Annotated in this window: 53 protein-coding genes and 1 pseudogene; 9 read left to right on the top strand and 45 right to left on the bottom strand. The window is 66.8% G+C overall.

What is annotated here, in order from left to right; translation table 11 throughout:
- Window positions 1-190, top strand: a pseudogene (locus QTH90_RS24965) (hypothetical protein); the annotation flags it as partial.
- A gap of 12 nt (window positions 191-202) precedes the next feature.
- Here QTH90_RS24965 and QTH90_RS24970 read toward each other — a convergent pair.
- Window positions 203-1,288, bottom strand: a complete 1,086-nt coding sequence (locus tag QTH90_RS24970) for an RNA methyltransferase (RefSeq protein ID WP_286667257.1) — start codon at window positions 1,286-1,288, stop codon at window positions 203-205.
- Window positions 1,289-1,432: 144 nt separating this feature from the next.
- On the opposite strand from QTH90_RS24970, the gene QTH90_RS24975 reads away from it, so the two are divergent.
- A complete protein-coding gene (locus QTH90_RS24975; protein WP_286667258.1) occupies window positions 1,433-2,068 on the top strand; it encodes an FABP family protein in 636 nt (211 codons plus the stop codon).
- A gap of 29 nt (window positions 2,069-2,097) precedes the next feature.
- Here the strand turns inward: QTH90_RS24975 and QTH90_RS24980 are convergent, their stop codons facing one another.
- The 8 genes from QTH90_RS24980 to QTH90_RS25015 are packed head-to-tail and all read right to left on the bottom strand — an operon-like array spanning window position 2,098 to window position 8,986.
- The gene (locus tag QTH90_RS24980) at window positions 2,098-2,613 is read right to left on the bottom strand and encodes a CinA family protein (protein ID WP_286667259.1); all 516 of its coding nucleotides are present in this window, start codon (window positions 2,611-2,613) and stop codon (window positions 2,098-2,100) included.
- Between the two features lie 27 nt (window positions 2,614-2,640).
- On the bottom strand, window positions 2,641-3,354 hold the full coding sequence (locus QTH90_RS24985; protein WP_286667260.1) for an HAD-IA family hydrolase: 714 nt from the start codon (window positions 3,352-3,354) through the stop codon (window positions 2,641-2,643).
- Between the two features lie 12 nt (window positions 3,355-3,366).
- Entirely contained in the window at window positions 3,367-4,251 is an 885-nt protein-coding gene (locus tag QTH90_RS24990; RefSeq protein ID WP_286667261.1) for a phosphoribulokinase, read from the bottom strand.
- Between the two features lie 25 nt (window positions 4,252-4,276).
- Entirely contained in the window at window positions 4,277-5,338 is a 1,062-nt protein-coding gene (locus tag QTH90_RS24995; RefSeq protein ID WP_286667262.1) for a class 1 fructose-bisphosphatase, read from the bottom strand.
- Window positions 5,299-6,096 carry an HAD-IA family hydrolase gene (locus QTH90_RS25000; protein ID WP_286667263.1) on the bottom strand — a complete coding sequence of 266 codons (798 nt, stop codon included), beginning with the start codon at window positions 6,094-6,096 and terminating at the stop codon, window positions 5,299-5,301. The genes QTH90_RS24995 and QTH90_RS25000 overlap by 40 nt, the downstream gene beginning before the upstream one ends.
- Window positions 6,093-7,040, bottom strand: a complete 948-nt coding sequence (cbbX, locus tag QTH90_RS25005; RefSeq protein ID WP_286667264.1) for a CbbX protein — start codon at window positions 7,038-7,040, stop codon at window positions 6,093-6,095. The genes QTH90_RS25000 and cbbX overlap by 4 nt, the downstream gene beginning before the upstream one ends.
- Before the next feature lie 24 nt (window positions 7,041-7,064).
- Entirely contained in the window at window positions 7,065-7,505 is a 441-nt protein-coding gene (locus tag QTH90_RS25010; protein WP_286667265.1) for a ribulose bisphosphate carboxylase small subunit, read from the bottom strand.
- Between the two features lie 14 nt (window positions 7,506-7,519).
- Window positions 7,520-8,986, bottom strand: coding sequence for a ribulose-bisphosphate carboxylase large subunit (locus QTH90_RS25015; RefSeq protein WP_286667266.1), 1,467 nt, complete (start codon window positions 8,984-8,986; stop codon window positions 7,520-7,522).
- A 109-nt stretch (window positions 8,987-9,095) separates the two neighbouring features.
- Here QTH90_RS25015 and QTH90_RS25020 point away from each other — a divergent pair, with 109 nt between their 5' ends.
- Complete coding sequence (locus tag QTH90_RS25020) at window positions 9,096-10,025, top strand: LysR family transcriptional regulator (protein WP_286667267.1); 930 nt, start codon at window positions 9,096-9,098, stop codon at window positions 10,023-10,025.
- A 66-nt stretch (window positions 10,026-10,091) separates the two neighbouring features.
- Here QTH90_RS25020 and QTH90_RS25025 read toward each other — a convergent pair whose 3' ends face one another.
- Entirely contained in the window at window positions 10,092-11,567 is a 1,476-nt protein-coding gene (locus tag QTH90_RS25025; RefSeq protein ID WP_286667268.1) for a DUF1254 domain-containing protein, read from the bottom strand.
- Between the two features lie 271 nt (window positions 11,568-11,838).
- Between QTH90_RS25025 and QTH90_RS25030 the strand changes: the two genes are divergently transcribed.
- The gene (locus tag QTH90_RS25030; RefSeq protein WP_286667269.1) at window positions 11,839-12,498 is read left to right on the top strand and encodes a hypothetical protein; all 660 of its coding nucleotides are present in this window, start codon (window positions 11,839-11,841) and stop codon (window positions 12,496-12,498) included.
- 32 nt (window positions 12,499-12,530) lie between these two features.
- Here the strand turns inward: QTH90_RS25030 and QTH90_RS25035 are convergent, their stop codons facing one another.
- Window positions 12,531-13,589 (bottom strand): DUF3500 domain-containing protein, encoded by a 1,059-nt coding sequence (locus QTH90_RS25035; protein ID WP_286667270.1) that lies wholly within the window; start codon window positions 13,587-13,589, stop codon window positions 12,531-12,533.
- A gap of 74 nt (window positions 13,590-13,663) precedes the next feature.
- Window positions 13,664-15,106, bottom strand: coding sequence for a DUF2252 domain-containing protein (locus tag QTH90_RS25040; protein WP_286667271.1), 1,443 nt, complete (start codon window positions 15,104-15,106; stop codon window positions 13,664-13,666).
- A 343-nt stretch (window positions 15,107-15,449) separates the two neighbouring features.
- On the opposite strand from QTH90_RS25040, the gene QTH90_RS25045 reads away from it, so the two are divergent.
- Entirely contained in the window at window positions 15,450-16,403 is a 954-nt protein-coding gene (locus tag QTH90_RS25045) for a hypothetical protein (RefSeq protein WP_286667272.1), read from the top strand.
- 37 nt (window positions 16,404-16,440) lie between these two features.
- Here QTH90_RS25045 and QTH90_RS25050 read toward each other — a convergent pair whose 3' ends face one another.
- The 23 genes from QTH90_RS25050 to QTH90_RS25160 all read right to left on the bottom strand — a co-directional run bounded on the left by QTH90_RS25050 (window position 16,441) and on the right by QTH90_RS25160 (window position 42,177).
- Complete coding sequence (locus tag QTH90_RS25050) at window positions 16,441-16,884, bottom strand: acyl-CoA thioesterase (protein ID WP_286667273.1); 444 nt, start codon at window positions 16,882-16,884, stop codon at window positions 16,441-16,443.
- A complete protein-coding gene (locus QTH90_RS25055; protein WP_286667274.1) occupies window positions 16,881-17,420 on the bottom strand; it encodes a MarR family winged helix-turn-helix transcriptional regulator in 540 nt (179 codons plus the stop codon). Before QTH90_RS25055 ends, QTH90_RS25050 begins: the two co-directional genes overlap by 4 nt.
- Window positions 17,417-18,190, bottom strand: coding sequence for an SDR family NAD(P)-dependent oxidoreductase (locus QTH90_RS25060; protein ID WP_286667275.1), 774 nt, complete (start codon window positions 18,188-18,190; stop codon window positions 17,417-17,419). Before QTH90_RS25060 ends, QTH90_RS25055 begins: the two co-directional genes overlap by 4 nt.
- A gap of 64 nt (window positions 18,191-18,254) precedes the next feature.
- Window positions 18,255-19,004, bottom strand: a complete 750-nt coding sequence (locus QTH90_RS25065) for an SDR family NAD(P)-dependent oxidoreductase (protein WP_286667276.1) — start codon at window positions 19,002-19,004, stop codon at window positions 18,255-18,257.
- Between the two features lie 4 nt (window positions 19,005-19,008).
- A complete protein-coding gene (locus QTH90_RS25070; RefSeq protein WP_286667277.1) occupies window positions 19,009-20,619 on the bottom strand; it encodes an ATP-dependent acyl-CoA ligase in 1,611 nt (536 codons plus the stop codon).
- Window positions 20,609-21,340: an ABC transporter ATP-binding protein gene (locus QTH90_RS25075; protein WP_286667278.1), complete on the bottom strand. Its 732-nt coding sequence runs from the start codon at window positions 21,338-21,340 to the stop codon at window positions 20,609-20,611. Before QTH90_RS25075 ends, QTH90_RS25070 begins: the two co-directional genes overlap by 11 nt.
- A complete protein-coding gene (locus QTH90_RS25080) occupies window positions 21,337-23,121 on the bottom strand; it encodes a branched-chain amino acid ABC transporter ATP-binding protein/permease (protein ID WP_286667279.1) in 1,785 nt (594 codons plus the stop codon). The genes QTH90_RS25075 and QTH90_RS25080 overlap by 4 nt, the downstream gene beginning before the upstream one ends.
- Window positions 23,118-24,173, bottom strand: coding sequence for a branched-chain amino acid ABC transporter permease (locus tag QTH90_RS25085; protein ID WP_286667280.1), 1,056 nt, complete (start codon window positions 24,171-24,173; stop codon window positions 23,118-23,120). Before QTH90_RS25085 ends, QTH90_RS25080 begins: the two co-directional genes overlap by 4 nt.
- Before the next feature lie 166 nt (window positions 24,174-24,339).
- Complete coding sequence (locus QTH90_RS25090) at window positions 24,340-25,497, bottom strand: ABC transporter substrate-binding protein (protein ID WP_286667281.1); 1,158 nt, start codon at window positions 25,495-25,497, stop codon at window positions 24,340-24,342.
- A 40-nt stretch (window positions 25,498-25,537) separates the two neighbouring features.
- Entirely contained in the window at window positions 25,538-26,008 is a 471-nt protein-coding gene (locus QTH90_RS25095) for an aromatic-ring-hydroxylating dioxygenase subunit beta (RefSeq protein WP_444814758.1), read from the bottom strand.
- Window positions 26,005-27,330, bottom strand: coding sequence for an aromatic ring-hydroxylating dioxygenase subunit alpha (locus tag QTH90_RS25100; RefSeq protein WP_286667282.1), 1,326 nt, complete (start codon window positions 27,328-27,330; stop codon window positions 26,005-26,007). Before QTH90_RS25100 ends, QTH90_RS25095 begins: the two co-directional genes overlap by 4 nt.
- A gap of 19 nt (window positions 27,331-27,349) precedes the next feature.
- Entirely contained in the window at window positions 27,350-28,495 is a 1,146-nt protein-coding gene (locus tag QTH90_RS25105) for an ABC transporter substrate-binding protein (protein WP_286667283.1), read from the bottom strand.
- Between the two features lie 116 nt (window positions 28,496-28,611).
- Window positions 28,612-29,769, bottom strand: coding sequence for an ABC transporter substrate-binding protein (locus tag QTH90_RS25110; RefSeq protein WP_286667284.1), 1,158 nt, complete (start codon window positions 29,767-29,769; stop codon window positions 28,612-28,614).
- Window positions 29,770-29,897: 128 nt separating this feature from the next.
- Window positions 29,898-30,632, bottom strand: a complete 735-nt coding sequence (locus QTH90_RS25115; protein ID WP_286667285.1) for an SDR family NAD(P)-dependent oxidoreductase — start codon at window positions 30,630-30,632, stop codon at window positions 29,898-29,900.
- Window positions 30,629-31,444, bottom strand: coding sequence for a cyclase family protein (locus tag QTH90_RS25120; protein WP_286667286.1), 816 nt, complete (start codon window positions 31,442-31,444; stop codon window positions 30,629-30,631). The genes QTH90_RS25115 and QTH90_RS25120 overlap by 4 nt, the downstream gene beginning before the upstream one ends.
- 16 nt (window positions 31,445-31,460) lie before the next feature.
- Window positions 31,461-32,711 (bottom strand): SDR family NAD(P)-dependent oxidoreductase, encoded by a 1,251-nt coding sequence (locus QTH90_RS25125; RefSeq protein WP_286667287.1) that lies wholly within the window; start codon window positions 32,709-32,711, stop codon window positions 31,461-31,463.
- Window positions 32,708-33,880, bottom strand: coding sequence for a thiolase family protein (locus QTH90_RS25130; protein ID WP_286667288.1), 1,173 nt, complete (start codon window positions 33,878-33,880; stop codon window positions 32,708-32,710). Before QTH90_RS25130 ends, QTH90_RS25125 begins: the two co-directional genes overlap by 4 nt.
- Window positions 33,877-35,499: an AMP-binding protein gene (locus QTH90_RS25135; protein ID WP_286667289.1), complete on the bottom strand. Its 1,623-nt coding sequence runs from the start codon at window positions 35,497-35,499 to the stop codon at window positions 33,877-33,879. The genes QTH90_RS25130 and QTH90_RS25135 overlap by 4 nt, the downstream gene beginning before the upstream one ends.
- A 7-nt stretch (window positions 35,500-35,506) precedes the next feature.
- Window positions 35,507-35,992 carry an aromatic-ring-hydroxylating dioxygenase subunit beta gene (locus QTH90_RS25140; RefSeq protein ID WP_286667290.1) on the bottom strand — a complete coding sequence of 162 codons (486 nt, stop codon included), beginning with the start codon at window positions 35,990-35,992 and terminating at the stop codon, window positions 35,507-35,509.
- Window positions 35,992-37,305: an aromatic ring-hydroxylating dioxygenase subunit alpha gene (locus QTH90_RS25145; RefSeq protein WP_286667291.1), complete on the bottom strand. Its 1,314-nt coding sequence runs from the start codon at window positions 37,303-37,305 to the stop codon at window positions 35,992-35,994. Before QTH90_RS25145 ends, QTH90_RS25140 begins: the two co-directional genes overlap by 1 nt.
- 173 nt (window positions 37,306-37,478) lie before the next feature.
- Window positions 37,479-38,471, bottom strand: a complete 993-nt coding sequence (locus QTH90_RS25150; protein ID WP_286667292.1) for a PDR/VanB family oxidoreductase — start codon at window positions 38,469-38,471, stop codon at window positions 37,479-37,481.
- 16 nt (window positions 38,472-38,487) lie between these two features.
- Window positions 38,488-39,981, bottom strand: coding sequence for an indolepyruvate oxidoreductase subunit beta family protein (locus QTH90_RS25155; RefSeq protein ID WP_286667293.1), 1,494 nt, complete (start codon window positions 39,979-39,981; stop codon window positions 38,488-38,490).
- Between the two features lie 12 nt (window positions 39,982-39,993).
- Window positions 39,994-42,177, bottom strand: a complete 2,184-nt coding sequence (locus QTH90_RS25160) for a thiamine pyrophosphate-dependent enzyme (RefSeq protein ID WP_286667294.1) — start codon at window positions 42,175-42,177, stop codon at window positions 39,994-39,996.
- 84 nt (window positions 42,178-42,261) lie between these two features.
- On the opposite strand from QTH90_RS25160, the gene QTH90_RS25165 reads away from it, so the two are divergent.
- Window positions 42,262-42,792 (top strand): MarR family winged helix-turn-helix transcriptional regulator, encoded by a 531-nt coding sequence (locus QTH90_RS25165; RefSeq protein WP_286667295.1) that lies wholly within the window; start codon window positions 42,262-42,264, stop codon window positions 42,790-42,792.
- 4 nt (window positions 42,793-42,796) lie between these two features.
- Here QTH90_RS25165 and QTH90_RS25170 read toward each other — a convergent pair whose 3' ends face one another.
- From QTH90_RS25170 to orn, 6 genes are all read right to left on the bottom strand, one after another.
- Window positions 42,797-43,741, bottom strand: coding sequence for a quinone oxidoreductase family protein (locus QTH90_RS25170; protein WP_286667296.1), 945 nt, complete (start codon window positions 43,739-43,741; stop codon window positions 42,797-42,799).
- Window positions 43,738-44,538: an alpha/beta fold hydrolase gene (locus tag QTH90_RS25175; RefSeq protein ID WP_286667297.1), complete on the bottom strand. Its 801-nt coding sequence runs from the start codon at window positions 44,536-44,538 to the stop codon at window positions 43,738-43,740. The genes QTH90_RS25170 and QTH90_RS25175 overlap by 4 nt, the downstream gene beginning before the upstream one ends.
- Window positions 44,535-45,533, bottom strand: coding sequence for a 3-hydroxybutyryl-CoA dehydrogenase (locus QTH90_RS25180; RefSeq protein WP_286667298.1), 999 nt, complete (start codon window positions 45,531-45,533; stop codon window positions 44,535-44,537). Before QTH90_RS25180 ends, QTH90_RS25175 begins: the two co-directional genes overlap by 4 nt.
- Window positions 45,523-46,596, bottom strand: coding sequence for an NAD/NADP-dependent octopine/nopaline dehydrogenase family protein (locus QTH90_RS25185; RefSeq protein WP_286667299.1), 1,074 nt, complete (start codon window positions 46,594-46,596; stop codon window positions 45,523-45,525). Before QTH90_RS25185 ends, QTH90_RS25180 begins: the two co-directional genes overlap by 11 nt.
- 237 nt (window positions 46,597-46,833) lie before the next feature.
- A complete protein-coding gene (locus QTH90_RS25190; RefSeq protein ID WP_286667300.1) occupies window positions 46,834-48,699 on the bottom strand; it encodes a DEAD/DEAH box helicase in 1,866 nt (621 codons plus the stop codon).
- A gap of 201 nt (window positions 48,700-48,900) precedes the next feature.
- Window positions 48,901-49,497: an oligoribonuclease gene (orn, locus tag QTH90_RS25195; protein WP_286667301.1), complete on the bottom strand. Its 597-nt coding sequence runs from the start codon at window positions 49,495-49,497 to the stop codon at window positions 48,901-48,903.
- A gap of 114 nt (window positions 49,498-49,611) precedes the next feature.
- On the opposite strand from orn, the gene QTH90_RS25200 reads away from it, so the two are divergent.
- Genes QTH90_RS25200 through rsgA form a run of 3 tightly spaced genes read left to right on the top strand, consistent with a single transcriptional unit; the run spans window position 49,612 to window position 52,196 of the window.
- Window positions 49,612-50,883, top strand: a complete 1,272-nt coding sequence (locus QTH90_RS25200) for a M48 family metallopeptidase (protein WP_286667302.1) — start codon at window positions 49,612-49,614, stop codon at window positions 50,881-50,883.
- A 15-nt stretch (window positions 50,884-50,898) separates the two neighbouring features.
- Window positions 50,899-51,237, top strand: a complete 339-nt coding sequence (locus QTH90_RS25205) for a 4a-hydroxytetrahydrobiopterin dehydratase (protein ID WP_286667303.1) — start codon at window positions 50,899-50,901, stop codon at window positions 51,235-51,237.
- A 17-nt stretch (window positions 51,238-51,254) separates the two neighbouring features.
- Window positions 51,255-52,196 (top strand): ribosome small subunit-dependent GTPase A, encoded by a 942-nt coding sequence (gene rsgA, locus QTH90_RS25210; protein WP_286667304.1) that lies wholly within the window; start codon window positions 51,255-51,257, stop codon window positions 52,194-52,196.
- 134 nt (window positions 52,197-52,330) lie between these two features.
- Here the strand turns inward: rsgA and hisC are convergent, their stop codons facing one another.
- The 4 genes from hisC to rplS form a co-directional block, all read right to left on the bottom strand.
- Window positions 52,331-53,407 (bottom strand): histidinol-phosphate transaminase, encoded by a 1,077-nt coding sequence (gene hisC / locus QTH90_RS25215; protein ID WP_286667450.1) that lies wholly within the window; start codon window positions 53,405-53,407, stop codon window positions 52,331-52,333.
- A gap of 30 nt (window positions 53,408-53,437) precedes the next feature.
- Window positions 53,438-54,439 (bottom strand): CobD/CbiB family protein, encoded by a 1,002-nt coding sequence (locus QTH90_RS25220; protein ID WP_286667305.1) that lies wholly within the window; start codon window positions 54,437-54,439, stop codon window positions 53,438-53,440.
- A gap of 74 nt (window positions 54,440-54,513) precedes the next feature.
- Complete coding sequence (locus QTH90_RS25225) at window positions 54,514-55,230, bottom strand: CoA pyrophosphatase (RefSeq protein WP_286667306.1); 717 nt, start codon at window positions 55,228-55,230, stop codon at window positions 54,514-54,516.
- Window positions 55,231-55,399: 169 nt separating this feature from the next.
- The gene (rplS, locus tag QTH90_RS25230; RefSeq protein WP_286667451.1) at window positions 55,400-55,783 is read right to left on the bottom strand and encodes a 50S ribosomal protein L19; all 384 of its coding nucleotides are present in this window, start codon (window positions 55,781-55,783) and stop codon (window positions 55,400-55,402) included.
- Between the last annotated feature and the right edge of the window lie 2 nt (window positions 55,784-55,785).

The raw sequence follows: 55,785 nt of genomic DNA on the forward strand, positions 1-55,785 counted from the left end.
TGACTACCTGGTCGCCCAAGGCGTGCCGGCCAACATCATCACGACCGAAGGCCGCAGTTTCTCGGAGCTGAAGATCACTGAAGCCGATTGCAGGGCCCAAGGCAAGGCCAGGAACCGCACTGCGCTCATTGCCTGCTTCGAGCCGAATCGCCGCGTGGAGATCCGCGCCGCAGGTGAGCAAGGGGGCTAGGGTCGGCTGTCGCTAGCCGTCGGCATCCGCAATGCCGATGGCGATGCGCATGAGGGAGCTGCCCTCGGGCTGGTTTGCGGCCCTTCGTAGCGGCACCCGTGCCTCGGCTGCGCGCGCCCTCAGCTGACCGCATCCGCCGTCGACGTCCTGGCCGGCCGAATAGCGCAGCTTCGTCAGGATGCCCCGCTCGTGAAGGGTGCGAGCGATCTGCTTGCAGCGCTCCCATGACGGGCGACTGAACGACACGCCGTCCACTGCGTTGAACGGGATCATGTTCAGCACGCCGTACTTGCCGGAGAGCAGCCTGACAAGGCCGTCCATCTCGTCTTCGCCGTCGTTGACGCCTTCCATCAGCGTCCATTGGTACTGGATCGGATAGCCGGTGGCCCGGGCGTAGCTTTCGCAGGCGGCGACCAGTTCCTCGGGAGTCATGTTCGGCGCACGCGGGAGGAGTCTCCTGCGCAGGTCGGCCTTGGTCGTGTGCAACGAGAGCGCCAGTGCGGGCCTGACGCGTTGCTGGTGCAGCCTATCGAACGCACGCGGATCGCCGACGGTGGAAAACACCAGGTTCTTGTGGCCGATGTCGCCCGCGGTGCCGAGCAGGTCGATCGCCTCCATCACGTTGTCCAGGTTGTGGGCCGGTTCGCCCATCCCCATGAACACCACCTTGCGCACCGGCCGGCGCGCACGCGCGAGGGCAACCTGGGCAATGATTTCGGCACTTCCGAGCTGGCGCAGCAATCCGTCGCGACCCGTCATGCAGAACTGGCATCCGACGGCGCACCCGACCTGCGACGAGACGCAGAGACCGGCCCGTGGCAGCAGCACGCTCTCCACGGTCTGACCGTCGGCCAGGGCGACGAGCAGTCGCTCGGAACCATCGGCGCCCGGATGGACCGCGTGGATGCGCGCCAGTCCCGCGAGCTCGGCTTCGATGGACGGCAACGCCGCCAGCAACGACGACGGAAAGAAGCTTTCCGGAAGACGCCTGCCGCTGTTTCGGGGCAAGGCGTGGGACCACAGCCGAAGAATCCGGTGTTCGTGAAGGGGGCCGGCTCCGGCTTCTCGCAGTCGCCGCTTGATTTCGTGGATTTGCATGCACTGCCTGGGGAAATGGGACGCCGGAACACCGAACTTGCAGAGGACAGATTGTGCACGGCAGTCCCTGCGAAGGCCGCCGTTGCCTGCAGAATGCCGGGTTTGGCCTGCGAAGCTCGCCACAACCCGACACCTGCCTATCCCATGCCCAAGTTTCCGGACGACATCTACACCGAGCCTTCCGACCTCGACGGAAGAACCCTTTCCAACCTGGGCCCGCTGCGCAGGATGGCCGGCATCTGGCAGGGCGAGAAAGGGGTGGACGTCAAACCCAAGGCGCAGGGGCCGAAGACGCAGGTCTACGTGGAGCACTACGAGCTACAGCCGATCGATCCCCAGACCAATGGCCCGCAAGTGCTGTATGGCCTGCGCTATCACACCTTCATCCACAAGCCCGGCCTGACCAAGATGTATCACGATCAGGTCGGCTATTGGCTCTGGGAGCCTGCCACCGGCACCGTCATGCACACGCTGGCGATCCCGCGGGGTCAGATCGCGATGGCGAGCGGCCATGTGGATGCGGACGCAGACAGCTTCGAACTCGTTGCCGCGCGCGGGAGCCTCGTCAACGGCATCGTGTCCAACCCGTTCATCGAGCATGCCTTCACGACGCTGGAGTGGCGTATCGCGGTGGCGTTCAATGCCGATGGCACCTGGTCGTACAACCAGGACACCGTCATGCAGATCCAGGGCTTGGCCGAACCCTTTCATCACACCGACCGCAACACACTGACGAAGATCGGCGAGCCGACCCTCAATCCGCTGGCCATGCAGGCGTAAGGCGGAGTCGACCGCCGGCCTGCGGTGCGTCAGTTGGACCGGGCAAGCAATGCCTCTTCGAACAGCTGCAGAAGGTAGCGCGCGAAGAGGTCCATGTTCACCGCGCGATCGCCGTTGCCAGTCTCGATGGTCCTGCCGAGCGTGGCAGCCCCGACGACCGCGATGCACACGTGACCGGGCGCATCGCCATAGGGACTGCCCGAGGGGCCGGCCGCGCCGCTTTCACTGATGCCCCACGATGCGCGGTGACTGTCGCGGATCTTGCCGGCGACCATGACGGCGTAGGGTTCGGTTTCTGCACGCATGCCTGCGACGTCGACCGCCGTCAACCCGAGCAGCGCCTTGCCCGCACGCCTTGAATAGACGACGGCACCACCGAGGAAGAAAGCCGATGCGCCCGGCACGGCAAGTAGCGCTGCCGACACGAGGCCGCCGGCAGACGATTCCACGACCGCGATCGTTTCCTTGCGTTCCTTCAATGCAGCCCCCACACGCTCCGCGAGAACCGCGAGCGACGGGAGACCGGAGTCATTCGATGAGGTCATGTTTCAACGGTTGATTGCCGGATCATCCTAGCGCAGCGTGCGAGCTTCGACGCTGAAGGCGCGCTCACCGGCGAGCACGAAGTCGGCTACCTGCATCAGTCCGGGAAAGATGCGCTGCGGTTGCGAGTCGGCAATCGGTACGCCCGAGTTGTAGCCGTAGGGCACGGCCCAGACGGCGACGCCGGCGTTGCGCGCCGCGTCCATGTCGGTGCTCGAGTCGCCCACATGCGCGGCGCGGCGCGTGTCGCCGTCCAGCGTCTCGACCACGTGGCGCAGCACGCTCGCGTGGGGCTTCTTGTGCGGCAGGGAGTCGCCGCCGACCACGAGCTCGAACAGGCTGTCGAGCCGGGTGGCTTCGAGCACCCGGCGCGCGTGGCGCAGTTCCTTGTTGGTCACGCAGGCGATTCGAACACCGGCCTCACGAAGCCGCATCAGCGCCTCGTGTGCGCCGGCGTAGGGAGCGCACATGCTGCCGATCGTCGTGTTCAGGTCGTGCTCGAAGCTTTTTAGCACGGCTTCGGCACGGACTGTGTCCGCCAGCGCCGGCTGCTCGAGGTACAGGCGGGCCAGCAACTTGAGCATCAATTGCCGGGACCCGTCGCCAATGAGATGGGTGATCTCGGCCGTGGGGCGGCGCGCCACGCCGTGCATGCCGAGCGCGCGATTCGCCGCCTCCGCGATCTCGGCGGCGGTATCGACGAGCGTGCCGTCGAGGTCGAAGCTGACGATGTCGTAGACCATGCCGCGCTCAGCTCACAGGGCACTCAGGGCTGCCTTGCGGCGCTCCATCATTCGCCAGATGAAAGGCGTGAAGATCAGCTGCATCGCCAGCTCCATCTTTCCGCCTGGCACCACGATCGTGTTGGCACGCGACATCCACGAGTTGTTGATCATGGTGAGCAGATACTGGAAGTCGATGCCCTTCGGATCGGCGAAGCGGATGACCACCATGCTCTCGTCGGCCGACGGGATGTCGCGGGCAATGAAAGGGTTCGAGGTGTCCACGATCGGCACGCGCTGGAAGTTCACATGCGTGTGCCTGAACTGCGGGCAGATGTAGTTCACGTAGTCGGGCATGCGGCGCAGGATCGTGTCGGTCACGGCTTCGGTGCTGTAGCCGCGCTGCGTCTTGTCGCGATAGAGCTTCTGGATCCACTCCAGGTTGATCACCGGCACGACCCCGATCAGCAGGTCGGGATGCCGGGCGACGTTCACCTCGGGCGTCACGACCGCGCCATGAAGCCCCTCGTAGAACAGCAGGTCGGTGCCCTCGGGCAGGTCCTCCCAGGGCGTGAAGGTCCCCGGTTGCTGGTCGTAGGGTGCGGCCTCCTCGGCATCGTGCAGGTATTTGCGGTGGCGGCCGACGCCGGTTTCGGCATAGTCGCGGAACAGTGCTTCCAGCTCCGGGAACAGGTTGTTCTCGGCTCCGAAGTGGCTGAAGTTCCTGTTGCCCTCGCGCTCAGCCTCCGCCTGGCGAAGCTTCATTTCCTTGCGGTCGAAGCGGTGGAAGCTGTCGCCCTCGATGACGGCGGCCTTCACTCGCTCGCGGCGGAAGATGTTCTGGAAGGTTCGCGTGACCGATGTGGTCCCCGCGCCGGAGGAACCAGTGATCGAGATGATGGGATGGCGTTCAGACATGGTGTGTTCCTCGAGGCAGGGTCCGTCATGCGCGGAACAGGCTGTGCCGGGCGAACAACGGGCTTGCCAGGTCGTCCCTGGCAGGCTCGGTGTGATACCGCTCGATGCGCTCGACCTCGATCCTCGAGCCGAACACCAGGCCGATGCGCTGATGGAGCGACGTGGGTTGCACGCCCAGCACGGGCTGGCGCCCGGTGCTGGCGCGGCCGCCGGCCTGCTCCACGATGAATCCGATGGGGTTGGCCTCATGCAGCAGGCGCAGGCGCCCCGGCGTGGCCGGGTCCTTCGAATCGCGCGGGTACAGGAACACGCCGCCACACATCAGGATGCGGTGCACCTCGGCCACCACCGAGGCGATCCAGCGCATGTTGAAATCCTTGCATCGCGTCCCGGTCTTGCCGGCCAGGCATTCGTCGACATAGCGTTTGACCGGCGCTTCCCAGAAGCGGCTGTTGGATGCGTTGATCGCGAACTCCTGCGTATCGGCGGGCACCCGGATGTGCGGATGGGTCAGCATGAATTCGCCCAGGTTCGGATCGAGCGTGAAGCCCGCCACGCCGTTTCCCACCGTCAGCACCAGCATCGTCGTCGGCCCGTACAGCGCATAGCCCGCTGCCACCTGGACCGCGCCGGGCTGCAGGAAATCGGCGGCGGTCACGTCGCGGCCGCTGTCGACCACCGCCTGCGGCGCCCGCAGCACGCTGAAGACGCTGCCGACCGAGAGGTTGACCTCGATGTTGCCGGCGCCGTCCAGCGGATCGAACACCAGCAGGTACTTGCCGCGCGGATGCTGCGGAGGGATCTGGTAGGGCTCGTCCATTGCCTCCGACGCCATGCCGGCGCAGTGGCCTCCCCAATCGTTCATACGCGTGAAGAGCTGGTTGCTGACGACGTCCAGAGGCTGCCGGGTGTCTCCCTGCACGTCGAGATGGCTGCCAAGCTCGCCGAAGGCCACGGCGCGTGCGATCGCCTTGGCCGCGAGCGCCACGTCCAGGATCAGCGCGTTGAAGTCGCCGCTGGCCCCGGGAAAGCGCCGGCGCTGTTCGATCAGGTACTGCGTGAGAGTGGAACGGTGGGACAGGGGCATGGTCGTCTTTCGAATCGTGGATGCCGGTTCAGCGCGGGGGCGGTGGCGTGCCAGTCCCTCAGGTCGGCCACCGTGGTGCCCTGCAGGTCGGACAGCACATGCAGCGCGCCCGTGAAGTCGTGACGCGTCGTGAAGGCGTTGGGGGTCACGACGGTGGGCAGGCCGGCATCGATGGCCGCCTGGAGTCCGTTGGCCGAGTCCTCGAAGGCCAGGCACTCCGCCGCGCGCACCCCCAACCGCTGCAGCGCTTGCAGGTACCCCTGCGGATGCGGCTTCTTGCGAGAAGCGGTGGACGCGTCCTCCACGACCTGGAAGATGCGCGCCCAGTCGGGCCCGATCGCCGATCGCAGCACGACCGCGATGTTGATGGGCGACGTGGTGGTCGCGATGGCCAGACGCAGCCTCGCGTCGAGCGCCGAGTGGATCAGATGCAGCACGCCGGGCCGCAGCTGCACGGCGCCGTCGTGCACCAGGCGCGCGTAGTAGGCGGTCTTGAGATCGTGAATGCGCTGCACGGTGTCGGCCAGGGCGCGAGCGTCAATGCCCTGGATGCCTCCGCGCTCCCGTGCCCAGTAGTGCCGGATGCGCTCCTTTCCGCCGCAGACCTCCAGCAGCTGCGTGTAGAGCGGCTCGTCCCAATACCAGTCGAGGCCGGCCTCGGCGAAGGCATCGTTGAACGCGGCGCGATGCGCGCTCTCGGTGTCGGCGAGCGTGCCGTCGAAGTCGAAGATCAGCGCGCGCAGGGGTTCGGGCTTCACGGTGCGTCCTTCTCAGCGTTTGCAAACACCCGGCTGGCGAGGATGTCCGCGGCTGCGAGGGTGCTGAGCTCGTCCGCTCCGAGCACGCGCTCGCGGTCAGCGTACAGGCGGCTGGCCTGGCGCAGCCGCGCGCGATCGAGTGCGTTGCGCACGCTGCGCGCATTGGCGAAATGCGGCTGCGCGATGCGCAGGCGAAGGTAGTTGTCGAAGGCTTCGCGCGCGTCGACGCCGAAGCGGTACTGCGTGCCCGACAACATGCGCTCGGCAATCTGCAGCAGCTCGGGTGTGGCGTAGTCGGGGAAGTCGAGGTGGTGCGCGATGCGCGAGCTCATGCCGGGGTTGGACTGGAAGAAGGTGTCCATGCGGTCCTTGTAGCCGGCGAGGATCACCACGAGGTCGTCGCGCTGGTTTTCCATCGTCTGCAGGAGGATCTCGATCGCCTCCTGGCCGTAGTCGCGTTCGTTCTCCGGGCGATACAGGTAATACGCCTCGTCGATGAAGAGCACGCCGCCCATCGCCTTCTTCAGGACTTCCTTGGTCTTGGGCGCGGTGTGGCCGATGTACTGGCCCACCAGATCGTCCCGCGTCACGCTGACCACGTGACCCTTGCGCACGTAGCCGAGCCGGTGAAGGATCTGCGCCATGCGCAGCGCCACGGTGGTCTTGCCGGTGCCGGGGTTGCCGGTGAAGCACATGTGCAGCGAAGGCGCCTGTGCGGCCAGGCCGTGCTGCGCGCGCAGCCTGTCGATCACCAACAGCGCGGCGATGTCGCGGATGCGGCTCTTCACCGGCACCAGCCCGATCAGGTCGTGGTCGAGTTCGTCGATGACCGTCTCGACCTGGCTTTGCGCCAGGACCTCCGCCACCGTGCGCGCGGCGCGGGGCGGTTCAGCCGGGGCCGCCGCCGCAGGCGTGCCGGGGATCGAATACAGAGGTGCAGCCATGGGGGGTGGAGCCGGAGCCGTCGTTCATGCGCCGGAGCGCTCGCCTTCGGGCTTGTCGGTCGCGTAGTTGCGCACCGTGTAGCGCATCGTGCGGCCATGGATCTCCTGGCGCACGAGGCTGAAGCCGGCCTCGCTGGCGGGCCGGTTGACGATGAAGCTCATAGTGATGGTCTCGACCCCGCGCGTGGAGTCGAACGCCATCAGGCGGATGTAGTGGCCGGGGAAGGTCTTGCGGCATTCCTTCAGTTCGAGCAACACGCCCGCCGCGTCCTGCAGATCGAACATCGGCATGCCGTACATCTCCCAGTACGTGTTGCGCGGATGCGGGTCGTCGGTGTATTCGACGCTCCAGGCATAGCCCTTCCGGAGGCCGTAGTCGATCTGCAAGCCGATCTCGGCGTCGGTGAGATCGGGCAGGAAGCTGAACTGGCCCTGGGTGATGCGGCCGGTCGGGTTGGTCATCATGGTCCGGGTCTCCTTCAGGCCACCGATGCGGTGGTGGCGAAATCGCTGGTGTCGGTGGGCGCGTAGTTGAACGACACGTCCTTCCAGGTGTCGAGCGCCTGCTTGAGCGGCGTGCAGTGGCGCGCCGTGGCCTGCAGGATTTCCGGGCCCTCGTTCCGGATGTCGCGGCCTTCGTTGCGTGCCTTGACGATCGCCTCGAGCGCGACGCGGTTGGCGACCGCACCGGCCTGGATGCCCGCCGGGTGGCCGATCGTGCCGCCACCGAACTGCAGGATCACGTCGTCGCCGAACAGGTCGATCAGCTGGTGCATCTGCCCGGCGTGGATGCCGCCCGAGGCGACCGGCATCACCTTGCGCATGTCGGCCCAGTCCTGGTCGTAGAACAGGCCGCGCGGCAGGTCCTGCTTCGTGAAGCTGTCCCGGCAGACGTTGTAGTAGCCCTGCACTGTCATCGGGTCGCCTTCGAGCTTGCCGACCGCGGTGCCGGTGTGCATGTGGTCGACCCCGGCCAGGCGAAGCCACTTGGCGATCACGCGGAAGCTCACGCCGTGGTTCTTCTGCCGCGTGTAGGTGCCGTGGCCGGCGCGGTGCATGTGCACGATCATGTCGTTGCGGCGCGCCCAGCCGGCCATGCTCTGGATCGCCGACCATCCGATCACCAGGTCGAGCATGACCACCACCGAGCCCAGTTCCTTTGCGAACTCCGCCCGTTCGTAGATGTCTTCCATGGTCGCGCCGGTGACGTTCAGGTAGCTGCCCTTGACCTCGCCCGTGGCCGCGCTCGCCTTGTTGACGCCGTCCATCACGTACAGGAAGCGGTCGCGCCAGTGCATGAAGGGCTGCGAGTTGATGTTCTCGTCGTCCTTCATGAAGTCGAGCCCGCCCTTGAGCCCTTCGTAGATCACGCGGCCGTAGTTGCGGCCCGACAGGCCCAGCTTGGGCTTGGTGGTGGCCCCGAGCAGCGGACGGCCGAACTTGTCGAGCCGCTCGCGCTCGACCACCAGGCCGGTCGGCGGGCCCTTGAAGGTCTTCACATAGGCGACCGGGATGCGGATGTCCTCCAGCCGTGCCGCCTTCAGGGGCTTGAACGAGAAGACGTTGCCGATCAGGCTGGCCGTCATGTTGGCGATCGAGCCCTCCTCGAACAGGATGAGGTCGTAGGCAACCCAGGCGAAGTACTGGCCGGGCTGCCCGGGCACCGGATCGACCTTGTAGGCCTTGGCGCGGTAGCTGTCGCAGGCGGTCAGCCGGTCGGTCCACACCACGGTCCACGTGGCAGTGCTCGATTCGCCGGCCACTGCGGCGGCGGCTTCGATGGCTTCGACACCGTCCTGCGGCGTGATGCGGAAGAGGCAGAGAACGTCGGTGTCCTTGGGTCGATAGTCGGCATCCCAGTAGCCCATCTGCCGGTACTTGAGGACCCCGGCGCTGTAGCGTTTCCTGGCTTCGGTGATGACACCTTGTTCAACGGGCAGGTTCACAGTGGGCCTCCGGACGGCGGTGGTTGGGTGGGTTGAACTCACTGTAGAAGTCGAACGAAGTAAGGTAAATTCAGAATTCATTTGCTTTTGAGTAAGCATTTCCTTAACCATGAACATCACCTTCCGCCAGTTGCGGGTGTTCGCAGAGGTCGTGCGCCAGGGCAGCGTGCAGCGCGCCGCGGAGGCGCTGCACCTCACACCGCCGGCGGTGTCCATGCAGATCAAGGAAGTGGAGTCCCAGGTCGGCCTGCCGCTGTTCGACCGCGTCGGGCGGCGGTTGTCGCTCTCCACCGCCGGCGAGTACTTCGCGATCTATGCACAGCGCCTGCTGGGCACGCTCAAGGATGCAGAAGACGCCATGGCGCGCTTCAAGGGCGTCGAATCGGGCGTATTGACGATCGGCATGGTGAGCGCGGCGAAGTACTTCCTGCCACAGCTGCTGGCGCAGTTCCATGCCGAGCACCCTGCGGTCGAGGTGCGGCTACGCCTGGGGAACCGCGAGCAGCTGGTGGCGCTCATGCAGGCGAACGAGGTGGAGCTCTCGGTGATGGGCCGCGCTCCCAAGGACTGGCCCAATCGCGCCGAGCCCTTCGCCATGCACCCGCACGTGCTGGTGACCTCACCGAGCCACCCCTTCGCGAGGGCTGAGAACGTGCCGGCCGGCGCGTTGGCGCGCGAAGGGTTCATCGTGCGCGAGCAGGGCTCGGGCACGCGCGCGGCGCTGGAGGAGTTCCTGGCCGTGCACCGCCTCCAGCCGATGCTGATCATGGAGATGCCGAGCGACGAGGCCATCAAGCAGTCGGTCATGGCCGGGCTGGGCGTGAGCCTGGTCTCGCTGCACACCATCGGCCTGGAATGGCGCAACGGGCTGATTGCCGCGCCGTCCGTGGAAGGTCTGCCGTTGATGCGGCGCTGGCATCTCGTGAACGCGGCGGCCAAGATGCTGTCGCCCGCGGCGGAGGCGTTTCGCTATTTCATGCTGGAGCGTGGCGAAGCGCACCTTGCGGCGATGTTCAGTGAGACGGCGCTGGCTCCGTAGCTGCGATCGGCCGGGCAGAGGCCGGCAATGCCGAGTTCGACGGGGAGGCAACCCCGTTGGCGATCCTCACGCCCGCTGCACGTCCGGCAGCTTGTAGCTGCCGTCGAGCAGCGGCTGCATCGGCACGTAGGTGCGCACGATGAGCGCGAATTGACCTTCGGGTGCCGGCAGCCAATTCGCCTGTGCCGCCTTGTCCGCGGGCGGCTCGTGCGACAGGTGCAACGTGAGTGAGCCGTCTGCGTTGAACTTCAGTTCGTCGGCGTCGAGGTTCACGGTGCCGATGTTGTGACGGCCGTTCGGGCTCGTGGGCAGCATGTAGTAATCCTGGTCGTACATCGAGAGCGACCAGAAACCGCCCTTGTCGCGGTCGACGGGTGGCAACGCACCTTTCGGGAAACTCATCGTGTAGCCGTATCGGCCGTACAGCAGCGCACCCTTGGCGTCGGTGCCGCGTATCCAGTAGATCGCCTCGTGATAGTCGTTGACGAATATGTAGATCACCGCCGCCTGCGCGCGGCCGAACCAGTCGGTGCCCCATGCGCCGCCGTTCTCCTGTCGCTGCCAGCCGTTGCCGCCGGCATCGACGCCGACCTGGTGGTACTTGGCGCCGTCGTGGAGTTCGGCATCCGCTTCGAGCGCCACCCGGTCGAGCAGCGCCTTCCAGGCCGGACCGGCCTCGCGCAACGCGAACAGCGTGCGCGCCTGGTCAGCCATCGGTGCGTCGTCAGGACCGACGGTCGGGTTCGCGTCGAGTGCCTTCTTCAGGTCGTCCCAGAAGGTCTTGACGTTCACCGGTCGACCGCGCAGCAAATCGGGGTCGGCGTTCACCATCTCGGCCGTCAGCCCCGGCGGGAAGACCTTGTTGCGTGCGCTGGCCTCGCAGTCGAAAGTGAGGCGCCCCGGCTTGTCCTCGCCCAGCGGCACGATGCCGATCTGGTTGAGCACTGCGCGCGCGCTGGCCTTGGCTTCGGGCGAATGCGCGGCGAAGCTCCGGCCGAACACGCCGCCCACGTTGGTCGGCGAGCGCAGCACGTCGATGAAGCCGGCCGGTTTCTCGCCCTTCCAGCCCGGCCCCACCAGCAGCAGCTTGCCGCCCGGTGTCCCCGATGCCGAGCCCAGTTGATGCGTCACGGTGGTGAAGAGATCGACGATCTGGATCGTCCAGTAGTGCCCCTTCGGCACGTCGGTCGGAGTCTGGATCACCACGCTGTCGTGGGTCAGGTCGACCAAGCCCACGCCGTAGATTGTGTCGTTGTTCGGCGTGACGACCTTGCGCTGCTGCGCCGGCATGTAGTCCGCGAGGTAGCCCATGCGATTCTTCGGCGCACCCGGGAACAGTCCCATCGTGGCACCGGGTTCCTTCATCAGCTGCCACGCGCTCGTGCGGCCGAAGGTATCGACCGCCGGATAGCCCCAGTAGTAGACGATGCGGGCGAGCGATTCGACGTACTTTGCATTGGCCAATTGCGCGGGGACGCCGCCCGCATTCGCGAGATCGGGGTGCGCCGGCGTCAGAGCCCTGACGGTGTAAGGCGAGTTCATGATCGACTCCATGAAGGTTTTCGCGATGGATTGAAGGGCACAGCCCATGTCCCACGCCGTGGGCTCCAGGCAAGCGCGATGCTAGGAGTCGGCCCTTTATTCCGCAACGGCCCTTTGGTGCAAGGCGAAAGAGGTCTCCCCGACATGTACCTCAGCGCAACCAAATGCGAAGCCTTGTAAGCGATAGCCGCACGTCATCACTTGGCTGCGACCTACGGTCATCGAGCCAGGAGCGATCTCCAATGCAGTCCGCTGCTCAAGGAGAACCGCGTTGAACTCACGACATTTCCACGCGTTTGCGACGCATGAAGGCGACATGCCGGGCGCGCTGCCTTTGGCTGAAAAGCGCGACATCGAAAGGCGTGCTTCCGCTTACAACCCGGCCGCCTCGGACCACTCCGGCGGATCAATGATGGAAGGCATGGGCTGGCTAGGCGTATGGCTCATCTTCGGGATGCTGGCCGCGCAAGAAATCAGCGGACTCGCAACACAGCCCGGGAGCGAGCCTGCGTTGGCGTTGGTCTATGGGGTGGTCGCCTTGTTCGGACTCGGGATGATGCTCCGACGCTCAGTGCGGAGGAGGCACCCCGCGCACCTCTATCCACCACTCGTGCTGAGCTTGGCGGGCCTGGGGATTTTTGCCTTGCTCATCTACGAGAGGAAGGTTCCGCCGGACTGGATGAACACGATCGTCACTGCCGCCGGCTTTCTCGCTTTCTCTGCCTGTACCGCGTCGATTGGTGCCGTCCTCGCATGGCGCCGGAGAGAAGCGGATCGTGAACGACGCGACCGTGAGACTGAAGCCTGGGAACGGCGGAGGCTGCTCGAGCGAACTTCATCGGGTCCGACCCAGCAGTTCATTGCCGAGCTTGAAAATCCCCCGATCGAGAACGACGACGACTTGCTGCCTCCGCGACCGCCGAGACGCTAGAGGGCACGTCGCCTCAATGCGCCGGGGAACATTCAGTGCCGGTGGCCGCTTGTGAGCGCGCGGCGATAGTGTTCGCCGAGGACGTCGCGCCCCCAGTCACCCTCGAAGTCGCGCCACACGTTGTGGATGTGGTTGCCGCCCGAGTTGTCCCATTCGATCAGGAAGCGCGCGCCCTGGATGCGCCAGTAGTGCGGCTGGCCGCGCTCGGTAGCGCCGGCCCATCCGAAGCGGATGCCGTCCATGCCGCCTGCACGCACGCTTTCCAGTCGCTGCTGCGCCAGGGACGATTCGGCCACCGAAGCGAGCGACTCGATGATGCGCAGCAACAAGGCCTGCTGCGCCGCGTCCATGGCACTGAAGGCCACACCCACAGGTGCCAATGGGTTCAGTTGGGCGGCATTGCGCGTGACGATGTCACCGAAGGGCCGGGCACTGAAGATGGCCTGCTGGCGCTGCGCGGGCGAGAGCGCGGCCAGCAGCGCGAAGGCGCGGTCTTCCTGCTCGCCCAGCGCGCGCTCGCCCTTGCGCGGGCCCTTGTTGGCGATGTCGCGCGGCACCTGCGCGGGATTGGCCCCCAGGAATTGCGGCAGCGTGGCCGCGACCTGTCCATCGGCCAGCGTGAAGTGCAGCGACAGATGGTGCCCTTCCATGCGCCAGCCCCAGGGCGCCGTGGAGTCCGGCGTGCCGAACAACGCGAAGGCGTAGTTCTCCGGATCGCGCGAAAGGCCGAAGGCCTCGATCTCGCGCAGTGCAATCTCCAGCGCAATGATGGCCTGCACCTGGACCAGCCCCGGCTCCGACAGGGCCGCTGCCAGCAGCTGCTGGGCTGCCTGGCGCTGCGCGCCGTTCATGGTCTTGAACGCAATGCCGGGCCGGCTGCGCGGCGTGTAGTTCCAGTCGCCACGCGCCTCCAGCGTGAACGGTCTCAGCAGCTCTGGCCGCTGCCCTGCCGGCGTCGCATCCAGCAGCGTCCGCGCGGCGGCCGTCATCGCCTGCGCAGCGCGGCTGGTGTCGGTCGCGGCGGCGGCAAGAGGCGCCACGGCGACCAGGGTCCAACAGGTCATCCAGGCGGAGAGAGTGCGCAGCAGCATGGCGGGTCTCCTACATGAACAGTCATGGCGCGAGCCGTCGGTCGTCCAGGCACCGGCGCACGACGCCATCCAGGCTACGGCGTCGCCACCTCCACCGCACCGCTGCGGGCGGCCGCCGCGAACGTTTCGTAGTCGCGCAGCGTCTGCTCCGCATACGCGGCGGCAAAGCGCACCAGCGCATCGTCGAAGCCGTCCGACTTGCCGAGATAGCCGGCGATCATCGCCGCGTCACCCGACTTGGCATGCGCCAGTGCGAGCGCCCATCCGCAGAGCCCGCAGTATTCCGCGAACGCAGCCGGGGTGGTCTCGCCCATTTCGAGTTCGACGCCGCCCTTCATGTCGCGCAACTGGCGCACGTAGAAGTCCGTGCCGTCGAGCTGACCCCACCCGAGAAAGATGTCGGGCGAGCCCTGGATGAGCCGCTGGCCCACCACCACGCGCTGCCCCTGGTTCTGCGGCCCCTTGTTCGGGCCGGGCCACTGAACGTACGGTGCCAACACCGAGGGCTGCGCCTCCTTGATCTGCAGGAAGAGCGGGTCGTCCTCGTCCCGCCCCTGCATCAGCACCACCCAGCAGCGGGTGCCGACACTGCCCACGCCCACCACCTTCTGCGCGACATCGAGCACCGTGTAGCGCGAGAACAGGAAGCGCCGTTCGGGTGCGAGCGAATCGAGGTACGCGGCCAGGAAGTGGCCCAGCGCGTCATCCACGGGCCGGCCGGCCGAGGTGTGGCTCACGCGCACGATGAACGGGTGCTGCTCGACGATGCGGTGCTGGTCGTCCACCAGATCGGTCATCTTGTCGAGCACCTGAAGATGGTTTCGCTTGCGCGCCTTGTCCAGCAAGGCTGAGGCGGCGTTGCGCCACCAGGGTGAGATCGCCTCCAGCAGCCGCGCGCTGTCGATGGTGTCGTACCAGACTTCGAGCAGTCCCATGCCGGCATAGCGACGCATGCGCTGCCGGTAGCTGGCCGCTGCAGAACGCACCGCGGCCTCGCGTGCCTCCCGGTCGCCACCGAGGTGCTGCGATGCGACATACGCGCTGGCAGCGAGCCGCTTCATGTCCCACTCCCAGGGACCGGGCTGGGTCTCGTCGAAATCGTTGATCGCGAAGACGAGCTGGCGCTCGGCCGACGCGAACACCCCGAAGTTCGCGACGTGCATGTCACCGCAGGCCTGCACGCGTAGCGCGGTCGTGGGGCTCGGCACCAGGTCGGCAGCCATCACGGCGGCGGAGCCCCGGAGGAACGCGAACGGCGACTGCAGCATGCGGGCATGGCGGACGGGCACCAGTTGCGGCAGCCGCGTCCGGGCCTGGGCGAGCAGGATGGCCACGGGGTCGACACCCGGGGGGCGCTCGAAGACGCCATGGCTCGCACGCGGAACACGATCGCGAAGCGTCTTGCCGATCGCCATGCGTTCGTCGACCGTCGGCTTGCGCGCGGTGAATGCGCTCGACAGCTCCTGGGCCCGCGTTGCGTCTTCGGCGCTCGTCTCGGTCTTCTTCGTACGTGCCATGAATGCTCCGGTGTGTCAGACGGCTTCATTCTGGGTGCCATTCGGCGCGAAGGGAAGGCAGCAAGAACCCGGCGCTTGCATCGCTCGCACCGCTCACGAATCAGACCAGTCTCATGGACCTTGTCCTGCGCAGAACATAAATTCATCGATCCCTCTTGCGTCCAGCCGTACCCGTCGCTGCCGCTGCTTCAGCAGGCCGCCGCCCTCCCCTCCCATGAGATCCACCTTCGAGGACGAAGTCGTGCCCCATCGCGTGGTGCACGCGAATCCCGTCCCGTCTCGCAGGCCCGCGCGGTCTCGTCGGCGGTCCATCTCCATCTCAGTTCTATCCAAGGAAATCCGTATGAAACAAGCGAAGAATCTTTCAGTTGTCGGGAGCGCGATGCTGGTGCTCGGCCTCTTGCACGGGTGTGGTGGCGGTGGCACCAGCGGCGGCGTGCCGATGCTCCCGCTGCTGGAAGGCCGCTCCTCCAGTTCCGGGCCTTCGTCGGAGCGCCTCGCCGGCCTGCCGGCAACTCCGACAGACACGGCCAAGGATTCGTCGGCCCCCGTCGAAGGCAGCGAGCCGGCACCCTCGCTGGGCACACCGCAGCCCGGTTCCACCGCCGCGGTTGGCAATGACAGCGAAGGCGTCTACGAGTCCGACTTCGGATACGCCCACGTCAGCGCCAGCGGCAAGGTCGCGCGACAGTTCAACGGCGGATTGCTCTGGGGCTCGATCGACATCTCCGGCTTGAACTGGGTGTTCAATCCGGGCACGGAGTACACCTCCATGTCCGCCGATCCGGTGACGGGCTCGGGGTCGTTCTCGCCCAAGGCTTCGATGGATGGCACCTATTCGAGGGGCGGCAGAAGCCCGTCGGCCATCGGGCCCCTGACCTACAGCGTTGCCAATGCCCTGGCCGTCGACCAGGCCAGCGTCGCGGGAACGTGGGCCATTCCCGACATCCTCGGGATCGGCATGTCCATCGTTGTCGACGAGACCGGCGCATTCACCGGCAGCACGTCGGGCTTTCAGATCGGCGTGTGCAAGCTCTCCGGCAGCTTGATGCTGGCTCAGCCGGGTTCGGCCAAGAACTCATACGTCACCACGTTGACTGCAGAGAACGCTGCCACTGGCACGGAGAAGAGATGCCAGCTCTTGTCGGGCATGCCCTACGTCGGCCCGTCCGCGATTGTTTTCATTCCCGCGGGCAAACACGCGAGCAACGGCTACTTCAGATCCGTCGCGTTGACGATCCGGCAGGACAACACCAAGGCCTTCGTGAGCAACTACCTGCTGAAGCAGAAGCAGTAGCAGTAGCAGGTCCACCCTCGCGTCGAGGGGTCTCCTCTCAAGCCGCCAGATCCGGCGCGCCGCGCACGATCGCATCGCGCAGCGCCGCCGGGATCTCCACCGCCCGATGGCTGTCGAGCGATGTCGTGACCAGCACCTGGTGCATGCGCATGCGCGTTTCGCCCTGGTGGTCGAAGCAATGCAGCCCGAGGGTCAGCGAGCGCGTGCCCAGGCGCTCGACCGTGAGCCCGAGGACGACGCGGTCGCCCAGCCGGCTGACGGCGCGGAAGTCGGCCTCCAGGCGCACAGTGGGCAGGCCGATGCGCTGCTCGGCGATGAGCTTGTGGTAACCGATGCCCAGCTCTTCGTTGACCCAGTCTTCCACCAGGCCATTGAACATCACGAAGTACTGCGGGTAGAAGACGATGCCCGCCGGGTCGCAGTCCGAGAAACGGATGAGCCGCTCGCGGCGGAACTCCGCCGTCTTCTTCGATTCGCTCACGCGCCTTCCTCCGCCGGCGGTTCGCCGCGCATCACATGCACCCGCAGCTGGCCGAGCTGGCTGTGCAGCTGGCGCACGGTCTTCATGTCGAGCCCCGCGAACATCTCCAGGATCCATTGCTCGTGCTCCTTGGCCATCGCCTCGAAGCTGCGCCGGCCCTTGGGCGTGAGGCTGACAATCCATGCGCGGCGGTCGTCCGGGCTGGCGGTGCGCGACACCACGCCTTCGCGCTCCAGCTCGTCGGTGAGGCCGGTGACGTTGCCGCCGGTCACCATCAGGTAGCGCGAGAGCACGCGCATCTTGAGCCCGTCGCGGTAGCGGTAGAGCTGCGCCATGTAGTCGAAGCGCGCCAGCGTGATGCCGAAGCGCTCGCGCAGCCGCTTGCGGATTTCGGCCTCGATCTGCGTGGTGCTGGCCAGCATGCGCAGCCAGAGCTTGAGCACGGCGTGGTCTTCCTGCCCGGCACGCGCCTCGTGGCCGAGTTCCTCGGCATCGCTCAGCGCGGCGTGCGAGGGGTCGTTGCCGATGTCCGTCATGTCACTTCTCCACCCGAGACCGAGATCGACTGCCCGGTCACCGACGCAGCGCCTTCGCCGCACAGCCAGCGCACGGCGTCCGCCACCTCTGCGGGCTGCACGATGCGGCGCTGCGGGTTCACGCCGGCAAACTCCGCCAGCGCATCGGCTTCGCTGCGGCCCGTCTTGCCGACCACGTTGGCGACGCTGGCACGCAGGATGTCGGTGTCGGTGTAGCCGGGGCACACCGCGTTGACCGTGACGCCCTTGCGCGCCACTTCGAGGGCGAGCGAGCGGGTAAGGCCGATCACGCCATGCTTCGCCGCCGTGTAGGCCGCGACATAGGCATAGCCCTTCTGGCCGGCGGTGCTCGCGATGTTGACGATGCGACCCCAGCCCGGTTCCAGCATGTCGGGCAACGCCGCCTGCGCGCACAGGAAGCTGCCCGTGAGATTGACCGCCAGCATGCGCTGCCAGAGTTCCAGCGATGTCTTCAGGAAAGGCGCGCTCTCGGCCTGCCCCGCGTTGTTGACCAGGATCGCCACCGGGCCCGAGGCCGTGCGCGCGGCGTCGAAGGCAGCACGCACCGAATCCGCATCGCCCACGTCGGCGACGAGTACGCCGTGGCCGGTGCCCGGCAGCTGGTCCTGCACGCGTTGCAGCGCCGCGCGGTCGCGGCCGAGCAGGCTGACGCGCGCTCCTTCTGCCGCCAGAGTCCTGGCGATTTCGGCGCCGATGCCGCGCGCGGCGCCTGTGACGACGGCATGCCGCCCATTCAGTGCTTGGCTCATGGATTGAATTTGGTTGACAACTAAATAATTTTAACCGTTTGAATCTGCCGCACCCCGCCAGACTTCATCGCATCAGCCGACCACCGTTGAGATCGAGCGTCGCGCCCGTCGTGAAAGCACCGGCCGCCGACGCGAGGTAGACCACCGCCGCGGCCACCTCCTCCGCCTCGCCGAAGCGGCCGAGCGGAATCCCGGCCTGCACCGTGCGCTGCCGCGCCTCGTCCATGGCGTCGAGCACCGGGCCTCTGATTGCTGCGGGTGCGATCGCATTGACCGTGACGCCGTGCGGCGCGAGTTCCTGCGCGAACGAGCGCGTGAGCGCCAGGATGCCCGCCTTCGATGCGGCGTAGTGAACACCCGTCGCCGCACTGGCCTGCTGCCCCGCAATCGACGACAGGTTGACGATCCGTCCCGCGCCCCGGTCGCGCATGTGCCTTCCGGCGACCCGGCAGCCGAAGAAGGCGCCGCGCAGGTTCACGGCCATGACCTGGTCCCACTCGGCGACCGGAATGTCCCAGAGCGAGGTCGACGGCGTCAGCGCGGCGTTGTTCACCATCACGTCGACCGCTCCGAAGCGTTGCACGGCGGATTCGAATCGTTGCGCAAAGGTGACCTCGTCGCGTACATCCAGCAGCATCGCGATGCATTCGTGCCCTGCGGCGCGAAGTTCGGCAGCAACGGCGTCGGCCGCAGCGACGTCGATATCCGTCAGCGCCACGCGCGCGCCTGCTCCAGCCAGTCCGCGCGCGATCGCGGCTCCGAGACCTTGCCCCGCGCCGGTCACGAAAGCCGTTCGTCCGGACAGCGAGAACATGGCGCTAGACCTTCGTCGCCTTGCGGCCGGCGGGACGCCGGTCCCACGTCTGCGGCGTCACGCCGCGTTCGCGCAGCTTGTACTTCTGCACCTTGCCGTTCTCGGTGCGCGGCAGGTCGGCCAGCACGTCGACATAGCGCGGCACGGCGAAGTAAGGCAGGCGTGCTTCGCAGAATCGAGTGAGTTCGTCCGGGTCGATGCGGCGATCGGGCCGGACCACCAGCGCGCACATCACCTCGTCTTCCGCCAGTTCGGAACGCACCGGATAGACCGCACAGGCAGCCACGCAGGGATGGCTCAGCAACACCTGCTCGACCTCGAAGGAGGAGATGTTCTCGCCCCGGCGCCGGATCGCATCCTTGATGCGGTCGACGAAGCGGAAGGCGCCGTCGGCATCGCGCACCACGCGGTCACCCGTGTGGAACCAGAGATTGCGCCAGGCCTCGACGGTCTTCCCGGGCATGTTGAAGTAGCCGCTGGCGAAAGCGTAGGGCTCGTCCGCGCGCAGCAGCAGCTCGCCGGCTTCGCCGGGCGGCAGTTCGACGTCGTCCTCGTCGGCGACGCGCGCATCGAAACCCGGCCGCAGCCATCCCATCACGCCGCCGCGCGGCGAGTCGGGCGCAGTGGCGATGGCGAAGTTGGTCTCGGTCGAGCCATAGCCTTCGAGCAACCGCACACCGGTGCGCTCCAAGAAGTCCTGCCCCGCCGCCGCCGGTACACCGGGACCCAGCCCGGTGCGGACGCGGTGATCGCGCTCGCCGGGCCCCTCGGGTTGCGCCAGCAGGATCGGCACCATCGCGCCGAGCAGATAGACGACCGTCGCGCCGCTCGCACGCATCGCCGGCCAGAAGCCCGAGGCCGAGAAGCGCGACTCGAACACGACCTCGCAACCCGTGATTGCCGCCTGCGCGAAGGTGTTGAGCGCATTGATGTGGAAGAGCGGCAGCGTGGTGCACAGCACGTCGTCGGCGTCGACGCCGAGCACCTCCGCGCTGTTCACACCCCACCAGAAATACTGCGCATGCGGGCAGACGACGCCCTTCGCCGGCCCGGTGGTGCCGGAGGTGTAGAGGATGGCGAGCGGATCGCCCGGCTGCACCGCGGCGGGCTCGATCGCTTCTGCGCCGGCCGGATACGGGGTCGAACGCACGCCCTCGGGGGCCTGCCAGGCGACGGATGCCTCCTGCGCTTCGCCGACGACCCAGACTTCGCGCGGCTTCGTGCGCCCGAGATCGGCCGTCTTCAGCCGCTCCAGGAACTCCGCATCGATCACGAGCAGCTTCGCCTCGCTGTTGGCGAGGAAGTATTCGATCTGCGGCCCCATCGATGCCGTGTTGATCGGCACGACCGATGCACCGAGCCAACCCGCCCCGAAGAACACTTCCAGAAACTCGATGCGGTTGCCGCACATCAGGGCGACCCGGTCCCCCCGCGCCACACCGGCTTGCGCGAGCACGGCAGCGCGCGCGCCTGCCGCATCGGCTGCATCCCCATGAGACCACGCGCGCCCCGCAATCCGGAGCAGCGGACGCCCCGCGAACTGCGCCGCCTGGCGCTGCAGCATGGCGGGCAGCGTGCGCTGCGATGGCAGCAGCGCGCGGGCCTCAGTCGTCATCGTGGGTGCCTCCGCCGAGATAGGTCGCCTGCACACGGGGATCGCTGGCGAGGTCTTGCGACGCGCCCGAGAGCGCGATCTCCCCGGTTTCCAGCACGTAGCCATGGTCCGAAGTTTCGAGCGCGGCGCGTGCGTTCTGCTCCACCAGCAGGATCGACACGCCGTCCTCGCGCAGCTTGCGCACGATGGTCAGGATGTCGCGCACGATCAACGGCGCGAGGCCCAGGCTGGGCTCGTCGAGCATCAGCAGGCGGGGTGCGGACATCAGCGCACGGCCCACGGCGAGCATCTGGCGCTCGCCGCCCGAGAGCGTGTCGGCGCGCTGCGCGCGGCGCTCGGCCAGGCGCGGGAAGCGGTCGTAGACGGATTGCAGCCGGCTCTTCAGCGCATCGCTGCGCAGGCGACGGGAGTAGGCGCCGAGCTGGAGGTTGTCGAGCACGCTCAGTTCGCCGAAGAGCTCGCGTTTCTCCGGCACGAGGCACAGGCCACGCTCCACGCGCGCCTCGACGTCGAGGCCGTGCAGATCCTCACCCTCGAAGCGCAGGATGCCCTTGCACGGCAGCAACCCCATCGCCGCAGCCAGCAGCGTGGTCTTGCCCGCACCGTTAGGGCCGATCACGGAGATGATCTGGCCGTGCTCCAGGCTGAGCGTGACACCACGCACAGCATCCACTTGCCCGTAAGAAACGTGCAGATCCCCGATCTCCAACATGGCGGTCATACGACGCTCCCGAGGTACGCAGCCTGCACACGCTCGTCCGCACGCACGGCCGACGGCACTCCTTCCACGAGCTTGGAGCCGAAGTTCATCACCACCAGCCGGTCCACCAGTTTCATCACGAAGTCCATGTCATGTTCGACGATGAGGATGGTCACGCCCTCCTCCCGCAGTTTGCGCAGCAGGTCGCCGAGCGCCATCTTTTCCTTGCGGCGCAAGCCGGCGGCCGGTTCGTCCAGCACCAGCAGCACCGGGTCGGCGGCGAGGGCACGCGCGATCTCCAGGATGCGCTGCGTGCCGAGCGGCAGGCTGCCCGCCAACTCATGGGAACGGTCGCCCAGGCCGATGCGGTCGAGCTGGCGCTGTGCTTCCTGCAGGATCTGGCGCTCTTCGGTGCGGTCCAGCCGCAGGCCGGCCTTGAGCACGCCCGTCGTGGTCCGCGAATGCGCGCCGAGCGCGACGTTGTCCAGCAGGCTCATGTGCGGCCGGAGCTTCACGTGCTGGAAGGTGCGTGCCAGACCGAGCCGCGCCACCTTGCGCTGCGGCAAGCCCGCGATGTCCTGGCCCAGGAAGCGCACCTGTCCCGCCGTCATCGGCAGCGTGCAGGTCAGCAGATTGAACATGGTCGACTTCCCCGCGCCGTTGGGCCCGATCAGCCCGACGATCTCGCCGGCCTTCACGTCGAAGCTCACGTCGTTGACCGCCACCAACCCACCGAAGCGCTTCACGGCGCCCGTCACGGAGAGGATCGGCGACCCGCGGTCCGGCAGCGTGCGGTGCGGCAGCGGTTCCACCGGCGTGGTCGGCTCGCGCGACGGCGGCGCGGCGAAGCGACCCCGCGTCCAGCGCCGCACGAAGCCCATCAGCCCGCCACGTGCAAAGTGCAGCAACAGGATGAAGAGCGTCGCGAAGGCCACGGCTTCGAGCTGGCCGGCGCGTTGCGTCAGCATCGGCAGCACGTCCTGCAGTCCGTTCTTCAGGATCAGCACCAGGGCAGAACCGACCAGCGCGCCCGCAAGCTGCCCGAGGCCGCCGGCCACTGCCATCAGCAGGTACTCGATGCTTGCCCGCACGTCGAAGGGCGACGGGCTCACGAAGCGATTCATGTGCGCATAGAGCCAGCCCGCGAGACCGGCGAACAGCGCGGCCGTGACGAACAGCGAGAGCCGCACGCGGTAGGCGTCCTCGCCCACGCTCGCGAGCAGCGTCGCGCCGCCTCGCAGGCTCCGGATGGCACGGCCCGGTCGCGATTCGAGCAGGTTGCGGCTGAACAGGAAGGCCAGCCCGACCAGCGCCCAGATCAGGTAGTAGATGGCGCGTGGGTCGGCCAGCGACCAGCCGCCGATCCTGAGTGCCGGGATGTTCGACAGACCCGTGTGGCGTCCCAGCGCATCGACGTTGCCGAACAGCATTGCGATCGACAGCCCCCACGCGATCGTGCTGAGCGGCAGGAAGTGCCCGCCCAGTCGCAAGGTGAGCATGCCGATAGCGAGCGCTGACAGCCCGGTCAGCAGCAGGGCGAACAGCAGCCCGATCCACGGCGACAAGCCTTGCGCGGTGGTGAGCCAGGCCGTCGCATAAGCCGCGATGCCGACGAAGGCCGCCTGCCCGAAGGAGGTGGCGCCCCCGATGCCGGTGAGCATCACCAGCCCGAGTGCGACGAGTGCGCCGATGCCGATGTCGTTCAGCAGCGAGACGGTGAAGTTGCCGGCCAGTGCGGGCACTATGGCAAGGGCCACCACGACGAGGCCGATCCAGAGCTTGCGTTGGACGAGCGGGCTCATTGGTCCACCTCGTCTTCTTCCTCTTCGGAGTGCACGCTGAGGAAGGACCTCAGCATCAGCACCGGTATGAGCAGGCTGAACACGATCACATCCTTGAGCGCGCCGCTCCAGAACGACGCGAAACTTTCGACCACGCCCACTGCGAGGGCGCCAACGGCCGTCATCGGGTAACTCACGAGCCCGCCAATGATCGCGGCGACGAAGGCCTTCAGGCCGATGATGAAGCCGGAGTCGTAGTACATGGTGGTCACGGGCGCGATCAACACGCCGATCAACCCGGCCAGCAGCGATGCGCTGCCGTAGGCCAGCAAGGCAGTGCGCGCCGGCCGGATGCCGACCAGCCGCGCACCGACGCGGTTGACGGCGGTCGCGCGCAGCGCCTTGCCCGCCACCGTGCGTTCGAACACCAGGAAGAAGAGCCCGCTCAGCACGATCGCCGAGCCGACCATCAGCACCACCTGGCCACTGACCGAGAAGCCGTCACCCAGCGGGATGGTTCCGCTCGCCAGCGGCGCGGTGCGCGAGCCTTCCGGCCCGAAGAACAGCAGGCCCAGTCCCGACAGCAGGAAGTGCAACGCCAGCGACACGATCAGCAGCACCAGCACCGACGCATCCGCGATCGGCTGGAACACGACGCGCGCCAGCAGCGGCGCGATGGGAACCACGAGCAACACCGTCACCGCGATCTGCACAGCCGCCGGCACGCCGGGCCGTGCGGTGGCCCAGGCCAGCACGCAGGGCAGCAGCGGCAGCACGCCCCAGGCCAGGATGGCCTTGGGCACCTTCTTCGCCTCTCCGCGCCGGATCAGGCTGCCGACCTCGGTCAACGTCGCCAGCACCGCCAGCACGATGACCAGCCCGATGGTGGGCGGAAGGCGGCCGGTCTCGAAGGCCGCCAGCGTCAGCGCGGCAAAGGCCGCGATGTCGCCGAAGGGCACGAACACCACCCGCGTGACGGAAAAAATCAGCACCAGTCCCAGCCCGGCAAGCAGATAGACCGCGCCATTGGCGAGCCCGTCGATGCCCAGGATGAGCGCCACGTCCCATGTCATTGAAGAAATCCTCTGGGGTTGAACAAAGCTGCACGCAATGCGCTGCAGTGCGTGGGATGCCGCGGAACCGGCTTCGCCGGGCCGCAGGCATCGCCCCCTCGAAGGGGGTTGGCGGCCACACGAAGTGGGCAAGCCTGGGGGTGATCTATCCCTGCCTGGGGGTGGGTCATTGATCTAGCTTCCATTGACCGTTCTCCAGCTTGACGATCACGCGTGCGCGCTCGTCCACGCCGTAGAGATTGCCCGGCTTGAAGTTGTAGACACCGTGCGTGCCGACGACTTCCTTGGTGCTCGCGATGGCATCGCGCAGCGAAAGCCTGAACTCGGGCGTGCCCGGCTCGCCCTTGGCGCGCGCGGCGGCATCGGTGAACACGAGCCAACCGTCGAAGGAATAGGCCGAGAAAGCATCGCTGGTCGGCGCGTTGTTGACCTTCTGGAACACCGAGCGGAAGTCCATCGCGATCTTCTTGGTGGGGTACTCGGCCGGCAGCTGCTCGGCCACGATCACCGGCCCGGTCGGCATCAGCGCGCCCTGCCCGGAGGCACCGACCACGCGCACGAAGTCCGGGTTGATGAGGCCGTGCTGGCCGTACACCGGGCCCTTGAATCCGCGCTCGGTCAGCGCGAGAAAGGGCAGCGCGCCCGGCGTGCCGGCGCCGCCGGTCATCACCGCGTCGGGCTTCATCGCGACCAGCTTCAGCACCTGGCCGGTGACGGATGCATCGGCGCGCGCATAGCGCTCGTTGCCCAGCACCTTGATGCCCGCCTCGGGGGCCGACTTCATCAGCGCGTTGTAGACCAGGTCGCCCCAGGCGTCGGAGAAGCCGATGTAGCCGACCGTCTTGATCCCGTCCTTCTTCATGCGCTGCACGACCGCGTCGATCATGAGTTGCGTCGGCTGCGCGACGGTGAACACCCATGCGTTCTCGGCGGGGTCGAGCTGGATCGGCGTGAGGCCGATCATCGGCACCTTGGCATCGCGGCCGACCTGCGCCATCGCGATGGCGGCGGGCACACCGGAGGTGCCCATCAGGATGTCGACCTTGTCCTCTTCGACCAGCTTGCGCGCATTGCGGCCGGCCGTGGTCGGGTCGGAGCCGTCGTCCAGCACGATGAGCTGGATCTTCCGGCCGTTGACTTCGGGCTTGTACGCGAGGGCCGCCTGCATGCCCTTGGCGTAGGGCACGCCGAGCGAGGAGTTGGGGCCGGAGAGCGAAACGCTCAGGCCGACTTTGAGGTCGGCCGCGAACGCGCTCATGGCGAAGCCGGCGCCCAGTGCGGCGGCCAACGCGGTGCGCGTCAAGGTCTGCATCAAGCTCTTCATGTCGTGACTCCTGGTGGGGGTGGAATGGTTGAGCGGGCGCTCAGATGAACAACTGAATGGCCGGCAGTGCGCGCCCGGCGTTGAGAAGGTCGATCCGCTTCTGGCGGATGGCCCAGCCGTCAGGCGTGCGCACGAGGCGGTGACGGCAGGTGCCGGCGAGCAGGATCTGGTCGTCCCCGCGCGCCTCGACGTAGATGAAAGGCGTGCGCAGCGTGATCTCGCCGGTTGCCCCGTCCTCGTGCTCGACGGCGGAACGCTGCAGCACGTGCTGGCTATGGCTCGCAGGATGCTGCGAATGCGCGCGAGGATTCTTCAGGCGGTCGACTCGCAACTGCAGCAGCAGCCGGTCTTCGTAGGCCAGGGAGTTGTGGGAGTACGGGTCCGCCTGAGCCGCGCCGAGCAGCGGCACCCAGTAGTGGCCGTCTTCGGTGAACAGCGCCAGCCAGTCGTCGAAGCGGCCGGCGTCCAGCAGCGCGGCCTCGGCGGCGATGAAGTCTTCCGGCTGCATCACGCCGCCGTCTCCATGCCGGCCGTCATGAATCGGGCCCAGGCGCGGAACTGGTTGCGCATCAGCAGCTCGTTGGTGCCATTGGTCGTGGTCGACGCCTGCGTGAGTTCGGCCGGATCGAAGTTGCGATGCAGGCTCACCCATTCATTGCCTTCGGCGCGCAGGCCGTGCTGCATGCTCTCGAAGAGATGCACGTCGTCGTGGGCGACCACGGACATCGGCGAGAAGACGAGGCGGTTGTAGTTCATCGCGCGCTCGAACAGCAGGTCGGGCGCACCGGCAGCGCGAAAGCTCCAGGCCTCGATCAGCGTGCGGTTGGCGGCGAGTGGGCGAATCACGCGGATCGCCTGCGGTGAGCCCTTCACCGACAGGCTCGGGAAGAAGACGGAGTTTTGCGGCGAGCGCTGCAGGATCTCCGCCGCCCGTTCGGCACCGTGCGCGGCGCGCATCGCCTCTTCGTATTCTGGCAACTGCGCGTAGTTCGAGTGGATGCTGAAGTTCACGCCGAGCACGCTGTGCCCGTTGGCAAAGACGCGGCCACCCATCTTGTCGAAGAAGTCGTAGCCCGAGCCGAAGGGCAGGATCTGCTCCATGGCCATCGGCTTGGGCGCGTCGGGCGCCCGCCCCTGCCACAGCGCATCGGCCGCCTGCGTGGCGGACTCGTGCGTCGACATCGGATGCACCGTGTCGTTGATGTTCTCCAGGTACATCTTCCAGTTGCAATGGATGATGTTGCGCATCACGCCGCCGCCGACGGTCAGGCGGCCTTCGGGCGAGCGGTCGACCATGTTGTCGATGGCATGCAGCACCTCGCCGAAGTAGCTCTCGAAGTCCGGTCCTTCGTCGGAGAGGCGCGCGAAGACGAAGTCGCGGTAGACGTGAACGTGCCTGACCGGCGTGAGCCCCTGCCCCGATTCGCATTCTTTCAGGCGCGTGCCCTCGTAGCCGCTCTTGAGCGGAATGGCGAGCGGGGCACCGTCGAGCTTGTAGGTCCAGGCGTGGTACGGGCAGCGGAAGAACTTGCCCGTGTTGCCGCACTCGTCGGTGACGAGCCGGCTGCCCTTGTGCGCGCAGCGGTTGTAGAACACGCGGACTGCGCCGTCAGGCTGCCGGACCATCATCACCGGACGGCCCGCGAGGTCGAGCGACCAGTAGTCGCCGGCGTTGGGCACCTGGCTCGCGTGGCCCACGTAGAGCCAGGTGTTGGCGAAGAACTGCTCCTGCTCCAGTCCGAACAGCTCTTCGCTCAGATAGACGTCGCGATGAACGCGGTCGTCCTGCACCAGCGCTCGGATCGCGTCAGGACGGTTGCGGTAGGTGTTCATCGCGGCAGCAGCGTGAGGGTCAGGGAACCAGCTTCCAGACGCCCTTTTCGCTGCGCACGATCACCACCGCGCGCTGATCCGAGCCATAGCGGTTGTCCGGCTTGAAGTTGTAGATGCCGTGCGTGCCGGTCAGCTCCTTCGTGCTCACGATCGCATCGCGCAGTGCCGTGCGGTACTGCGGCGTGCCGGGCTCGCCCTTGACGCGCGATGCCGCGTCGGCGAGCAGCAGGTAGGCGTCGTAGGTGTAGGACGAGAAGGCATCAGTCGGCACCGAGCCGTTGACCTTCTTGTACGCATCGCGGAACCCCATCGACACCTTCTTGATCGGGTTGCTGTCGGGCAACTGGTCGGCCACCAGCACTGGCCCGCTTGGCACCTGCAGGCCTTCGATAGAGGCGCCGCCGACGCGCACGAAGTCGGCGTTGATGAGGCCGTGCGTGCCGTAGATCTGGCCCTTGTAGCCACGATCGGCGAGCGCGAGGTAGGGCAGCGCCCCGGGCGTGCCGGAGTTGCCGGCGAACACCGCATCGGGTCGGGCCGAGATGATCTTCAGCACCTGGCCGGCAACGGACGAATCGCTGCGCGCATAGCGCTCGTTCGCGACCACCTTGATGCCTGCGGCCTCGGCGCTCTTCACCAGCGAGTCGTACGCCAGGTCGCCCAGCGCGTCGGAGAAGCCGATGAAGGCGACCGTCTTGACGCCCGATTTCTTCATGCGCTCGACGACGGCCGCAACCATCAGCGGGAAGGGTTGCGACACCGTGACGGTCCACGCGCCCTCGGGGCCGGGAATGGTGACGGGCGTGGGCGAGATCAGCGGCGTGTTGAGCTCGCGCGCCACTGCTGCGATGGCCATCGCACCGGGGACGCCCGAAGTTCCGATGAGCACGTCGACCTTGTCCTCGACCACGAGCTTGCGCGCATTGCGACCGGCCGTGGTGGGGTCCGACGCATCGTCGAGCACGATCAGTTCGACCTTGTGGCCGGCGAGCGCGGGATGTTCGGCAATCGCGGCGCGAATGCCCTTCTCATAGGGAATGCCAAGGGCCGACACCGGACCCGAGAGCGAGCTGATGAATCCGACTTTCAGGTCTGCCGCCGTGGCGTGGGCGGCTGCGAGAGCGACGGCGGTGAGGCCGACGAGTTGAGCGAGGTTTCGAATCATCTGGGGCTTTTCAAAAGGGTTTCAGGAATACCGCGGAACCGGCTTTGCCGGTCCGCTGGTATTGCCCCCTGCAAGGGGGTGGGCGGCCACACGAAGTGGGCAAGCCTGGGGGTTCTTCACGGAACCAGCTTCCATTGACCCTTTTCGAGCTTGACGATGACGCGGGAGCGCTCGTCGGAGCCGTAGCGGTTGTCGGGCTTGAAGTTGTAGACGCTGTGCGTTCCGACCAGCTCCTTGGTGCTGACGATGGAATCGCGCAATGCGACGCGGTACGCGGGCGTGCCCGGCTCGCCCTTGGTACGTGCCGCGGCGTCGAGGAACAGCAGCCATGCATCGAAGGAATACGCCGAGAACGCATCGGTCGGCGGCGCGCCGTTGGCCTTCTGGTAGGCCGTGCGGAAATCCATCGACACCTTGCGGATCGGATTGGCGTCGGGCAATTGCTCGGCGACGATGACCGGGCCGGTAGGTGCCAGCAGCCCTTCGACGGCAGTGCCGCCGACGCGTACGAAGTCCGGGTTGATCAGCGCGTGCATGCCATAGATCTGGCCCTTGTAGCCACGCTCCGCCAGGACGAGGTAGGGCAATGCGCCCGGCGTGCCCGAGGTGCCGGTGATAACCGCGTCGGGACGCAGCGCAACGATCTTCAGCACCTGCCCCGTGACCGACGAGTCGCCACGCGCATAGCGCTCGTTCGACACGATCTTGATGCCGGCCGGCTCGGCGCTCTTCTGCAGCGCGTCGTAGACCAGATCGCCCCATGCATCGGAGAAGCCGATGTAGCCGACCGTCTTGACGCCCGACTGCTTCATGCGTTCGACCACCGCGCTCACCATCAGCGGCGCAGGCTGCGGCAGCGTGACCATCCATGCGCCTTCCTCACCCGGCAGGTTGGCGTTGGCAATGGAGATCAGCGGCGTCTTGGTTTCGCGTGCGACCGCAGCGATGGCCAGTGCACCCGGCGAGCCGGCCGTGCCGATGATGACGTCGACCTTGTCCTCGTCGATGAGCTTGCGGGCGTTGCGTGCGGCGGTAGACGGGTCCGACGCATCGTCGAGCTGCACCATCTGGATCTTGCGGCCGTTCAGCTCCGACTTGTAGGCCACCGCAGCCTTGATGCCCTTCTCGTACGGGATGCCGAGCGACGAGACAGGGCCCGACAGCGAGGTGATGAACCCCACCTTGAGATCGGCTGCCCATGCACTCGCGGCAGTCAGGGCACTGAGGCCGGCGGCAATACCCGCCAAGGCACAGATTCGGGTCAGGACTTTCATGCAAACCTCCAGGGGGTGAACAAGCACATGATTTATGAACTATTTAGGTGTCAAGAATGCTAGCGAGGCGATGGCGTGGTGACAAGGGAGAGAACGATGAGTTGAGTGGAAGTGCGCGCGTCGCACCGCTAGAGGGCCAGACTGCCCACGCTGGTGCCGCCGCACACGTAGAGGACCTGCCCCGTGACGAAGCTGCTCGCGGGGTCCGCAAAGAAACGCACGGCCCGTGCCACATCCGCCGATTCACCCAATCGCTTGACGGGTATCGATGCGGCAAGCGCGCGTTCCTTGTCGCTGCCGGCTTCGACGACGTCGTAGAACATGTCCGTGCGGATCGGCCCCGGCGCGACGACGTTGACCGTGATGCCATCACCCGCGAGTTCGAGCGCCCAGGTGCGCGCCATGCCCAGCATGCCGGCCTTGGTCGCCGAGTAGTTCGTGCGGGTGGCGAGGCCGAGCGCCGCGCGCGAGGACAACAGCACGACGCGGCCGAATCGCTGCGCGCGCATCGTCGGCAGTGCGGCCTGCACGAGCTGGATCGCGCAGCCGAGGTGAAGATCGACCAACGCGTCGAGGTCGTCGAGCTTCACATCCGCCAGCAGCGCGGGGCGGATCACGCCGGCGTTGTGGACCACGGTCGTCACGTCGAAGCGGCGCACCAGGTCCGCCACCGCTTGCGCCGTGGCCGCGCGGTCCGCGAGATCGACCTCGATGCTGTGCAGCTTCGGGTGATCGATGTCGCAGCGGCGGCGCGCGAGCGACACCACTTCGTAGCCCTGCGCGAGCAGGTCTTCGCAGATCGCCTTGCCGATGCCCGCGCTGCCGCCGGTGACGACCGCAACCTTGGATGCCGCTGCGCTCATGGCTGTGCTCCGATGAGCGCGAGCACGCGCAAGGGACTCCCGCTGCCCTTCTCGATCTTGAGCGGCGGGCAGATCAGCACCGCGCCGGAAGGGGGCAGCAGATCGAGGTTGCTCAGGCACTGCAAGCCATAGCGCCCCGCACCGTGCATGTAGTAGTGGCACGGGTACGGCGGCCGCAGGTGATAGCCCTGCCCCGCATCGGTTCCGATCGCTTCGGAGCCGAAGCCGAGAACGTCGCGCTGTTCGACCAGGAAGCGCACGGCCTTGGTGCTCGGGCCGGGCGTGTGCTGGCCCGTCTCGTCGAAGTTCTGATACGCCTCGGGATCCTGGCGCTTCGACCAGTCGGTGCGCATCAGCACCCAGGCGCCCTTCGGGATGCGGCCATGGCTCGCTTCGTATTGTTCGATGTCCTCGATGGTGAGCAGGTAGTCGGGGTCGTCCTTCACCTGCGGCGAGCAATCGATCACGCAGGCGGGTGCGACGAAGTGCTGCACGGGAATCGTGTCCACCGAGTTGTTCGGCAGGTCGCGGCCCGAGATCCAGTGGATGGGCGCATCGAAGTGCGTGCCCGTGTGCTCGCCGCACGAAAAGTTGTTCCAGTACCAGCCCGGGCCGCGCTCGTCGTACTTCGACACTTCCTCGATGCGGAAGGGCCAGCACTGGCCCATCTCTGGCGGCAGCGCGATCTGCGGGAAATCGGGCGTCAAGGTCTGCGTGAGGTCGATCACGCGGATGCGGCCCGTCGACATGGCGCTCACCAGCCCGCCGAGGATTTCGGCGGTCGACATCAGTTCGGTTGTTGCTGTAGTCATCGTGTTGCTCCTGGTCTCAACCGCCTGCCGCCAGTTCACGTTCGAGAATCTTGGGGTTGTCGCGCCACCGCTCCAGCCATTCCTGTGCCACGTCGCCGGGGTACACGTCCTCGACACCGTCGCGCAGCGCCTTGACGATCGCGCTCGCGAGTGCGCCCGCGCCGAGCTTGGGCGGTGGCGTGTGCTGGTTCCATTCGTCGTCGATGGGGCCGGGGAAGAGATTGATCACGCGGATGCCGGCCGGCCGCATCTCGGCGCGCAGGCACTGCGCGAGCGAATGGGCCGCGGCCTTCGACGCGCTGAAGGTGCCGTGCGGCGGGAAGTTGCTCAGCGCGTAGATCGACAGCAGGTTGACCCACGCCGTCGCCCCGGTTACGCCATCGGCAGACCGGCCCTTGAGCGCCGGACCGAACTCCTGCGCAAGTCGCAGCAGGCCGAAGTAGTTGATGTCCATCTCGGCCTTGGCCACGTCGGTGCCGCGCCGTGCGCCGATGCCGAAGCTGCGATGCACCTCGGCGTTGTTGATCACGATGTCGACCTTGCCTCCGATCTCGCCGGCCAGTTCGCTCACCGAGCGGCCGTTGGTCAGGTCGAGCGGCACCAGCGTGACCTGCGGCAACGCAGTGATGTCGTCGAGCCCGCCCGTCTTCTTCCAAGGCTCGGCATGGCCGACCCACACGATGTCGGCGCCCGCCTTGACCAGCGCACGCACGATGGCCTGCCCCACCTCGGTCTTGCCATCGGTGACGAGCACCTTGCGGAATTTCGGGTCGCTCGTCATTTCTCTCAGCATCTTGTCGTCAGCCATGTGGGGGCTCCCTTCGTCCGGAAATCCAATGAGTACGGCCTGGCCCGCGCGATCGAGCCGGGCGCCGACGCGCACGCGCGTGGGCGCGTCGCCGACTTCGCCATGCAGGTGGACCATCAGGGTCGGCCCTGCGTCGAGGTGCACGAGGCCCAGCCGCCATGGCAGCCGCTCGCGAAAGAACAGGTCGTTGCTGTGGTACAGCGTGGTGCTGCTGAGCAGTTCGCCCTCGCCGCCCTGCTCACGCCAGTGCAGGCGCGGCGAGAGGCACTTGTGGCAGGCCTCGCGCGGCGGGTATTGCACGGTGCCGCAGTCCTCGCAGGTCTGCAATTCGAAGCGGCCTTCGGCGGCGGCGGCGGTGATGCCGAGCGCCACCCGGCCACGCGCCCACGGCGGCAGGTTCATCTGCCGGGTGCGGAGCACCGGGTTCTTGCGCTTGGGGCGCATCAGGGGCATGGTCATGCCGGCCTCCCGAGAATGACTGCGCCTGTGCACAGGCAGCGGTCGTAGGTCACCATTCCGAAGCCGGCGACAAGGCCCACCTGGGCACCAGACACGACACGTGGTCCTGCCGTGTCCGTGAGCTGCCGGATGGCCTCGGTCATGCCGAGGAATCCACCGGCCGCACCGGCCTGCCCGGCCGAGAGTTGCCCGCCGCTGGTGTTGTTGGGAAAACTGCCGTCGCTCGTCATCGTGTGCGAGCGGACGAAGGCCGGGCCCTCGCCCTTCTCGCAGAAGCCGAGGTCCTCGAACTGCATCATCACGATCACCGGGTAGTCGTCGTAGGTCTGGATGAAGTCGATATCCGATGGCGCCGCGCCGGCTTGCGCGTAGAGGTCGTCGCGGTCCATGCGCCAGCCGCCGCGGATCATCACGGGGTCTTCCGAATACGCGTTGTGCCGCTCGATCGCGCCGCGAATCACGACGTGGGCCAACCCGAGGTCGCGCGCACGTTCCTCGCTCATCACCAGGAAGGCCTCGGCACCGGCACAGGGCATCACGCAATCGAAGAGGTGGATCGGGTCGGAGATCGGCCGCGCGGCGATGTATTCGTCGAGCGTCAGCGGCTTCTTGAACATCGCGTGCGGATTCTGGAGCGCGTTGCTGCGCTGGTCGACCGCGATGCGGCCGAAGTCCTCGCGGGTCGCGCCGAACGTGCGCATGTAGTGCGCGGTGATGAAGGCAAAGATCGAGTTGGGCCCGCCCGATCCGTAGGGATAGGTCGCGTCGCGCGCGAAGTTGCTGAAGCTGCCCAGCGTCTGCCGGAAGGAGTCGACGTGGTTGGTGTCGGCGGCCACGCAGGCGACCACGTCGGCGTCACCCGACTGCACGGCACGCGCCGCGCGGCGAAGGCACATCACGCCCGAGGCGCCGCCGGTCGGCATGTGGTCGAGCCAGCGCGGCGAGAGGCCGAGGTGCTGCGTCACGCCGACGGCGGTGTCGGGCGCCAGCGAGAAGCTGCTGACGCACAGGCCGTCGATCTGCTCCTTCTTCACGCCGCTGGCTTTCACCAGCGCCTCGATCGCCTGGCCGAGGAACCAGTGCGCGGTGCGCGTCGAATAGCGCACGTAGGGCACGGTCACGGGCACGGCGACTGCCACGCCTTCGTACGAGAGTCGGCGTTTCGTCATCCTTGCCTCTTCTTCATCGAGCGGGTATCGATGCAATGGGCTTGCCCCGGCAGCGCCTGCGCGAGTTCGCGCAACTGGCCGCGCTGGATCTTCTGCGATGCGGTGAGCGGCAGTGCGTCGACGAAGGCGATGTAGCCCGGAGCCTTGTAGTAGGCCAGTTGCGCGAGCGCATGCTCGACGATGCTGGCCGCGACCTGCGAGGGGGAGGACGCATCCACGTCGTCGCGCATGACGATGCAGGCCAGCACCTCGTCGCCGCGCACCGCATCCGGCGTGGCGGCGACTGCGGACGTCTTCACGGCCGGGTGCTGGTTGAGCACGCTTTCCACTTCGACTGCAGAGATGTTCTCACCGCTGCGGCGGATGACGTTCTTCTTGCGATCGACAAAGTAGTAGTTGCCTTCGGCGTCGCGCCGCACCATGTCGCCGGTGTGGAACCAGCCGCTGGCCCAGGCCTCGCGGGTCGCGTCCTCGTCCTTCAGGTAGCCGGAGAAGAAATAGCGCTTCGGATCGGCGCCCGACGAGCGCACGAGCAGTTCGCCCGGCGTGCCGTCCGCTGCATCGCGCCCCTCGTCGTCCACGAGTCGGATCTCGACGAATGCCTCGCGGCGACCGAAGCAACTCGTGCCAACGTGGCGCGGTTCGTGGTTCGCCATCACGCACGCGGCGGCGCCGGTTTCGGTCATGGCCCAGGCCTCGACCAGCGGGAAGCCGAAGCGCGACTCGAAAGGCGCATGGTTCTTGCGATCCACCCCTGCGCCGAAGCCCCAGCGGATGGCGTGCTCGCGGTCGGATGCCGCCGCGGGCGCGGACAGCAGCATGGCAGGCATGACGCCCAGGTAGTGCGCGATCGTGGCGCCGCTCTCGCGTGCGCTCTGCAGCCACGACTTCGGATGGAAGCGATCGAGTTGCACCAGGCATCCGCCCGCGACGAGGACCACCATGGTCGAGAACGCCATCGCGTTTACATGATTGAGGGGGAGCGGCGTGATGATGCGTTCGGCGTCGGGCCGGACCGGGCAGAGGTCGCCGAGTTCCGCATACCACTGGCCTGCGCGCAGGAAGTATTCGTTGCTCAGCATGCACCCTTTGGGCCGGCCGGTGGTGCCCGAGGTGTAGAGCAGCGCGCATTCGGTGGCGAGCCCGATCGGCTCGGCCGCGCGTGGCGGCGTGGTCTTCGACGGCGGTACGGCATCGTCCGGCCCCATCGCCTCGAAGGCGATGCCCGCCGTCTCGGCCGCGGCGCGGAGGTCGTCCGCACGGTGCGGCAGCGTCACGGCCAGGCCGATCTCGCTGTGGCCGATCAGGTAGCTCAGCTCGGCCGCGCGCATTTCGGCGTTGATCGGCACGACGCTCACGCCCAGCGCGTTGAGCGCAAACCAGTGAAAGAGAAAGGCCGGCCGGTTCTCCAGCAGCAAGCCGACGCGATGACCGTGGCCGTAGCCGGCCGTGGCGTAGGCCAGCTTGAGCCGCTCGACCGCGGCGGCGGCTTCGCCCCACGAAATGGCGCCAGGTTCGATGCCGTAGGCCGCCGCGGTGACCGACTCGGTGAACAGGAACTCGGCCTGTGGCGTGCGCCGCGCGCTCGCGCTGAAGGCATCGTGAACGGTAGCGTTCATGGCTTGCCTAGATGAAGAGCTGCACAGCCGGCAGCGCGGCATCGCAGTTGAGCAGGTTGACGCGCTTCAACGTCATGCGCAACGCGCCGTCCTCCGCCGTGAGATGGTGGAAGAAGGTGCCGACGTAGAACTGCAACTCGTCGCCCTGCGACTCGGTGTAGTGGAACTCCGTGCGCACGACATAGCGCTTGGCATCGGCATCGAATTCCTCGACCGTCGGTGTTTGCAGCAGGTGGTGGCAACGGCTCGGCGGTTGCTGCGAGAACGCGCGCGGGCTCTTCAGGCGCTCGATGCGCAGGTCGCGCAGCAGCTTGTCCTCGTAGAGGTGCGACGTGTGGTTGATGCCGTCTTCCTGATCCGGGACGAGCGGGACCCAGTAGAACGCGTCATCGGTGAAGAGCGCATTCCATTCCTCGTAACGCTTGGCATCGAGCAGGCGCGATTCGTTGACGACGAAGTCGATCAGGTCCTGGCGTGTCACTGCGGCCTCCATCACATCGTCTCCGTCATGTAGCGGGCCCAGGTGCGGTACTGGTTGCGCATGGGGAGCTCGCTGGTGCCGATCGTGGTGATCTCGCCGCCTGCAGTTTCTGCGGGGTCGTAGTTGCGATGCAGGCTCACCCACTCGTTGCCGCTCGCATGCAGCCCGGCCTGAATGCCGCGATAGGCCTGCAGGTCGTCATGACCCACGACCGAGAAGGGCGAGTTGATCAGCCGGTTGTACATGGTCGTGCGTTGCAGCAACTCGGGCGGCGCGCCCTTCAGGCGGAAGGTCCAGCTCTCGATCAGCGTCTTGTCGACCGAGATCGGACGCACCACGCGGATCGCCTGGATCGCGCCCTTGATGGTGAGGTTCGGGTAGTACACGGTGTTGTGCCGCGCCATGCCGAGGATCTGTGCGGTGCGCTCCTCGCCGTAGGCCGCCTTCATCGCGTTGTCGTACTCGGGGATCGCCTTGTACTTGCTGTGGATGCTGAAGTTCACGCCCGTGAAGCTGTGGCCGTTGTCGTAGGTGCGCACGCCCATGTCCTCGAAGAACTTGTAGTCCGACATGAAAGGCACGAACTGCTCGATCGCCATCGGCTTCGGCTCGTCGGCCGGCTTGTCCGCCCACATGCTCTTGGCGGTGCCGGCGGAGGACTCGTGCGCCACCATGGGGTGCATGGTGTCGTTGAGGTTCTCGACGAACATCTTCCAGTTGCACTGGTGCATGAAGCGCAGGCAGCCGCCGGCGATTTCGAGTTCGCCCTCGGGCGAACGGTCGGCCATGTTGTCGATGGAGCTCAGCGAGTCGCCGAAGAATTCCTCGAAGTCGGGGCCGACGTCGTTGATCTTGATGAAGATGAAGCCGCGGTAGCTGCGCACGTTCTTCAACGTGGTCAGGCCCTTGGCCGATTCGCACTCGTGCAGCTGCGTGCCTTCGTAGCCGTTCTTGAGCGGGATCGACAGCAGCGAGCCATCGGTCTTGAAGGTCCACGCGTGGTACGGGCAGCGAAAGAACTTTCCGGTGTTGCCGCAGGGCGCGGTCACCAGGCGCGACCCCTTGTGCGCGCAGCGATTCATCATGGCGCGCACCGAGCCATCGGTGTGGCGCACGATGATCAGCGGCCGGCCGGCGATCTCGGTGTTGAGGTAGTCGCCCGGCTTCGGGATCTGGCTCTCGTGGCCTGCGTAGTTCCAGGTGTTGGCGAAGAAATGTTCCTGCTCCAGCTCGAACAGTTCGGCGCTGGTGTAGAGGTCGCGGTGCACGCGGTCGGGTTGCACCAGCGCACGCACGGCTTCGGGGTTGCCTCGGTAGGAAGTCACTCTATCTCTCCTTCACGTTGTCATTCGCCTGGCACCCGCCCCCTCACAGGAGGCCGCGGAGCAGGCCACGCGTGGGCACCCGCGGAACCGGCTCCGCCGGGCCGCCAGGGTGCGCCCCCTTGAGGGGGGGCAGAGCCACACGCAGTGGGCGAGGCTGGGGGTGTTCTTCATTTCTAGATGTCCAGCACCAGCCGCTGTCCCTTGATGCGCGAGATGCAGATCTGCATGACGTTGCCCTCGGCCTTCTCGCGCGCGGTCAGCACATAGTCGCGATGGTCGATCTCGCCTTCGAGCACCGGCGTCGCGCACACGCCGCATTCGCCACGCTTGCAATCGAACATCGGATCGCAGCCGTGCTCGATCAGGCAGTCGAGGATGCTCTGGTCGGCCGGCACCGTGAATCGCTGGCCGGATTGGGCGAGCTCGACCTCGAAGGCGTGGTCGCCCTCCTCCACCACCGGCGTGGTGAAAAGCTCGAAGTGCACGCGGTCATGGGTCCAGCCGCGCGCCTGGGTCTGGGCGAGTACGGCGTCGAGCATGACCTTGGGTCCGCACACGTAGAGCCGGTCGCCCGCCGGAATGCCATCGAGCAGCGCGCCGATGTCGAAGGCGCCGCCACGCTCGACATCCGAGTGGACGAGCAGGTCATCGCCCAGCACGGCTTGCAGTTCGGGCAGGAAAGCCATCAGCTCGCGGCTGCGGCCGGCGTAGTGCATGCGCACCGGCAGGCCTTCGGCGCGGCGGCGCGTTGCCATGCTCGCCAGCGGCGTCACGCCGATGCCGCCGGCCAGCAGCACGGTGCCGCCGGGGCCGGTGTGCAGCGGGAAGTCGTTCTTCGGCACTTCGATGGTGACGAGGTCGCCTTCGCGCAGCCGCTTATGCATGAAGCGCGAGCCGCCGCGGCCTTCATCCTCCTTGCGCACTGCGATGACGTAGTCGGTGGGCGCATCGGTGGCATCGGCCTGCGTGCCGAAGTTGATCAGCGAGTAGTGGCGCCAGTCCTGCTTGCCGTCCGGCAACTGGACCTGGATGCGGATGTGCGCGCCGGCGGTGTAGCCGGGCAGCACGCCGCCGCCGACTGCGGCCAGCCGGAAGGTCTTGATCAGCGGATTGAGTTCACGCGCCTCGACGACGCGCATTTGCAGGGTGGCGGGCTGGGCAGACATGGGCAGGATTTCCGGATCAGGCGAGCGCGTGCTGGGCCAGCGCGGCGCGCAGTTTGTGGCCGTGTTCGTCGGCGAGCGCCGCGTCGCGCAGCTCGCGCAGCGTGGCGGGCGCGATGGCCGTGCCGGCGCGCTGCAAGGCATCCATCACGGTGTCGTAATTGCGCAGGCCGCGCTCGTGGGTGTCGCTGTAGCCCTTGACGAGCCGCTGGCACTGCGCGACTTCGACGGCGAGCGCAGGGTTGTCCGCGGCGATGTCGGCGATGCGCTTCAGCCACTCCTCGATTCGGCGGTTTTCCTCGGCGTAGCGCAAGGTCGAACGGCGCCAGCGCTTCATCCCGGCGACGGTACTGAGCATCAGGTAGCCGCGCAGCGAGCTGGTCTGGATCACGCGGCCTTGTTGCGTGAGGCGTTCGACCAGCTTGCGCGGCCAGGTGGAGTTCATCAGCCAGCGGCCGAAGCCAGCCGGCAGGGTCTCGCAGATTTCCTGCAGGCGCGGGTGCATGTATTCGTTGATGGCGAGCACCTGGCCGTCCTGCACGCGGGCTTCGCCGCGCACGCGCTCGAAACGCGATGAGCGGGTCTTGAGGGCAGCGACGCGGGCGGTGTCTTCGTAGGACATCCAGAGCGCGAGATGGCGCGCCGTTTCGCGCAGCAGGCGGCCTTCGTCCTTGCCCGACAAGGCAGCGATGGCGGCCATGCGGTCGAGATAGAGGCCTGCGTAGTCGACGTCCTGGTAGTCGATCAACTTGCGCACGCCTTCAAGCAGCAGGTAGTGCGCGGTGGACGGAAAGTCGCGCTGTACGCGCTCCACCAACGCGCGCACTGCAGGGTGGCGCGGTTGCGGTGCCGGGACTTCAGCCACCGGTGCCTCCGGCTCCAGTGCGCCCTGCGCGCGTGCGAAGGCCGCGCCAAAGGCTTTCAGGCTCGGCTTGACGCCGACCCCGCCGCGCTCGATGGTCGCCTCGAACTGCGCCCGACCGAAAGGCAGGACACCCGCGCCGGCCAGCGCACCAAAGAGCACCGCGCTGATCACGCTGCCCGCCGCTTCCGCGGCCTGCGCCATGTCGAAGCGGATGAAGCGCTTCGCTGCGCGCTCGGCATGCGCCAGCAGTTCAGCGCTGTCGACCCGGCCGTCGCCCATCGCGCTCTTCTCCGCGATCGAATAGACACGGTGGGTCGATGCGATGAAGGTCGTGCGGTCGCGCGTGACGAGACCGCGCTGCACGGCGCGGCCGGCTTCCATCAGCTCCGATGCGAGCACGACGTCGACATCTCCCGGCAGCGGCATGAGCGCCAGCACGGGCTTCCCGCCATCGGCTTCCGCTTGCGCCTCGGGATAAAGCTCGACGTAGTAGATCGTGGCGCCGGTGCGCTGGGCGACGCCCGGCACGGAGGTGGTCTGGGCAACGTAGCCGTTGGCCTCGCCCATATCCACGATCCAGTCGGCAAGCACGCCGCCCCCTTCGCCGCCCATGGCAAGGATCGCGATCTTGATAGGTTGTTGTCGCATCGGATTCACTCTTCAGAACGCATAGACCGCGCGGCGTTTGGCCTCGCCCTTCTGCAGCCAGCCAATCACCCGCATGCGGATGCGTTCGCGCAGCACGTCCCAGCGGCTCGGGTTGCTGACGATCTGCGCCTTGTAGAACGAGGGGCACAGCACCGCGGCATGCGAGACCTCGCCGCACACGCCGCAGCCGACGCAACTGTCGAGCACGGTCGCCACCGGGTCGGTGCGCAGCGGGTCGGGATTGGGCTTGATCGACAGCGAGGGGCAGCCCGAGAGCCGGATGCACGAGTGGTCGCCCGTGCAGGTGTCGGAATCGACACCGAACTTCTCGCGCACCATGCGCTTGCCGCTCGCGATGGCGTTGCGCACCATCGGCTTCTCGCGGCGTTGCTTGTTGAGCATGCATTCCGATTGCGCGATGAGGACCTTGGGACCCTTCTCCTGCGTGGTCAGCGCCTCCTTGAGCGCATCGCGCATGCCGGCCACGTCATAGGTGCGGCGCATGGTCTTCACCCACTTGACGCCGACGCCGCGCACCGCGCGCTCGATCTCGTGGCCGGTGCTGCGCGTCGCGTTCAGCGCGTTGGACGAAAGGATGTCCTGGCCACCGGTGGCGGAGGTGTAGTTGTTGTCGACGACGATGGTGAGGTTGTCGCTGCGGTTGAAGACCGCGTTGGCGACGCCGCTCGTCAGGCCGTTGTGCCAGAAGCCGCCGTCGCCCATCATCGAGATCGCGCGCTTGCCCGCAGGCGCATTGAGCGCCGCGGCTCCCGCGCCACCCAAGCCGTAGCCCATCGTGGTGTTGCCGATGTTGAACGGCGGCAGGATCGAGAACAGGTGGCAGCCGATGTCGGCGCTCACGTGGTGCGGGCCGAGTTCGCGCTCCACCAGCTTCATCGCGCTGAAGATCGGACGCTCGGGACAGCCGGTGCAGAAGCCCGGTGGGCGCGCATGCACGCTGTCGCCCAGCGGCTTCGCAGGTTCGGGCGCGGCATCGACGCCGATCTCCGCTACTTCGGTGAGCGGGATGACCTTGCGCACCACGGCAGGCACCGGCAGCGGCTGGAGCCGGCCGTAGTGCTCGCAGAAGCTGCGCGCACCCTTGAGCAGTTCCGCCGCCGTGTACTCGCCGGCGACCGGGAGCATGTCCTTGCCATGCAGGGCGGTGGTCGAACCGGCCTGGCGCAGGATGGTCGCGAGGTTCTGCTCGACGAAGTTGGGCTGGCCCTCCTCCACGATCAGCACGGCGCGCTTGCCTTCGCAGAAGCGCAGCACCTCGCTCTCGATCACGGGGTAGGCGACGTTCATCACGTAGAGCGGCACCTTGGTGTTGCCGTAGACGTCGGCCAGTTCCAGCCGTTCGAGCGCACGGATCATCGTGTTGTAGCTGCCGCCCTGCACGATGATGCCGATGTCGTCGGCGTCTTCCGAGAAGAACTCGTTGAGCTGGCGCTCCTCGATGAAGCGCACGGCGGCGGGCCAGCGGTCCTTCACCTTTTCCTGCTCGTGCAGGAAGCTCGCGGGCGGCAGCACGATGCGGCTGACGTCGCGCTGCGGGCTCTCCAGCGCCTCCTTGATGGTGAACTTCGGGCGGCGGTTGTCGCCCGCGATGAACTGGCCATGCACGTGGCAGGCGCGGATGCGCAACTGCAGCATCACCGGCGTGCGGCTGGCCTCGGAAAGATCGAAGCCCTGCTTGACCGCATCGACGATGCTCGGCAGGTTCGGGCGCGGATCGAGCAGCCACATCTGCGACTTCATCGCGAAGGCGTGGCTGCGCTCCTGCATGATCGACGAGCCCTCGCCGTAGTCCTCGCCGACGATGATGAGCGCGCCGCCGGTCACGCCACCCGAAGCAAGGTTGGCGAGTGCATCCGAGGCAACGTTGGTGCCCACGGTGGCCTTGAAGGTCACGGCACCGCGCAGCGGGTAGTTGACGGAGGCGGCCAGTGTGGCGGCCGCGGTGGCTTCGCTGGCGCTGTTCTCGAAGCGGATGCCCTGCTCCGCAAGGATGTCCTGCGCGTCGGCCAGCACGTCCATCAGGTGGGAGATCGGCGCGCCCTGGTAGCCGGCCACGTACGAGACCCCGGATTCGAGCAGCGCCTTGGTGACTGCCAGAATGCCTTCACCCCGAAAGACTTCGCCTCCGGAAAGACGGAGCTTCTTGACTTGCTCTATGAACGATCGCTCAGCCATGGCGGCCCTTTCTTGTCAGGAATCGTGGGGTTCCTTTCGAAACCTCGGCCTCTATAATGTTTAGTACTGAATGTATTCACAATCATGAATAACCCTAGACATGCAAGCAGCGTGCCCGCCGAGGGTCAGGGACCATTCACCGACGAGGAGCCCGTCGGGGCACTCCGCTTCGTCGATGACTACCTGCCGGCGCTCCTGGCGCAGGCGAGCCAACTCATCTCCTCGGAGTTCCACCAGGTGGCGCGCCAGCACGGGTTTTCAGTTTCGGAATGGCGGGTGATGGCATCGCTGGCGGGCGGCGAGCCGATCAGCATCGGGCAGCTCGCACAGATCACCGTGACCAAGCAGCCGACGGTGACGCGACTGCTGGACCGGATGGAGGCGCGTGAACAGGTCGAGCGCCTGCCCCACGACAGTGATCGGCGTGTCACTCTGGTGCGCATCACGCGCAAGGGTGCGAAGGCGGTGGAACACCTGATGGAACTGGCCCGCGAGCACGAGCGGCGCGTGCTCGAACCCTTCGGGCTCCAGCGCGCGGAAGAACTCAAGAGCACGCTGCGCCACATCATCGAATTGCACGCAGGGGCACCGGCAGAGGCGCCGGACGCGGAGTAAGCCGTCAGAGTGACGGCACGAGCACGGCGCGGCCGCGATGGCCGCGTTGGCTGATCCAGTCCATGGCAGTGGCCGCATCGTCGAGCGCGAAGGGCTGCACGTCGAGCTTGAGGTGGCCATCGGCCAGGCGGGCCAGCAATTCGGGCGCGGCTGCGCGGCCGGCCGCTTCACGACGGAACATGTTGAGGGGCAGCAGGGCGACATCGCGCTGCAGGAAGTGGGCGATATCCAGAGCGAGTGAATTGCCCGCGGTGTAGCCGACGAGCACGGCGCGGCCGCCCGGGCGCACGCGGGTCAACGCGTCTGCGAGGATCGGTCCGCCGACGGTGTCGACGAGCAGATCCACGGATACCGGCTCCAATGCGGCCGACAGGTCATCCTGGAGCACAACGACTTTCGCGACCGCGGGCATTGCGGCAGCCTGCTCAGCGCTGCTCACGAGCACGGTCACCTCGGCGCCGGCATCGATCGCAAGCTGCACCGCCAACGATCCGACCGCACCTGTCGCGCCCGTTACCAGGACGTTCTCGCCCGCACGGAGATGCGCGATGTCGTGCAGCGCCACCCACGCGGAGGTGCACGGCGAGAAGAAGGCGGAGCCGATCGTTGCGGGCACCGCATCCGGCAGCACGCCGAGCGCCTCGTCGGGCGCATCGATGAATTCGCACCACGTGCCGTCGAACAGCGTGCCGAGCCCGCTGCCGCGCAGCCAGACACGCTGGCCTTCGGCATAGGTCTCGCTCGCCACGACCACGCCGGCCGCCTCGACGCCCGGCGTGTACGGAAAGGACGGATGCCTCAGGAAGCTGCCGCGCCATACGGTGCGATCGATGTGGCCGACCGTGGCCGCCTCCATGCGGACGATCGAACGACCAGGCCGCAGTTGGGGCTCGACGACATCTTCCAGCACGGGCGCCGAACTGAAGGCATGCACGCGCACGGCTCTCATGCCAGTGTCTCCAGGAATTCGAGCACTGCTTGCGCAAAGGGGCCGGGCAGCTGGTCGGGCAAGGGCACCATGCCGCCTTCGATCTCGACGATGCGCGCGTTCGAGAGTTGCTCGCACAGTTCGGCGGCGTGCAGCGAAGCGAACGGGTCGTCGGTGGCACGAATGATCAGCGTCGGATGTGCGATGCGATGAATGCGGTCCTCCATCCGATAGGCCGCGACTGCGCGGTGGCCGTCTTCGGGTCCGCCACTCGCCTTCAAGGCATCGAGCACGAAGGCTTGGAGCAGGTCGGGGCGGTTGGCCGGATAGAAGCCCTGGCGCCGCTGCCACAGGGCGGCAAGATGGGTGCCGTCTTCGCTGGCTTCGACCTCGTCGATCGGCGGGCGCCCGGCGCGCGCGAGGCGGAAGGCTTCATGGGTGAACGGCGTCGACGACAGCACCAGCCCGCGCACCCGTTCGGGAAACGCCGCGGCCAGCTCGACCGCGATGACACCGCCGGTGTGATGGCCCACCACGTCGGCGCGCTCGATGCCCAGCGCGTCGAGCAGTTCCCGCGCCACTCCGGCCCATTGCTCGATACTCGCCGGCAAGCCGCCTGCCTCGGAATCGCCGAAACCGGCTGTGTCCATCGCGATCGCCCGGTAGTGCGAACCGATCAAGGGCAGCACCTCGCGGTATTCGACCCAACTGCGCGGCGACTGGTGCAGCAGCATCACGGCCGGCGCATCCGGATCACCGCACTCGGCGTAGTGGACCTGCCCTGCCGAGAGGTCGGCGAATGCGCGCCGGATCTTCATTCGCGCGTCGCTTCCGCGGGTGGCTGCCACAGCCCCACATGCTTGAGCATGCCGAGGGTTCGCGAGAGCACGTCGCGCCGGTACGCCCCGACGTCGCGCCCCTCGTACTCGTAGAAGCCGCTGCCGCTTTTCAGGCCCAGCCGGCCTTCCTCGACCATGCGGTCCACGATGGCAGGTGCGGTGTAGCGGGCGCGGTCGATGGACGCCGCCATCTCGCGGCTCGCGTGATGGAGGATGTCGCAGCCGCCGAAGTCGATGAACTCGACCACGCCGAGTGCCGCGAACCGCAGCCCGAGGCCGTAGCGCGTGGCCTTGTCGATCTCTTCCGCTGTGGCAGCGCCCTCCTCGATCATGCGCGCCGCCTCGTTCATCACCAGCGCCTGCAATCGCGGCACGATGTAGCCCGGCGACGCGCCACAGACAACCGGCAGCTTGCCGATGGCTTCCATCAGGGCCTTGGTGCGCTCGAGCACCGCGGCATCGGTGCCGGGATGACAGCTGAGCTCGACCACCGGGATCACGTACGCCGGATTGAGCCAGTGCATGTTGAGAAAGCGCTCCGGCCGATGCACCAGCGCCGCCAGTTGCGTCACGAGGATGCTGCTGGTGGTGGAGGTGAGGATCGCGTCTTCGCGGCAATGCCTGTTGATGTGCTCGAAGGCCTCGCGCTTGGCTTCGAGCGTCTCGGGGACGCCCTCGAAAACCAGCTCGGCGGCTGCCAGCGCGGCAGGCGCATGGGCTGCGTCGACGATGTCGACACGCGCAGCAATGGCTCGGACCTGGGCAGCGTCGATCACGCCGAGCTGTGCCAGGCCCGAAAGACTGGCTTCGATTTCCGCCTGGGCCTCGCCTTGCAGCTTCCGCCATGCCTCGTCGCTGCGCGGACGCAGATCGACCAGCGAGATGCGGTGTCCGGCGTAGGCGAATGCGATCGCGATGCCGCGCCCCATCCGTCCCGCGCCGACCGCAGCGAAGCGGGGAAGCTCATTCCCCATCGTGCAGCCTTTGCTTGAGTTGTGCCGGCGTCAGGCTGGCGAGGCCGAGCGACTCGAGCGTGCGCGGCCCCTTGCGCAGATCGCGGCCGAGGAAGCCGCCGACGATCGCCAGCAGGCCATGCGCGATCGGCGCATCGACCCCGACGAAGCGCGCGGTCGACGCGAGAAAGGCGAGCCCGAGTTCCGTGTCCTCGGTGATGTAGCGGTGCGTATGGAGGTCGATGTTCTCGCGCCAGTCGCCCGACTTCACCAATTGCTTGTGCGCATCGCCGTACATCCACTGGTCGTTGTTGTAGTGGTCGGCCAGCGGATAGTGCGGGGCTCCCTGGCCCAAGGCCTCGCGCACGGCAATGCGTTCCTGGTCGAGCCGGTCGGTCACGTCGCGCACGGCACGCTGGGTGCCTTCGTTGTGGATGTCCCAACGCTCGAAGTGCTGCAGCGGCGCGGCGTTCATGACCATCAACGGTGGGTGGATGACGGGGCCGGCGTTCATCAGCGCACCCGACAGCGCATCGCCACAGCCATGCACGCTCGAGTAGGCCTTGCGGATCACCTCGATGGCTTCGCGCTCCTTGCGCGCCGGGTACACACCGGTGGGCAGGCGGATGGCGCGGATGGTCACGTTCACTTCGCGCTCGCCGTGCTTGCGTGCCAGGTAGGGCAAGGTGCCGGTCTCGGCCCAGGCCACATCGGCGCGGTTGCCCGCTTCCTTCACGAGCCGCGCCATCACGTAGCTGCCGAAGGTGCCGGGCGGCAGGAACACGACCTGGCCGTCGATCAGGTGCGGGGCCATCGCACGGGCGATGTCTTCCTGCGCGATCGCCGGCGTGGGGATGACGATCAACTCCGCACCCCGCATGGCGGCACCGATGTCGGCGGTCGCCAGCGCGATCGGCACGTCACGGGAACCGGCCGCGTCCTTCAAGGTGATGGAACCGGCCTTGGCGACCGGCTCCAGCGCGCCCGCGTCGCGGCGCCACAGACGCACTTCATGATCAGCTTCGGACAGGTCCGCGGCAGCCGCATAGGCGCCGTGGCCGCCGCCGAGAATGGCGATTTTCATAGGTCGACAGTGGAAAGAATGAAGTGGATGAACCGGCCGCCAGCAGGCCTCCGGAGGACTTGAGCCGTCAATACATTACTTTTCAACTGTTCAGGTGTCAACTAAGAAGGACGCGTATTCGCGTTTCCCACTAGGCGCCGACGGCGGCTGCACGGCCCACCCCAGACGAACAAAAGCCCGCATTTCCGAGGAAATGCGGGCTTTGCGAAATGAGATGCGGCTCGAGGCCGCTCACGCTCAGCGGCTGGGCTTGAAGCCGCGCTTCTGCGCGTCGCGCGGGACGAAGACCTTGCCGCCACCGCCGGCATGCCCACGCGGAGCAAAACCGTCGCCGCGGCCGGCACCGCCACCAGCGCCGCCGCGCGGGGCGTTGTCGCCCCAGCCCGGCTTGCGGCCGTAGCCACCGTCGTCACGGCCGCCGCCGAAGTTGGCGTTGCCCTGATTCTGGAAACCACGCGGTGCGCCAGCGCCCGGGCCGCGCGCATTGCGATCGTTGAAGCCGCTGGCGCCGGCGTAGCCGCCACCATTGCCGCCACCGCCATATCCGCCGCCGTTGCCGCCGCGATGACCACCGCCGCCGAACTTGCGATCGCGCGAATGGTTGTCACGGCCACGGCCGCCGAAGTCGCCCTGCGGACGCGCTTGCGGCGCACGCTGTTGCGGCTCCAGGCCCGGAATCACTTCCGACTTGAATTGCTGGCGGCTGTACGACTCGATGTCGAAGATCCGGCGGCGATCGCGCAGCTCGGCGAAGGTCACGGCAATGCCGTCGCGCCCTGCCCGGCCGGTACGGCCGATGCGGTGCGTGTAGTCCTCGGCCTTCATCGGGAGGCCGAAGTTGAACACGTGCGTGATGGTCGGCACATCGATGCCGCGCGCCGCCACGTCGGTGGCGACGAGGATCTGCACCTGGCCCTGACGCAATGCCATCAGTCGGCGATTGCGCAAACCCTGGCTCAGCGCACCGTGCAGCGCGACAGCACTGAAGCCGTCCTGCTGCAGGTCATTGGCGAGACCGTCGCACTCGACCTGCGTGCTTGCGAACACGATGGCCTGGTTGATGGTGGTGTCGCGCAGCCAGTGGTCCAGCAGCTTGCGCTTGTGCTGCGTGTTGTCGGCCCAGAACAGCACCTGCTTGATGTTGGCGTGCTTTTCCTGCGGGCTGTCGATGGTCACGCGCTGCGGCTCGCGCATCACGCGGGTGGCCAGCTGCTGGATGCGCGGCGCGAAGGTCGCGCTGAACATCATCGTCTGCTGGCGCTCGATGGTGAGCTGGTTGACTTCGGCGAGGTCGTCCGAGAAGCCGAGGTCAAGCATGCGGTCGGCTTCGTCGACGACGAGGAACTTGACCTGGTCGAGCTTGATCTGCATCGAGCGCTGCAGGTCGAGCAGGCGGCCCGGCGTGGCGACGACGAGGTCGGCGTTCTGCAGGCGCGCGATCTGCAACTGGTAAGGCATGCCGCCCACCACGTTGGCAATGCGCAGGCCGCGGCAGTGCTTGACCAGATCGATGGCGTCGTGTGCGACTTGTTGCGCAAGTTCGCGCGTGGGGCACAGGATCAGTGCGCCGGGCGTGGCCGCTTTGAAATGGCGCGCGTTGGTCGGGTCCTTGCGCTTCGGCTTCTTGGGCGGTGCTTCGCCGCGAGCGGCGGCCTCGGCGGCCACACGCTGGAATTCGGCCTTGGCTGCCGCCTCGGCTTCGGCCTGGCGTTGCAGCAGGGTGTGCAGCACGGGCAACAGGAAGGCGGCGGTCTTGCCGCTGCCGGTCTGGCTCGACACCATCAGGTCGACGAAGCGCGTGGCGCCGTCGGCCTGGCCGCTGGCCGTCATGGCGCGCGGGATCACCTGCTCCTGCACGGTGGTGGGTTGGGTGAAGCCGAGGTCCTCGACCGCAGCGATCAGCTCGGGCGCCAGGCCCAGCTTGATGAAGCCGTTCGGCAGCTTCGGCGCTTCGGCCGGCTCGACGGCATCGAGTGCCACGAAAACGGGAGCGGTGTTGGAAGAATCAGTGGTGGATTCGAGTTCGCGCGAAACGGCGGAAACGGCGAATTCATCGGATTGCACAGGCGCGAACTCGCCCTGCGCTTCAAAAGCGTCGGTCATTCAGTAATCTCATACGCGAGCACAGCCGTAGGCGGTGCTCCGTCGGGTGGTGAAAAACATCAACCATCCAACGACGTTCAGCAATGACTTTCGTCTTTGCCGCGGCCCGTTCATTCGGGCGCGATGTGCAAGATAGGGAGATGCAAGAAAACGCTGCAGAACAGCGAAGCCATCGATTATCGCATGGCTTGGGGTTTTTACCTAATCCTGAATGCGAAGAAAGGTTTCACGGTAGTGCGCGAGTTCCTCGATCGATTCGTGGACGTCGGCGAGTGCCGTGTGGGCCTGCTGTTTCTTGAAGGCGTTGTAGGCAGCCGGCTTCCAGCGCTTGGCCAGTTCCTTGAGGGTGCTGACGTCCAGGTTGCGATAGTGGAAATAGGCTTCCAGCTTGGGCATGTACTTCACTAGGAAGCGGCGATCCTGGCCGATCGTGTTGCCGCACATCGGCGAGCCGCTCTTCGGGATGTAGCGCGAGATGAACTGGATCAGCTGCTGCTCGGCGGTGGCCTCGTCGAGCGTGGACGCCTTCACCTTGTCGATCAGGCCGCTGCGCCCGTGGGTTCCCTTGTTCCAGGCGTCCATGCCATCGAGGACTTCGTCGCTCTGGTGGATGACGAGCACGGGGCCGTCGATGCAGGGCGTGAGGTCGGGACCGGTCACGACGACGGCAATTTCGAGCAGGCGCTCCTTTTCGGGGTCGAGGCCGCTCATTTCGCAGTCCAGCCAGACGAGGTTCTGGTCGCTCTTCTTGAGCGTGGCTGCGGGCACTGGCGCAGCCGGTTCGATGGATTCGGGCATCCGGCGATTGTCGTCGATGACCCTGAGGGCGGCCTGGCCTCCCGCCTGGGAAGCGCCCTTTCCGGCGTCAGGGCAACCGGCGCGCCGCGAGGCTGCGGGCTAAACTCGACCGCCATGTCCGCCACCTCGCCCCTATCCTTCGCCTTCACCCTGGCCTTTGCCCTCGCGCTGGTCGCCGGGCTGGTCGTGAAGTTCTGGCTTGCCACACGACAGGTGCGCCACGTGGCGCACCATCGCGAGGCGGTTCCCCCTGTCTTCGCGCAGGCCATCACGCTCGCCGCCCACCAGAAGGCCGCGGACTACACGATGGCGAAGACGCGCTTCGGCATCATCGAAATGGCCTGGGGCGCGGCGGTTCTGCTGGGATGGACCTTGCTCGGCGGCCTCGACCTTCTCAACAAGGTGCTCCTCGGCTGGCTGGGCGGCGGCATGCTCCAGCAGCTCGTCCTGCTCGCCGCCTTCGCGCTGATCGGCGGCCTGCTGGAACTGCCTTTCACGCTGTGGCAGACCTTCAGGCTCGAGGAGCGCTTCGGGTTCAACAAGATGACGTGGCGGCTGTGGCTCGCCGATGCCGCCAAGGGCATCCTGCTGGGTGCGCTGATCGGCCTGCCGATCGCGGCCCTGATCCTCTGGCTGATGGGCGCCGCGGGCAGCCTGTGGTGGATCTGGGCCTGGGGCGCGTGGATGGCGTTCAACCTGCTGCTGATGCTGGTCTACCCGACCTTCATCGCGCCGATCTTCAACAAGTTCCAGCCGCTGGACGACGCAGCCCTCAAGGACCGCGTGAACGCGCTGATGCAACGCTGCGGCTTTGCGGCCAAGGGCCTGTTCGTGATGGACGGCAGCACGCGCAGCGCGCACGCCAATGCCTACTTCACGGGCTTCGGTTCCAGCAAGCGCGTGGTGTTCTACGACACGCTGCTGCGCCAGCTCAACGCCGGCGAAGTCGAGGCGGTGCTGGCCCACGAGCTGGGCCATTTCAAGCACCGGCATGTGATGAAGCGCATGGCAGCGATGTTCGCGCTGAGCCTGGCCGGCTTTGCCCTGCTAGGCTGGTTGTCGACCCACACGTGGTTCTATGTGGGACTGGGCGTGCAGCCGAACCTGGCGGCGCCCAACAACGCGCTTGCGATCCTGCTCTTCATGCTCGCGGTGCCGGTCTTCGGCTTCTTCGTCGCGCCGCTGCCGGTGCTGATCTCGCGCAAGCACGAGTTCGAGGCGGACGCCTACGCGATCGCGCAGACCAGCGGCGCCGACCTGTCGGCAGCATTGCTCAAGCTCTACCAGGACAACGCATCGACGCTGACGCCCGATCCGGTGTTCGTCAAGTTCTACTACTCGCACCCACCCGCCTCGGAGCGCCTCGCGCGCATGGCCGCGGCCTGACCCTGAAAGCCGACGATGAGCAGCATGTTCAAGACCCAGGATTGGAAGACGCACGCACGCCGCGCCATGAGCGCAACGGAAATCGTGGCGAGCCTGGCCCGACTGGAAGGCTGGAAGCTCACGGGGGATGGCGCAAATGTCGCGATCGAGAAGACCTTCGCCTTCGCGAACTACTTCGAGACCATCGCCTTCGTGAACGCCCTCGCGTGGATCGCGCACCGGCAGGACCACCACCCCGATCTCTCGGTGCATTACGACCGGTGTGTCGTGCGCTTCAACACGCACGATGTGGGCGGTATCTCGTCGACAGACTTCGAGTGCGCTGCGCAGGCCGATGCGCTGGTCGCGGACTGAGCCGATGGAACGCGCCCTTGGCTAAGCAACGCGGCGGCACGGCCAGCGGCGTCGCGCTGCGCGACGGACTTGTGGTCGCAAGCCACGGCCGCCACTGCCTGGTCGAAACGCCAGAGGGCGAACGCCTGATCTGCCATCCGCGCGGCAAGAAGAGCCAGGCCGTGGTGGGCGATCGCATCCAGTGGCAGGCGAGCGAGGATGAAGGCACGATTGAAAAGGTACTGCCGCGGAAGAACCTCTTCTATCGACAGGACGAGATCCGCACCAAGTCGTTCGCCGCCAATCTCGACCAGGTGCTGATCCTGATCGCGGCCGAACCGGAATTTTCCGAGACGCAGCTGACGCGCGCGCTGATCGCCGCGGCTGCGGAGCGCATCACGCCCGTCATCGCGCTCAACAAGAGCGACCTCGCCGTGCCTTTCGAGCGGGCCTGGGGCCGGCTGGCGCCCTACCGGCGCATGGATTACCAGGTCGTGCCGCTGGCGCTGACGGCCTCCGGCCCATCGGATCGCGCGACGCTGTCGACGATGCTGGCCGGCAAGACCACGCTGGTGCTCGGCCCTTCAGGCGCCGGCAAGAGCACGCTGATCAACCTGCTGGTGCCCGGCGCGACCGCGTTGACAGGCGAGATCTCGCAGGCGCTCAACTCGGGCAAGCACACCACCACCAGCACGACCTGGTACTGGGTGGACGCCGCGCGAAGCACCGCACTCATCGACTCGCCGGGCTTCCAGGAATTCGGGCTGCATCACATCGAGGCGATGCAACTCGCACACCTGATGCCGGATATCGCCGCGCACGCCACGGACTGCAAGTTCTACAACTGCACACACCTTCACGAGCCGGGATGCGGCGTGATCGGGCAGGTGGATTCGCCAACCCGTCCGGGTGCGATCAGCGCTTCGCGCTACCGGATCTACGGCGAGCTCTTCGCCGAACTCAGCCAGACGAGGTATTGAGCTCGCCCCCAGCCTCGCCCACTTCGTGTGGCTCTGGCACCCCCTGCCGGGGGCAAACCCGGCGGCCCGGCAAAGCCGGTTCCGCGGGTTTCCGGGTGTCGGCTGCGCCGCCTGCATGGCGCCGGCGCGGCTACTTACTGGGGCGGGAGGATCTCGGCCAATGCGGCTACCAACGCCGTGCATTGGTCGCGCGTGCCGACCGTGATGCGCAGGTACTGCGCAATGCGCGGCTGCCTGAAATGACGCACGAGAACGGCTCGCGCCCGCAGCGACGCCGCAAGCTCAGCTGCATCGTGAGCAGGGTGTCGCACGAAGAGGAAATTGGCTTGTGAAGGCAGCACTTCAAAGCCCAGATCCTCCAGCTGCAGCACCAGCCCCTCGCGGGTGTCGACGATGTCGTCGCGCGTCTTGGCGAACCACGCCTCGTCTTCGAGGGCCGCAATGGCGCCTGCGGAGGCGAGCCGGTCGATCGGGTAGGAGTTGAAGCTGTTCTTGACGCGCTGGAGCGCATCGATCAGGTGCGCCTGCCCGCACGCGAATCCGACGCGCAGACCGGCCAGTGAACGCGACTTGGACAAGGTCTGCACGACCAGCAGATTCGGGTACCGAGCGATCAGCGGCAGCGCGCTTTCCCCGCCGAAATCGACATAGGCTTCGTCGACCAGCACCACGCGATCGGAACACGCCTCGAGCAGTGCCTCGATACGGGAAAGCGGCAGTCCGATGCCGGTCGGCGCATTCGGGTTCGCGATCACGATGCCCGCGCAGCCTGCTGCCGCACGCCCGGCCAGCGCAACGTCGTCGATGCGAAGCGCATCGTCGACCGGCTGCAACTCGCACGCGATGTCGTACAGCTGCGCGTAGACGCGATAAAAGCTGTACGTCACGTCGGGGATCAGCAGCGGCTCGGCTTGCTGGAAGAAGGCAAAGAACGCGTGGGCCAACACCTCGTCGGAGCCGTTGCCCACAAACACCTGCTCGCTGTCCAACCCATGGCGCGTAGCGATCGCTTCGCGCAACAGGGTGGATTCGGGATCCGGGTAGAGCTGCAAGCCGCTCTCGGCCGCACGGCAGATGGCGTCGATGGCTCGCGGCGATGGAGGATGCGGGTTCTCGTTGGTGTTGAGCTTGACGAGATTCGCGATGCGCGGCTGCTCGCCCGGCACATAGGGCTCGAGCGCCGCAATGCGGGGACTCCAGTAGCTTGGAATGTTGGACAAGTCCGAACCCTAGCCGACGATTCAGCCCAGCAGGCGCGCCAGGGTCAGCAGCGCGAGCAGCACCATCCACATCACGACCGACCGCCAGACCAGGCCGACCACGCTGCGCAGGTGCGCAGGCTCGGGCTCGCGTCCCGGCGTGCTCCCGCTGTCGGGACCGCGCCCACCCACGAACGACTCACCGGCCTGAGCGCGCGGCAGCGGATCGGTGATCGGCATCACGCTCAGCGCGCCGCCTCCGAGCCGGACGTTCACGGCACCCGAGGTGGCAGCGAGGATCACGCCGTCGTTCTCGTTCGGAAAGCGCCGTGCGTCGTTGCGCCAGCAATCGATCGCCTCTTCGAAGCTGCCGACCACGGCGAAGCCCAATGCGGTGATGCGCGCGGGCAGCCAGTCGATCACACCCCACGCACGGTCAGCGGCCTGCTGCACCCAGATGCTGGACGGCTGCGTCGACGCGCCATTCTTGTGCGCCCAGTAGCGCGACACGAATTCGCTCATGCGGTAGAAGACCGCGCCCGCGGGCCCGAGGCCGACGGCCGCAAGAATCGAGAACCATGCGAGCACGCCAAAGACGTGCCGGTGCGCGGCGATCACGGAGTGCTCGATCACATGCCGCACGATCTCGCTGCGTGGCAGGTTGGCCGCGTCGACATGCTGCCAATGCGCGAGCAGTGAGCGCGCAAGCGCCTCGTCGCCTTCGTCGAGCGCGTCGCGAATGCCGGTGAAGTGGTGGCTGAACTGACGGAAGCCCAGCGTGACGTAGAGGATCGCAATGCTCCACAGCACCGCGAATGGCAGTCCGAGCGTGAGGATCAGGAGCCAATGCACGGCCAGCGCCAGCAGGGTCGGCACGAAGACAGCGAGCGACCAGGCCACCCAGCCATGGTTCGGCTTGCCGGCGTCGAAGTTGCGGCTGGTCCACCGCGTCCAGGCGAGCACGCCGCCGTACACGGGGTTGTGATACGCAAGCGGACGCACCTGCTCGATCAGCAACGCACACAGGATGGCAAAGAAGCTCATGAAAGGATTCTAGAACCCCAGGCTAGCCCGCTTCATGGGCCGTCCCACCCCCAGGCTTTGCGCACAGGGGGCCTCTATGCGCTCAGGAAGCGGTAGAGGTTGCGCAGCATGCCCGCCGTCGCTCCCCAGACATAGCGTTCGTGGGGGCCGTCCTGGTAGGGCATCGACAGCCATTCGCGCGACATCTGGTCGTCGCCGGTCAGTGAATGGCGGCGGTGGTTCGCCGGGTTCATCAGGAAGCCGAAGGGCACTTCGAAGGCTTCCGCGACCTCGAACGGATTGATGTTGAGTTCGAAGTCCGGCCGCACGAGCGCAACGACCGGCGTCACGATGAAGGAAGTGATGGTCGTGTACGTCGGCAGGCTGCCCAGGACTTCGATGTACTCGGCCGACAGGCCGACCTCTTCCCAGGCCTCCCGCAGCGCGGCAGCGGCGATGTTCGCGTCCTCGGGGTCGACCCGACCGCCGGGAAACGCCACCTGGCCCGAATGCGTCGACAGGTTCGTGGTGCGCTCGGTCAGCAGGACGGTAGGCTCGTCCCGCATCACGATGGGAATGAGCACGGCCGCCTGTGCAGGCGGCCGGTCGAGCAGGCGCGGCTCGCGCCGCATCTCGGGTGTCCACGCAGGCGGCGTGGCGAAGCGCGCGCGCAGGGCGCGCGCGCTGAGGCGGTCGTTGGCGACCGCAGGCAGCCCGGTATCGATCCCGCTCACCGGCACCTCTCGCGGATCGAAGGACTGCAACACCGGCGGGATGACGGCATTGATGGTTTCGACGGGAGAAGCGCGCATGGACGATGAGTGGGTAGTCAAGAAAATACTTACTGAGTTAAACGGTGCAAGAACCGCGCGCGGATGACACGCGGCCCCCAAACAAAATCACGATCGCCTCGCTGCATGGAGGCACCAATGCAAAAAGCCGCCTCGAACGGCGGCTTTTTGCGCGACAAGCGGACGCTGCTTACTGAGCGGCCGACGCTGCCGACGACTTGCCCGGCAGCTTTTCCTTGATGCGCGCCGAGCGGCCGCTGCGATCGCGGAGGTAGTACAGCTTGGCGCGGCGCACATCGCCACGACGCTTGACTTCGATGCTGGCGATCAGCGGGCTGTAGGTCTGGAACGTGCGTTCCACGCCTTCACCGCTGGAGATCTTGCGCACCGTGAAGCCGCTGTTGAGGCCGCGATTGCGCTTGGCGATCACGACGCCTTCGTAGGCCTGCAAACGCTTGCGGTTGCCTTCGACGACTTTCACGCTGACGATGACCGTGTCACCGGGCATGAAATCGGGGATCTTCTTGTCGAGGCGGGCGATTTCTTCCTGCTCGAGGGTCTGGATGAGGTTCATGA

This window comes from Variovorax flavidus (assembly GCF_030317145.1).
GTDB classification, from domain to species: domain Bacteria; phylum Pseudomonadota; class Gammaproteobacteria; order Burkholderiales; family Burkholderiaceae_C; genus Variovorax; species Variovorax flavidus.

Excerpts from the sequence above, each read along its gene's own strand:
- QTH90_RS24970 (WP_286667257.1), bottom strand. The coding sequence starts at position 1,288 with ATGCAAATCCACGAAATCAAGCGGCGACTGCGAGAAGCCGGAGCCGGC.
- QTH90_RS24975 (WP_286667258.1), top strand. The coding sequence starts at position 1,433 with ATGCCCAAGTTTCCGGACGACATCTACACCGAGCCTTCCGACCTCGAC.
- QTH90_RS24980 (WP_286667259.1), bottom strand. The coding sequence starts at position 2,613 with ATGACCTCATCGAATGACTCCGGTCTCCCGTCGCTCGCGGTTCTCGCG.
- QTH90_RS24985 (WP_286667260.1), bottom strand. The coding sequence starts at position 3,354 with ATGGTCTACGACATCGTCAGCTTCGACCTCGACGGCACGCTCGTCGAT.
- QTH90_RS24990 (WP_286667261.1), bottom strand. The coding sequence starts at position 4,251 with ATGTCTGAACGCCATCCCATCATCTCGATCACTGGTTCCTCCGGCGCG.
- QTH90_RS24995 (WP_286667262.1), bottom strand. The coding sequence starts at position 5,338 with ATGCCCCTGTCCCACCGTTCCACTCTCACGCAGTACCTGATCGAACAG.
- cbbX (WP_286667264.1), bottom strand. The coding sequence starts at position 7,040 with ATGGCTGCACCTCTGTATTCGATCCCCGGCACGCCTGCGGCGGCGGCC.
- QTH90_RS25010 (WP_286667265.1), bottom strand. The coding sequence starts at position 7,505 with ATGATGACCAACCCGACCGGCCGCATCACCCAGGGCCAGTTCAGCTTC.
- QTH90_RS25020 (WP_286667267.1), top strand. The coding sequence starts at position 9,096 with ATGAACATCACCTTCCGCCAGTTGCGGGTGTTCGCAGAGGTCGTGCGC.
- QTH90_RS25025 (WP_286667268.1), bottom strand. The coding sequence starts at position 11,567 with ATGAACTCGCCTTACACCGTCAGGGCTCTGACGCCGGCGCACCCCGAT.
- QTH90_RS25035 (WP_286667270.1), bottom strand. The coding sequence starts at position 13,589 with ATGCTGCTGCGCACTCTCTCCGCCTGGATGACCTGTTGGACCCTGGTC.
- QTH90_RS25040 (WP_286667271.1), bottom strand. The coding sequence starts at position 15,106 with ATGGCACGTACGAAGAAGACCGAGACGAGCGCCGAAGACGCAACGCGG.
- QTH90_RS25045 (WP_286667272.1), top strand. The coding sequence starts at position 15,450 with ATGAAACAAGCGAAGAATCTTTCAGTTGTCGGGAGCGCGATGCTGGTG.
- QTH90_RS25055 (WP_286667274.1), bottom strand. The coding sequence starts at position 17,420 with ATGACGGACATCGGCAACGACCCCTCGCACGCCGCGCTGAGCGATGCC.
- QTH90_RS25060 (WP_286667275.1), bottom strand. The coding sequence starts at position 18,190 with ATGAGCCAAGCACTGAATGGGCGGCATGCCGTCGTCACAGGCGCCGCG.
- QTH90_RS25065 (WP_286667276.1), bottom strand. The coding sequence starts at position 19,004 with ATGTTCTCGCTGTCCGGACGAACGGCTTTCGTGACCGGCGCGGGGCAA.
- QTH90_RS25070 (WP_286667277.1), bottom strand. The coding sequence starts at position 20,619 with ATGACGACTGAGGCCCGCGCGCTGCTGCCATCGCAGCGCACGCTGCCC.
- QTH90_RS25075 (WP_286667278.1), bottom strand. The coding sequence starts at position 21,340 with ATGACCGCCATGTTGGAGATCGGGGATCTGCACGTTTCTTACGGGCAA.
- QTH90_RS25080 (WP_286667279.1), bottom strand. The coding sequence starts at position 23,121 with ATGAGCCCGCTCGTCCAACGCAAGCTCTGGATCGGCCTCGTCGTGGTG.
- QTH90_RS25085 (WP_286667280.1), bottom strand. The coding sequence starts at position 24,173 with ATGACATGGGACGTGGCGCTCATCCTGGGCATCGACGGGCTCGCCAAT.
- QTH90_RS25090 (WP_286667281.1), bottom strand. The coding sequence starts at position 25,497 with ATGAAGAGCTTGATGCAGACCTTGACGCGCACCGCGTTGGCCGCCGCA.
- QTH90_RS25100 (WP_286667282.1), bottom strand. The coding sequence starts at position 27,330 with ATGAACACCTACCGCAACCGTCCTGACGCGATCCGAGCGCTGGTGCAG.
- QTH90_RS25105 (WP_286667283.1), bottom strand. The coding sequence starts at position 28,495 with ATGATTCGAAACCTCGCTCAACTCGTCGGCCTCACCGCCGTCGCTCTC.
- QTH90_RS25110 (WP_286667284.1), bottom strand. The coding sequence starts at position 29,769 with ATGAAAGTCCTGACCCGAATCTGTGCCTTGGCGGGTATTGCCGCCGGC.
- QTH90_RS25115 (WP_286667285.1), bottom strand. The coding sequence starts at position 30,632 with ATGAGCGCAGCGGCATCCAAGGTTGCGGTCGTCACCGGCGGCAGCGCG.
- QTH90_RS25120 (WP_286667286.1), bottom strand. The coding sequence starts at position 31,444 with ATGACTACAGCAACAACCGAACTGATGTCGACCGCCGAAATCCTCGGC.
- QTH90_RS25125 (WP_286667287.1), bottom strand. The coding sequence starts at position 32,711 with ATGACCATGCCCCTGATGCGCCCCAAGCGCAAGAACCCGGTGCTCCGC.
- QTH90_RS25130 (WP_286667288.1), bottom strand. The coding sequence starts at position 33,880 with ATGACGAAACGCCGACTCTCGTACGAAGGCGTGGCAGTCGCCGTGCCC.
- QTH90_RS25135 (WP_286667289.1), bottom strand. The coding sequence starts at position 35,499 with ATGAACGCTACCGTTCACGATGCCTTCAGCGCGAGCGCGCGGCGCACG.
- QTH90_RS25140 (WP_286667290.1), bottom strand. The coding sequence starts at position 35,992 with ATGGAGGCCGCAGTGACACGCCAGGACCTGATCGACTTCGTCGTCAAC.
- QTH90_RS25150 (WP_286667292.1), bottom strand. The coding sequence starts at position 38,471 with ATGTCTGCCCAGCCCGCCACCCTGCAAATGCGCGTCGTCGAGGCGCGT.
- QTH90_RS25155 (WP_286667293.1), bottom strand. The coding sequence starts at position 39,981 with ATGCGACAACAACCTATCAAGATCGCGATCCTTGCCATGGGCGGCGAA.
- QTH90_RS25160 (WP_286667294.1), bottom strand. The coding sequence starts at position 42,177 with ATGGCTGAGCGATCGTTCATAGAGCAAGTCAAGAAGCTCCGTCTTTCC.
- QTH90_RS25165 (WP_286667295.1), top strand. The coding sequence starts at position 42,262 with ATGAATAACCCTAGACATGCAAGCAGCGTGCCCGCCGAGGGTCAGGGA.
- QTH90_RS25170 (WP_286667296.1), bottom strand. The coding sequence starts at position 43,741 with ATGAGAGCCGTGCGCGTGCATGCCTTCAGTTCGGCGCCCGTGCTGGAA.
- QTH90_RS25175 (WP_286667297.1), bottom strand. The coding sequence starts at position 44,538 with ATGAAGATCCGGCGCGCATTCGCCGACCTCTCGGCAGGGCAGGTCCAC.
- QTH90_RS25180 (WP_286667298.1), bottom strand. The coding sequence starts at position 45,533 with ATGGGGAATGAGCTTCCCCGCTTCGCTGCGGTCGGCGCGGGACGGATG.
- QTH90_RS25185 (WP_286667299.1), bottom strand. The coding sequence starts at position 46,596 with ATGAAAATCGCCATTCTCGGCGGCGGCCACGGCGCCTATGCGGCTGCC.
- QTH90_RS25190 (WP_286667300.1), bottom strand. The coding sequence starts at position 48,699 with ATGACCGACGCTTTTGAAGCGCAGGGCGAGTTCGCGCCTGTGCAATCC.
- orn (WP_286667301.1), bottom strand. The coding sequence starts at position 49,497 with ATGCCCGAATCCATCGAACCGGCTGCGCCAGTGCCCGCAGCCACGCTC.
- QTH90_RS25200 (WP_286667302.1), top strand. The coding sequence starts at position 49,612 with ATGTCCGCCACCTCGCCCCTATCCTTCGCCTTCACCCTGGCCTTTGCC.
- QTH90_RS25205 (WP_286667303.1), top strand. The coding sequence starts at position 50,899 with ATGAGCAGCATGTTCAAGACCCAGGATTGGAAGACGCACGCACGCCGC.
- QTH90_RS25220 (WP_286667305.1), bottom strand. The coding sequence starts at position 54,439 with ATGAGCTTCTTTGCCATCCTGTGTGCGTTGCTGATCGAGCAGGTGCGT.
- QTH90_RS25225 (WP_286667306.1), bottom strand. The coding sequence starts at position 55,230 with ATGCGCGCTTCTCCCGTCGAAACCATCAATGCCGTCATCCCGCCGGTG.
- rplS (WP_286667451.1), bottom strand. The coding sequence starts at position 55,783 with ATGAACCTCATCCAGACCCTCGAGCAGGAAGAAATCGCCCGCCTCGAC.